54 protein-coding genes, 1 tRNA gene and 1 pseudogene (2 of these 56 only partly in view) are annotated in these 54,966 nt (G+C 60.3%); 23 read left to right on the top strand and 33 right to left on the bottom strand.

Features of this window, described 5'->3' with window-relative positions:
- A protein-coding gene (locus AB4Z13_RS07070) for a hypothetical protein (RefSeq protein ID WP_037096147.1) crosses the window boundary here: on the bottom strand, positions 1 to 9 show its 5' portion. It extends 204 nt beyond the left edge of the window; the window shows 9 of its 213 coding nt (coding positions 1-9); the start codon lies at positions 7 to 9; its stop codon lies beyond the left edge, outside the window.
- A 187-nt stretch (positions 10 to 196) separates the two neighbouring features.
- Between AB4Z13_RS07070 and AB4Z13_RS07065 the strand changes: the two genes are divergently transcribed.
- Positions 197 to 430, top strand: coding sequence for a DUF982 domain-containing protein (locus AB4Z13_RS07065; RefSeq protein ID WP_439014644.1), 234 nt, complete (start codon positions 197 to 199; stop codon positions 428 to 430).
- A 27-nt stretch (positions 431 to 457) separates the two neighbouring features.
- Here the strand turns inward: AB4Z13_RS07065 and AB4Z13_RS07060 are convergent, their stop codons facing one another.
- Positions 458 to 679 (bottom strand): hypothetical protein, encoded by a 222-nt coding sequence (locus tag AB4Z13_RS07060; protein ID WP_439014643.1) that lies wholly within the window; start codon positions 677 to 679, stop codon positions 458 to 460.
- 524 nt (positions 680 to 1,203) lie between these two features.
- Between AB4Z13_RS07060 and AB4Z13_RS07055 the strand changes: the two genes are divergently transcribed.
- A tRNA-Pro gene (locus AB4Z13_RS07055) sits at positions 1,204 to 1,280 on the top strand.
- A gap of 62 nt (positions 1,281 to 1,342) precedes the next feature.
- On the opposite strand, the gene AB4Z13_RS07050 is transcribed toward AB4Z13_RS07055, so the two are convergent.
- Positions 1,343 to 1,585 (bottom strand): hypothetical protein, encoded by a 243-nt coding sequence (locus tag AB4Z13_RS07050; protein ID WP_439014576.1) that lies wholly within the window; start codon positions 1,583 to 1,585, stop codon positions 1,343 to 1,345.
- 46 nt (positions 1,586 to 1,631) lie between these two features.
- Between AB4Z13_RS07050 and AB4Z13_RS07045 the strand changes: the two genes are divergently transcribed.
- On the top strand, positions 1,632 to 1,943 hold the full coding sequence (locus AB4Z13_RS07045) for a hypothetical protein (protein ID WP_439014575.1): 312 nt from the start codon (positions 1,632 to 1,634) through the stop codon (positions 1,941 to 1,943).
- Between the two features lie 206 nt (positions 1,944 to 2,149).
- Positions 2,150 to 2,782, top strand: coding sequence for an outer membrane protein (locus AB4Z13_RS07040; protein WP_442205944.1), 633 nt, complete (start codon positions 2,150 to 2,152; stop codon positions 2,780 to 2,782).
- A 137-nt stretch (positions 2,783 to 2,919) separates the two neighbouring features.
- On the opposite strand, the gene AB4Z13_RS07035 is transcribed toward AB4Z13_RS07040, so the two are convergent.
- The 6 genes from AB4Z13_RS07035 to bcsN all read right to left on the bottom strand — a co-directional run bounded on the left by AB4Z13_RS07035 (position 2,920) and on the right by bcsN (position 12,985).
- Positions 2,920 to 3,588 carry an HAD family hydrolase gene (locus tag AB4Z13_RS07035; RefSeq protein ID WP_405049716.1) on the bottom strand — a complete coding sequence of 223 codons (669 nt, stop codon included), beginning with the start codon at positions 3,586 to 3,588 and terminating at the stop codon, positions 2,920 to 2,922.
- Between the two features lie 174 nt (positions 3,589 to 3,762).
- Positions 3,763 to 6,198, bottom strand: a complete 2,436-nt coding sequence (locus AB4Z13_RS07030) for a cellulose synthase (protein WP_439014573.1) — start codon at positions 6,196 to 6,198, stop codon at positions 3,763 to 3,765.
- Entirely contained in the window at positions 6,195 to 7,241 is a 1,047-nt protein-coding gene (locus AB4Z13_RS07025; RefSeq protein ID WP_439014572.1) for a glycosyl hydrolase family 8, read from the bottom strand. Before AB4Z13_RS07025 ends, AB4Z13_RS07030 begins: the two co-directional genes overlap by 4 nt.
- Positions 7,238 to 9,751: a cellulose biosynthesis cyclic di-GMP-binding regulatory protein BcsB gene (locus AB4Z13_RS07020; RefSeq protein ID WP_439014571.1), complete on the bottom strand. Its 2,514-nt coding sequence runs from the start codon at positions 9,749 to 9,751 to the stop codon at positions 7,238 to 7,240. The genes AB4Z13_RS07025 and AB4Z13_RS07020 overlap by 4 nt, the downstream gene beginning before the upstream one ends.
- Entirely contained in the window at positions 9,748 to 11,946 is a 2,199-nt protein-coding gene (bcsA, locus tag AB4Z13_RS07015) for a UDP-forming cellulose synthase catalytic subunit (RefSeq protein ID WP_439014570.1), read from the bottom strand. The genes AB4Z13_RS07020 and bcsA overlap by 4 nt, the downstream gene beginning before the upstream one ends.
- A 55-nt stretch (positions 11,947 to 12,001) precedes the next feature.
- Positions 12,002 to 12,985, bottom strand: coding sequence for a cellulose biosynthesis protein BcsN (gene bcsN / locus AB4Z13_RS07010; protein WP_439014569.1), 984 nt, complete (start codon positions 12,983 to 12,985; stop codon positions 12,002 to 12,004).
- Positions 12,986 to 13,320: 335 nt separating this feature from the next.
- Here bcsN and AB4Z13_RS07005 point away from each other — a divergent pair, with 335 nt between their 5' ends.
- Positions 13,321 to 13,641, top strand: a complete 321-nt coding sequence (locus AB4Z13_RS07005) for a DUF1236 domain-containing protein (protein WP_439014568.1) — start codon at positions 13,321 to 13,323, stop codon at positions 13,639 to 13,641.
- A gap of 34 nt (positions 13,642 to 13,675) precedes the next feature.
- Here AB4Z13_RS07005 and AB4Z13_RS07000 read toward each other — a convergent pair whose 3' ends face one another.
- Positions 13,676 to 15,313: a response regulator gene (locus AB4Z13_RS07000; protein ID WP_439014567.1), complete on the bottom strand. Its 1,638-nt coding sequence runs from the start codon at positions 15,311 to 15,313 to the stop codon at positions 13,676 to 13,678.
- A 190-nt stretch (positions 15,314 to 15,503) separates the two neighbouring features.
- Between AB4Z13_RS07000 and AB4Z13_RS06995 the strand changes: the two genes are divergently transcribed.
- Positions 15,504 to 15,845, top strand: a complete 342-nt coding sequence (locus AB4Z13_RS06995; protein ID WP_310382910.1) for a response regulator — start codon at positions 15,504 to 15,506, stop codon at positions 15,843 to 15,845.
- A gap of 98 nt (positions 15,846 to 15,943) precedes the next feature.
- On the opposite strand, the gene AB4Z13_RS06990 is transcribed toward AB4Z13_RS06995, so the two are convergent.
- From AB4Z13_RS06990 to AB4Z13_RS06965, 6 genes and pseudogenes are all read right to left on the bottom strand, one after another.
- On the bottom strand, positions 15,944 to 16,486 hold the full coding sequence (locus AB4Z13_RS06990) for a MerR family transcriptional regulator (protein ID WP_113324265.1): 543 nt from the start codon (positions 16,484 to 16,486) through the stop codon (positions 15,944 to 15,946).
- A 150-nt stretch (positions 16,487 to 16,636) separates the two neighbouring features.
- A complete protein-coding gene (locus tag AB4Z13_RS06985; protein WP_007819963.1) occupies positions 16,637 to 16,975 on the bottom strand; it encodes an integration host factor subunit alpha in 339 nt (112 codons plus the stop codon).
- Positions 16,976 to 17,081: 106 nt separating this feature from the next.
- Positions 17,082 to 18,053, bottom strand: coding sequence for a beta-ketoacyl-ACP synthase III (locus tag AB4Z13_RS06980; protein WP_439014566.1), 972 nt, complete (start codon positions 18,051 to 18,053; stop codon positions 17,082 to 17,084).
- A gap of 19 nt (positions 18,054 to 18,072) precedes the next feature.
- Entirely contained in the window at positions 18,073 to 19,119 is a 1,047-nt protein-coding gene (plsX, locus tag AB4Z13_RS06975; protein ID WP_007819967.1) for a phosphate acyltransferase PlsX, read from the bottom strand.
- Between the two features lie 101 nt (positions 19,120 to 19,220).
- On the bottom strand, positions 19,221 to 19,775 hold the full coding sequence (locus tag AB4Z13_RS06970; RefSeq protein WP_439014565.1) for a YceD family protein: 555 nt from the start codon (positions 19,773 to 19,775) through the stop codon (positions 19,221 to 19,223).
- Between the two features lie 11 nt (positions 19,776 to 19,786).
- A pseudogene (locus AB4Z13_RS06965) lies at positions 19,787 to 20,378 on the bottom strand (ubiquinol-cytochrome C chaperone family protein).
- Between the two features lie 188 nt (positions 20,379 to 20,566).
- Between AB4Z13_RS06965 and AB4Z13_RS06960 the strand changes: the two are divergent.
- Positions 20,567 to 21,100, top strand: coding sequence for an outer membrane protein assembly factor BamE (locus tag AB4Z13_RS06960; RefSeq protein WP_310382907.1), 534 nt, complete (start codon positions 20,567 to 20,569; stop codon positions 21,098 to 21,100).
- A 72-nt stretch (positions 21,101 to 21,172) separates the two neighbouring features.
- On the opposite strand, the gene AB4Z13_RS06955 is transcribed toward AB4Z13_RS06960, so the two are convergent.
- The 3 genes from AB4Z13_RS06955 to ribH all read right to left on the bottom strand — a co-directional run bounded on the left by AB4Z13_RS06955 (position 21,173) and on the right by ribH (position 24,448).
- Positions 21,173 to 23,311, bottom strand: a complete 2,139-nt coding sequence (locus AB4Z13_RS06955) for a sodium-translocating pyrophosphatase (protein WP_310382906.1) — start codon at positions 23,309 to 23,311, stop codon at positions 21,173 to 21,175.
- Between the two features lie 195 nt (positions 23,312 to 23,506).
- On the bottom strand, positions 23,507 to 23,989 hold the full coding sequence (gene nusB, locus AB4Z13_RS06950; RefSeq protein WP_439014564.1) for a transcription antitermination factor NusB: 483 nt from the start codon (positions 23,987 to 23,989) through the stop codon (positions 23,507 to 23,509).
- A 3-nt stretch (positions 23,990 to 23,992) separates the two neighbouring features.
- Entirely contained in the window at positions 23,993 to 24,448 is a 456-nt protein-coding gene (gene ribH, locus AB4Z13_RS06945; RefSeq protein WP_007819979.1) for a 6,7-dimethyl-8-ribityllumazine synthase, read from the bottom strand.
- A gap of 343 nt (positions 24,449 to 24,791) precedes the next feature.
- On the opposite strand from ribH, the gene AB4Z13_RS06940 reads away from it, so the two are divergent.
- The 3 genes from AB4Z13_RS06940 (at position 24,792) to AB4Z13_RS06930 (ending at position 26,328) form a co-directional block, all read left to right on the top strand.
- Positions 24,792 to 25,151: a hypothetical protein gene (locus AB4Z13_RS06940; RefSeq protein ID WP_113324270.1), complete on the top strand. Its 360-nt coding sequence runs from the start codon at positions 24,792 to 24,794 to the stop codon at positions 25,149 to 25,151.
- 123 nt (positions 25,152 to 25,274) lie between these two features.
- Positions 25,275 to 25,769 carry a cupin domain-containing protein gene (locus tag AB4Z13_RS06935; protein WP_113324271.1) on the top strand — a complete coding sequence of 165 codons (495 nt, stop codon included), beginning with the start codon at positions 25,275 to 25,277 and terminating at the stop codon, positions 25,767 to 25,769.
- A 43-nt stretch (positions 25,770 to 25,812) separates the two neighbouring features.
- Positions 25,813 to 26,328, top strand: coding sequence for a GNAT family N-acetyltransferase (locus tag AB4Z13_RS06930; protein ID WP_439014563.1), 516 nt, complete (start codon positions 25,813 to 25,815; stop codon positions 26,326 to 26,328).
- On the opposite strand, the gene AB4Z13_RS06925 is transcribed toward AB4Z13_RS06930, so the two are convergent.
- The 5 genes from AB4Z13_RS06925 to AB4Z13_RS06905 form a co-directional block, all read right to left on the bottom strand.
- Complete coding sequence (locus AB4Z13_RS06925) at positions 26,309 to 26,929, bottom strand: riboflavin synthase (RefSeq protein ID WP_113324272.1); 621 nt, start codon at positions 26,927 to 26,929, stop codon at positions 26,309 to 26,311. The two genes, AB4Z13_RS06930 and AB4Z13_RS06925, sit on opposite strands and share 20 nt — an antisense overlap.
- Positions 26,929 to 28,248, bottom strand: coding sequence for a bifunctional diaminohydroxyphosphoribosylaminopyrimidine deaminase/5-amino-6-(5-phosphoribosylamino)uracil reductase RibD (ribD, locus tag AB4Z13_RS06920; protein ID WP_439014562.1), 1,320 nt, complete (start codon positions 28,246 to 28,248; stop codon positions 26,929 to 26,931). Before ribD ends, AB4Z13_RS06925 begins: the two co-directional genes overlap by 1 nt.
- 2 nt (positions 28,249 to 28,250) lie before the next feature.
- A complete protein-coding gene (gene nrdR / locus AB4Z13_RS06915) occupies positions 28,251 to 28,727 on the bottom strand; it encodes a transcriptional regulator NrdR (protein ID WP_113324274.1) in 477 nt (158 codons plus the stop codon).
- 111 nt (positions 28,728 to 28,838) lie between these two features.
- Positions 28,839 to 30,137, bottom strand: a complete 1,299-nt coding sequence (gene glyA / locus AB4Z13_RS06910) for a serine hydroxymethyltransferase (protein WP_439014561.1) — start codon at positions 30,135 to 30,137, stop codon at positions 28,839 to 28,841.
- A gap of 182 nt (positions 30,138 to 30,319) precedes the next feature.
- The gene (locus AB4Z13_RS06905; RefSeq protein ID WP_310382902.1) at positions 30,320 to 31,621 is read right to left on the bottom strand and encodes a L,D-transpeptidase family protein; all 1,302 of its coding nucleotides are present in this window, start codon (positions 31,619 to 31,621) and stop codon (positions 30,320 to 30,322) included.
- 521 nt (positions 31,622 to 32,142) lie between these two features.
- On the opposite strand from AB4Z13_RS06905, the gene AB4Z13_RS06900 reads away from it, so the two are divergent.
- Positions 32,143 to 32,493, top strand: coding sequence for a VOC family protein (locus tag AB4Z13_RS06900; protein ID WP_310382901.1), 351 nt, complete (start codon positions 32,143 to 32,145; stop codon positions 32,491 to 32,493).
- A 154-nt stretch (positions 32,494 to 32,647) separates the two neighbouring features.
- Here AB4Z13_RS06900 and ldtR read toward each other — a convergent pair whose 3' ends face one another.
- A complete protein-coding gene (gene ldtR / locus AB4Z13_RS06895; protein ID WP_112544669.1) occupies positions 32,648 to 33,160 on the bottom strand; it encodes a transcriptional regulator LdtR in 513 nt (170 codons plus the stop codon).
- 129 nt (positions 33,161 to 33,289) lie between these two features.
- Positions 33,290 to 33,727 carry a DUF6163 family protein gene (locus AB4Z13_RS06890; RefSeq protein ID WP_113324281.1) on the bottom strand — a complete coding sequence of 146 codons (438 nt, stop codon included), beginning with the start codon at positions 33,725 to 33,727 and terminating at the stop codon, positions 33,290 to 33,292.
- A gap of 134 nt (positions 33,728 to 33,861) precedes the next feature.
- On the opposite strand from AB4Z13_RS06890, the gene hemB reads away from it, so the two are divergent.
- The 6 genes from hemB (at position 33,862) to AB4Z13_RS06860 (ending at position 37,914) form a co-directional block, all read left to right on the top strand.
- Positions 33,862 to 34,875: a porphobilinogen synthase gene (hemB, locus tag AB4Z13_RS06885; RefSeq protein ID WP_439014559.1), complete on the top strand. Its 1,014-nt coding sequence runs from the start codon at positions 33,862 to 33,864 to the stop codon at positions 34,873 to 34,875.
- A 73-nt stretch (positions 34,876 to 34,948) separates the two neighbouring features.
- Entirely contained in the window at positions 34,949 to 35,407 is a 459-nt protein-coding gene (locus AB4Z13_RS06880) for an RDD family protein (protein ID WP_113324282.1), read from the top strand.
- 184 nt (positions 35,408 to 35,591) lie between these two features.
- Entirely contained in the window at positions 35,592 to 36,368 is a 777-nt protein-coding gene (locus AB4Z13_RS06875; protein ID WP_113324283.1) for an arginyltransferase, read from the top strand.
- The gene (locus AB4Z13_RS06870; protein ID WP_439014558.1) at positions 36,368 to 37,246 is read left to right on the top strand and encodes a DMT family transporter; all 879 of its coding nucleotides are present in this window, start codon (positions 36,368 to 36,370) and stop codon (positions 37,244 to 37,246) included. Before AB4Z13_RS06875 ends, AB4Z13_RS06870 begins: the two co-directional genes overlap by 1 nt.
- Positions 37,247 to 37,303: 57 nt before the next feature.
- Positions 37,304 to 37,525 (top strand): AbrB/MazE/SpoVT family DNA-binding domain-containing protein, encoded by a 222-nt coding sequence (locus tag AB4Z13_RS06865; RefSeq protein WP_183822254.1) that lies wholly within the window; start codon positions 37,304 to 37,306, stop codon positions 37,523 to 37,525.
- The gene (locus AB4Z13_RS06860) at positions 37,522 to 37,914 is read left to right on the top strand and encodes a type II toxin-antitoxin system death-on-curing family toxin (protein ID WP_439014557.1); all 393 of its coding nucleotides are present in this window, start codon (positions 37,522 to 37,524) and stop codon (positions 37,912 to 37,914) included. Before AB4Z13_RS06865 ends, AB4Z13_RS06860 begins: the two co-directional genes overlap by 4 nt.
- On the opposite strand, the gene AB4Z13_RS06855 is transcribed toward AB4Z13_RS06860, so the two are convergent.
- Together AB4Z13_RS06855 and parC are read right to left on the bottom strand one after the other, a co-directional pair.
- On the bottom strand, positions 37,904 to 38,401 hold the full coding sequence (locus AB4Z13_RS06855) for an SRPBCC family protein (protein ID WP_310382896.1): 498 nt from the start codon (positions 38,399 to 38,401) through the stop codon (positions 37,904 to 37,906). The genes AB4Z13_RS06860 and AB4Z13_RS06855 overlap by 11 nt on opposite strands.
- A 194-nt stretch (positions 38,402 to 38,595) precedes the next feature.
- Positions 38,596 to 40,851, bottom strand: a complete 2,256-nt coding sequence (gene parC / locus AB4Z13_RS06850; protein ID WP_439014556.1) for a DNA topoisomerase IV subunit A — start codon at positions 40,849 to 40,851, stop codon at positions 38,596 to 38,598.
- Between the two features lie 229 nt (positions 40,852 to 41,080).
- Between parC and AB4Z13_RS06845 the strand changes: the two genes are divergently transcribed.
- On the top strand, positions 41,081 to 42,271 hold the full coding sequence (locus tag AB4Z13_RS06845) for a hypothetical protein (RefSeq protein ID WP_113324289.1): 1,191 nt from the start codon (positions 41,081 to 41,083) through the stop codon (positions 42,269 to 42,271).
- Between the two features lie 71 nt (positions 42,272 to 42,342).
- On the opposite strand, the gene aspS is transcribed toward AB4Z13_RS06845, so the two are convergent.
- A complete protein-coding gene (aspS, locus tag AB4Z13_RS06840) occupies positions 42,343 to 44,133 on the bottom strand; it encodes an aspartate--tRNA ligase (RefSeq protein WP_037096518.1) in 1,791 nt (596 codons plus the stop codon).
- Positions 44,134 to 44,384: 251 nt separating this feature from the next.
- Between aspS and AB4Z13_RS06835 the strand changes: the two genes are divergently transcribed.
- From AB4Z13_RS06835 to AB4Z13_RS06815, 5 genes are all read left to right on the top strand, one after another.
- Positions 44,385 to 45,776 (top strand): multicopper oxidase family protein, encoded by a 1,392-nt coding sequence (locus AB4Z13_RS06835; protein ID WP_439014555.1) that lies wholly within the window; start codon positions 44,385 to 44,387, stop codon positions 45,774 to 45,776.
- A 68-nt stretch (positions 45,777 to 45,844) separates the two neighbouring features.
- Entirely contained in the window at positions 45,845 to 45,970 is a 126-nt protein-coding gene (locus AB4Z13_RS06830; RefSeq protein WP_439014554.1) for a hypothetical protein, read from the top strand.
- Positions 45,971 to 46,067: 97 nt separating this feature from the next.
- The gene (rnd, locus tag AB4Z13_RS06825) at positions 46,068 to 47,219 is read left to right on the top strand and encodes a ribonuclease D (RefSeq protein ID WP_439014553.1); all 1,152 of its coding nucleotides are present in this window, start codon (positions 46,068 to 46,070) and stop codon (positions 47,217 to 47,219) included.
- A 72-nt stretch (positions 47,220 to 47,291) separates the two neighbouring features.
- Positions 47,292 to 48,353, top strand: a complete 1,062-nt coding sequence (locus AB4Z13_RS06820; RefSeq protein ID WP_113324294.1) for an adenylate/guanylate cyclase domain-containing protein — start codon at positions 47,292 to 47,294, stop codon at positions 48,351 to 48,353.
- A gap of 108 nt (positions 48,354 to 48,461) precedes the next feature.
- Positions 48,462 to 49,817, top strand: coding sequence for an esterase-like activity of phytase family protein (locus tag AB4Z13_RS06815; RefSeq protein WP_439014552.1), 1,356 nt, complete (start codon positions 48,462 to 48,464; stop codon positions 49,815 to 49,817).
- 89 nt (positions 49,818 to 49,906) lie between these two features.
- On the opposite strand, the gene ppx is transcribed toward AB4Z13_RS06815, so the two are convergent.
- From ppx to AB4Z13_RS06795, 4 genes are all read right to left on the bottom strand, one after another.
- A complete protein-coding gene (ppx, locus tag AB4Z13_RS06810) occupies positions 49,907 to 51,427 on the bottom strand; it encodes an exopolyphosphatase (RefSeq protein WP_439014551.1) in 1,521 nt (506 codons plus the stop codon).
- A 10-nt stretch (positions 51,428 to 51,437) separates the two neighbouring features.
- A complete protein-coding gene (locus tag AB4Z13_RS06805; RefSeq protein WP_113324297.1) occupies positions 51,438 to 53,642 on the bottom strand; it encodes an RNA degradosome polyphosphate kinase in 2,205 nt (734 codons plus the stop codon).
- Positions 53,643 to 53,708: 66 nt separating this feature from the next.
- The gene (hdaA, locus tag AB4Z13_RS06800; RefSeq protein WP_439014550.1) at positions 53,709 to 54,422 is read right to left on the bottom strand and encodes a DnaA regulatory inactivator HdaA; all 714 of its coding nucleotides are present in this window, start codon (positions 54,420 to 54,422) and stop codon (positions 53,709 to 53,711) included.
- Positions 54,415 to 54,966: the final stretch of an AI-2E family transporter gene (locus AB4Z13_RS06795; protein WP_439014549.1), read on the bottom strand. The gene runs 573 nt beyond the window's last position; the window shows 552 of its 1,125 coding nt (coding positions 574-1,125); the start codon falls outside the window, past its right edge — the gene reads right to left on this strand; its stop codon occupies positions 54,415 to 54,417. Before AB4Z13_RS06795 ends, hdaA begins: the two co-directional genes overlap by 8 nt.

Raw genomic sequence — 54,966 nt, 5'->3', positions numbered from 1 at the left:
TTTCAACATCGCGCCGCATTTCCCTCAGAGGGCAATAACGCATCGTTCTGCGCAGCCGACGCCCTCCCTGCCAGCCATGTTCTTATTATGCGCGTGGCCCAAAACTTTAGCAACTGCGCAAATCAAAATCGTCGGGAACAATCTCTTGTCTCGCGCGTTACAGGGCCGTTTGGAATTCATATGGAATGAGAGAGCCGTGAGCGAAAAACGCTTCCCCTCGCCCGTGAGGGTCAAATCTCCAAGCAGCAGCTTCATCGTTTCAACTGCCTGGGAAGCTGTCGAATATCTCAAGCGCTGGCCGGCCAAGCGCGGCCGCGAATATCGCATAGCACTCCAGCACTGCCTCGACGCAACGGACGGGCTGAGAAGCCCGCGCGCGGCACAGGTGTCTTTCGCGATGGCTGCCAGGACAGCTGGGCTGCTGCTATGAGGATTGATAGGCCGGTCAGAATTCAGCTCAGAATTTCAGCCGGCCGCTCGCCTGATGAAACTGATACTGACTGAAGCCTTCGACAATCACCTTGGCGCCAACCTCGGCGACATGCTCTTCGGCAAGCTCCGCGAGCGCAAGGGCAACATCCCCTTCCGGCCAGCCGGCTTTCACGGCTTCGTCAGCGAGAGCCTTGAATGCAGCGGTAAGGCTCTGCCGGCAATCCTGTGTCTTATTGTCGATCGTCATAAGCCCGAAACTACACTTTTCTACGATTTCTCTTCACTACACCCTCAGCAACAAAATTGCGAATAAATTTCAATTTTCAGATAATCCAAAATTGGGACGATCGCGTAGATCAACTTCAATCATAGGTAGATTTCGTCCCGATATGAAATAAATCCCCCGCTCCACGCGGGGATATTTGACAGAAATATTAAAGAAATAGTTTACCGAAAATTTAGTATATCAAAAATTACAACCTAAACCTCATATTATTCCGGCAAAGGTCGACGCAGCTTGTCGTCGCGTTGCTTATGGGCGGGAGGATTTCCATGCTGCTCCGTCGTATGCAAGGATTTTTGCCGCTTTGCGCGGACTTTTTTCAACAGTCAGCGGCGAGTTGTGTGGCCTCTGGACGGCTCCAGCGAGGCAGGACACAAGCTCCTCAGAAAACATTCCCCAGGACAAGTTCCGTTTTATGATCACGGCGGCATTTTTCCCTTGCGTCCAAAAACCGAAAAGTCTAACAGAAGCAAGCCGTTTCGGCAGGTCGGGGCGTAGCGCAGCCCGGTAGCGCACTTGACTGGGGGTCAAGGGGTCGCTGGTTCGAGTCCAGTCGCCCCGACCATTTAATCCCTTGAAATCTCAGTCTTTCCGCATCTCGCAAGAGTGAGGGCGCGCGGCGCGGCCTCAGCGCGATTCATCCGTCCATATGCGGCGCTCGCCGCGGTAGATGTACCGGCCCGAGCCCTGGCGGGTGTTGTCGCGGTAATAATCGCGACGATTGCGGTTGCGGTCGTCACCGGCGCAACGCTCGGGAAAGCGGCGGCAATCCTGGTAGGTTTGCCGGTCGACACGCGGATTTCTCGGATCGACAGCCATTGCATTACCGGCAACCACTGCTAAAGCTAAGGCAAGAACGATCCTGATCATTTCACTCTCTTCAATTTCCCGCAGACCATTGCCTGGAGTTTACCACATGCTGCCAAGCCGCTCACTTCTCATCGGCATGATCGTGACGCTGGCCTCCTCGCATATCGCATTGGCAGAAAACGTCCGGTTCCGGAACGCCAAGGAAAACGAAATCCGTCAGATGCTGAAAGGCGCCAGCGACTTGCGGAAGGCCTCGAACGGCTATGAATACCGTCCAGGCAATAAGAACGGCTATAAAATTTCAGACGGTCAGATCTGCGTTCTTTTCCCCAACAAGCAGACTGACTGCATTTCAATCAAGACGGACGGCAACGTACTGCAGATGCTCGACAACAAGGGCAATCGCATCAAGCTCTAAGCCTTGCCGGCTTCTGCTCTGCCGATTGACCATCCAGTCGGGCCGTAACCCCCTCCCGGAACCTTTACCCAAAAACCGCGTTGGAAACCATGATTTTGCGGGTCGCTTGCCCGTAGCCGCGATGTGCCATGCGTCGATGCGGTTTCTGTCCGAGGCAGTCGGATCTCAACGAGTTTTCGGCCGGCTCTTGCCGGCAGGGGGAAATCATGAAACGTCATCTCGTATCGGCCGCAGTCGCCAGCTTCCTCGTCACCGGCCTCGTTGCCGGCTCGGCCATGGCGGCTGATGCCATCGAAGAGGTGCCGGCCGCACCGGCAGCCGAGATCGCGCCAGTCTTCACATGGACGGGCGTCTACGTCGGTGTCGGTGGCGGGCCAACCTGGGCCAATGGCGATTTCGACGTCTTTTCCGAAGACATGAATGGTGGCCTGATCACTGGCTTCGTCGGCTATAACTGGCAGCTCGACAACAATTTTGTCTTCGGTATCGAAGGTGACGTTTCCTATAACTGGGACAAGGCCGATGTCGGCCCGTTTGAAGTCGGCCTCGAAACTGCCGGCTCCGTCCGAGCCCGGCTCGGCTATGCGATCGATCGCGCTCTGATCTATGGCGCGGCAGGCTGGACGGGTGCGCAGGCCCATATCGACGGCCCCGCCGGCAACGACAGGGATACGCTATCAGGCTGGACGATCGGCGCGGGCGTCGACTACGCCTTCACCAATAACGTCTTCGGCCGGCTGGAATATCGCTACAATGATTACGGCAGCGCCGATCTTCTCGGGCTCGACGGCGACATCGACCAGCATGTCGTGATGATCGGCGTGGGCTATAAATTCTGAAGCCCTCTGCCTTCAAGACTATTCAGGCTGCCAGACTAAAGCACGTCGCGATCTTTCAGATTCGCTTGTCGCGCTTTAGGTTCTTGTTTTCGCATGTCGCTATCGCAAAACCGCTGCACACTTTTGCGCGACACGCTTTAAGCGGCTGAGAGCGCGAGCTTACCATCCGCCGCCACATGCGGTTGCCATGCGGCATAGTTGGCGATGGTGAAATGCGGTGTCTCGAAGGGCGTCGCATGGGTTTCGGTGATGACAGTGACATCGGCTCCGGCACCCTCGCCGGCGAGAATGCCTGCAACCGCATCCTCGAATACCAGGCAGCGGGTGGGATCGACGCCAAGGCGGCTCGCGCCGAGCAGATAGCATTCCGGGCTCGGCTTGCCTGACGAGACTTCCTCGCCGCTGACGATCATTTTCGGCATGGGAATGCCTGCCGCCGCCATGCGGCGGACGGCGAGTTCGATCGGCGCCGAAGTGACGATCCCCCAGCGATCCGCGGGCAGTGCATTCAGGAAGCGGATGGAGCCCGGAATCTCGACGATGCCCTCGAAATCCTCCATCTCCTCTTTCAGAAGCAACTTTGCCTCAGCAATCGGATCGACACCGGGAAGGCCGAGTTGGCGAATGGAGTCAGATGCACGAACACCATGGATGGTCTTCAGAAGAACCTCAGGCTCGAAACCATGGCGGAGCCCCCACTCGCTCCAGACGCGCTCGACGACGGCGATGGAGTTCAGCACGGTGCCGTCCATATCGAACAGGAAGGCATCGTAGGTCTTGTCGAGAACGCGATGGGAAGTGGACAAAGGAGGGTTCCTTGCGAAGCGGAAAGCCGTCAGGCCTTCCGCGACTAGCCGAGCACAGGAGCGGCGTCAACCTAAAGCATCTCGCGCAAAAGTGTGCAGCGGTTTTACGATAACGACATGCGTCAAACAAAGACCTAAAGCGTGGCGCGCGAATCTGAAAGATCGCGACGCGCTTTAGTCGTTGACCTCCGGATGGGTGATGCTCCTCACATCCGCAAGGCCGCGTGTGGCATCGCGATTGCCAGTGGCAGCCGCAGCCTCGAAAACGCGCGTGGCGTCACCATACATCTTCAGATTCATGTAGCTGTAGCCACGCAGTACCATGAGATCGACGCGCTCCTGCTGCAACTGGGCGCGCTGGTCGAGAAAAATGAGCGCTTCGCGATAGCGTCCGCCTTCGAAGGCGGCAAGCGCGCGATCGGCAAGGATCGCCACCTGCAGTTCGGAGGCGCGGTCGCGGTTCTGCGGCGCCTTGGTGGCCGCGACTGCGGCACTGTTGGAAAGGCCGGCGCGCAGATAGGCAAGGCTCTGGCCGTAGGCGGCATCCTCACGCTCCTTGCGCACAGGACTTGCAAGCGCCGCCTCGAAAGCCTTCACCGCCTCCATAGGCCTGTTGATGTCCATCAGGCACCAGCCGCGTGTCAGCGCATCGCCGGGATTGAGGCGGGTGGGATCGATGGTTGTGGAGCATCCGCGAAGCTGGCGCGGACCACGTTCGACCGCAACCGTCTGCATGACCCTGGCGGGCCTTGCCGGCGCAACGGGCTGGGCCTGCACTTGGGACTGCTGGGATTGGAATTGCGCGGGGGGCCGAGGCTCTGGCTGGAAGGCTGCACTGCGTTCGGTCGGCGCAGACTGGACTTGCGGTGCTGTGGGCTGAATTGGAGGCTGCGGCTCTATCGCAGAACCGGGGGCCGGCAATGGAGCGTTGGCTCGCGAGCCGGCAGACGTATCGTTCAACGTGGCAATGCGGGGCGAACGACCGGCCCAGAGACGCTGGATCTCGGCAACTCCGGCACGATCGTTCAACTGCTGCCGGGTAACGGCAAGGCCATAGGCTGAGGGTTCGTCATCCGGCTTCCAGCGCAGTCCCGTCTCGAACCAGCGAGCGGCCGTCTGGAACTGGTTCAACGAACGGGCATACCAGCCGAACTGTTGAGCCGTCGGCACGTATTTCTGCTCGATGATCGTGGCGGCGATGCGACCGAGCACGTCCTCGCTCAGATCGGCCGGCGGCTGCAGGGCCATCAGATTGGCGGTCGCGGCAAGATAGGTGGCGGTCGCATCCTTGGAATCGTCACGCCATTTATACATGACGTCCTCCGCTTCCTGCGGCGACTTGCGGGCAATCAGCGCCAACGCCAGGCCCTGCGAGGCAACAGCGGAATCCTGCTTCTCATGGGCGATGCGGAACCATTTTTCGGCATCCGCCTCGTTGTTGCGGCGAAGCTGATACCAGCCAAGCAGCAACGCGTCCGAGGGTAGCCCCTGCTCTTTGGCAAGCCTCTCGACGCGAGAGATATAATCGGGAGCGACTTCGAGCTTTGCATCGTCGTTGCCATCGGCAACAAAGCGGCGGGCAAGATCATCGCGCAGGCTGTCAAATTCTCTGACACCATTGGCATCTGCAGGTTTTTCGAGAGAAAGCAGCGCCTGCATCGAACCATATGGCAGAAGAGCGGCAGCCTTCTGGATCGTCGCCACGCGTTCGGCCGGCTCGGTGCAATTCTTCAGGATGTAGGTGTAGGCATCCTGCCCGCGCTGCTGCCTGTTCGTCTCAACGAATGCTTCGGCGACGCGCCAGAGCACATCGATCTCAGCACAGGTCAGCAGGCTCGGCGTTTCGGCCGCGATATCGATGACCGTCGCATATTGCTTGAGATCGGAGGCATTGATGAGCCGGGTTCGGGATTCGGCGACATCGAGACGGTCGAGCAGGTCGGCCGGCGGCTGCCAGCTTTCGGCGGCCTGGCGATCGGCGATCGCCTTGCGCAGCTCGGCATAACGACCCTCGGAATAAAGCCGCCACATGTTTTCGAGTTGCCGGTCGCCGTTCTGTGGAATGGCGAGCGGATCGGCGGGCGGCACCCAATTCGGATAGAGCGCCTGAAGGCGGGAAATTTCCGCCTGAAGGCGAAGCTTGTCGCCGCGGCTGGCGAAATAACGAAGGGCACTTACGTCAACGACCGGCTGCTGGCCTGCTGCCGTGCCTGCTGGCGGCGGATTGGCCGGCGTGGTGGCGGCACCGGCGGGAGTCGCTGATGGTGTGGTCTGCGGGACGACCGGAACCGGAGCCGGCTGCTGGGGCTGATTTGTCTGCGCCTGATTTGTCTGGGCTTGGCTTGTCTGGATCAGATCCGTCTGCGCCGGGCTCTGGGGCTGATCGCCGGAATTATCCTGTGTCGCGGCCTGGATTCGTTCCGCCACGGTCTGCACGTCGATCGGCTGATTGGAAGGAGTATCCGGCCCCTTTATGCGCCCCATCATCATGAGTTCGGGGGTCCTGCCACCAAAGCCGAAACGTTCCTGCAATGCTTCACGGTCCTTCAGCCCGGCGATGAGAGTCGCCACCAGGACTGCTGCCGTTATCGCCACAACAGAAGATTTCACAGACACTCTGGATGCTTCTCCCCGACATAGGCCAGCCCCAGAAGCTGAAGCGTTGATGGATAATAATAGGCGGGCGCAAATTGCAGCGCTTCGGCAGGTAGTTTGGTTCCGTCTAATACACAGGCCACAACGTGGTTAACAATTTCATAACCAGGGTCGGAAAGCTCGGTCTTCGGCTGCCCGGTAGTAAGATCGATGGTGGCGGGCACACCGTTTGCGGTCATGCCTTCTTTGAGACGCGTCAGCAACGCCCTGTCGGTCACGCCGCCTCGCGCCAGATAGAGCGGGATACGGATCGCATTGTAGCCGAATTCAATGTCAAAACCTTCTGCCGGCTGCGGCTGGCGCTTCAGGCTCACCCATTCGGCGGGCAGCTTGCGCGGACCGAACTGCATGGCCTTGAGCAGTGAGAGACCATCATCCGCGAGTTTCTGCCACTGATTGGACGGTGCAAGTGCTGCCATGACGGGAAGCGCTTCATAGACCCAGTAGGATGGGTTGATGACGGGGCCATCGTCGCGATCCGCGCCGGAGAAGCCTTCCGCACCGGGCATCAGCAGGGTGCGGCCGGCAAAATCGGCTACGGTTTCCGACAGCGTCGACTGCGCTATGCGGGTGGCCGCGGTGATATAGTCGGCTCGGTTCCAGGCGGAGCCCGCCAGCGCAAGGGCATAGGCGATCAATATGTCGCCGTCGGAAGCATTGTTGGTGTCGGTCACATGCGGCGTGGCTGACGGATCCCATTTCCAGACGGCAAGGCCGTCATTGCGCAGCAGCAGTTCGGTGCGGGTGAAATACCAGATCTGCTCGAAATCGGCCGGGCTTGCGGCGAGATAAGCGAGCAGCAGGCCATAGCCCTGCCCTTCGCTATGGCTGATATTGCCGTTGCCGTTATCGACGATGCGGCCGCTCGGATCGAGGAACTTCGCCTTATAGGCAGCCCATGCCTCGCTGCTGATCCGCGGCTGCTGGGCAGAGGCCGGCTCACCGGCGAGCGCCAGCATCATCGTGCCTGCGAGCAATGTGGCGATCCAGGTCTTCATTTCGACCTGCCGAGCCTTGAGAGCATTCTGGAAGTGGCCAGACCGATCAGCAGCGACAACACGACCAAAAGGAAAGAATAGGAGAGAATATTCGTCGACAGCCAGTTGGCGGCGATCAGGCGATAGTTGGCGATCGACAAGCCGTCAGTGGGCACGAAATCGAAGCGCGTGACCGGAATGCTCTCGATCTCGCCAGTGCGGCTGGAATAAGTGGTGATATGGCCTGCGATTTGCGGCCAGTTCATCTGGGTAGTGAGCGCATTCAGCCCCTCGCGCAGGTCTTTGGCCGAGGGCGACGTCACGACGGTCCAGGCACCGCCGCCATCCGGGCTCTTGCCTTGCGCGATCATCAAGGTCGCAGCATTCGACGGCGTGAATACCTGTTCGGCATTTGGGACGAACTGCAGCGAGCTGGCAGTGATGTCGAAGTTGCGGCGCAGCCATTCGCGGAACGCCTCTATGCGGCCCTGTAGTGCGCCGCCGGTGATGCGCGAGCGCCATTGCTCCAGCGCCTCGCGATTATCGATTTCCGTCGGCTGTGAATCCGTCACCGGCCGCCAGGAAGCCTGGCTGGCGGTTGCGACATTGACCTGGGCGAGCGCTGTTGCCGGCATCTGCGAAATCGAGCCGATGAAAATGGCGTTGCGGTCACCGACCACGCCCGGAGAGGCGACGGGTTCGATTGCGATCGGGTGACCGGCCATGATGGCGAGCTGACCAAGCAGGGTCGCCGCGGCCGATAGCGTGCCGGCATCGGTACGGTCGATGAACAGCGGCGTCGGATCGGGATTGCGCCCATAAGGGTAGGATGTGCCGGCCATGGCCGCGAGGTTCGGACGCTGCCCGACGCGGGCGAAATCCGGCATATGAAATTCGGACGTGTCAAACAGTGCAAAGCGCGGCGCCTGCGAGGCCGTCGCACCGGGGACGCAGGCCGCATCGTCCTCAGTCATCAGAACTGCCTCGATGGCGATCGAATTCAGGCCAGGCTTGAAGTGCCGCATGGTCACGCGGATCGGAAGCTGGCGGAAAATACCGCCGTTGGTCGTGGCGATCGGCACGGTGGAGGCGATGTTGCCGTTTACATAGACGTCGATATGGCTGCCGGGGAGCACTTTGCTGGAATAGGCGGCATCGAGCAGGATTTTCGCCTCGCCATAGGCATTGGCATAGAAATCGGCCGGCACGGCGACATTGAAGCCGGTGCGGAAGCGGCGGCCGGAGAAGTCGACGGTGCGTATGCCGAGCTGCGAAAGCGGGATGCGCGTATCGGCAAAGAGAAGCGGCGCGTCGGGCGCCGTCCAGCGCTGCGTGGTCAGCACGTCGCGGCGTATTTCGGGGGCCCGGTCGGTCGGAGACACGATGGTATCGATCGCTGTCGAAACCGCCTGCCAGGATGGACCGCTGATCAGCAGGATGGGCGAACCACTGCGCGGATCAGTGACAAAGGCGGCAAGTGGGGCGCTTTCAGCGCCCTGGGGAAGGCTGGGGAAGATCGGCCGCAGCTCGGCCGTGGTACCAACGAGCACGCCCATCTTGCCGGGACCAGCTGCAGGAAGCGTGCCGGTACTGAAGGCAAAGACCTGGTTCGGCATGCCGCTCAGGAGCGACAGGCCCTGCGCCAGACGCAGGAGCGGCTTGGTGGTACCGGGCTGTTCCATTGCCGGAACGACCAGATCGAATTGCGTCTTGCCGGTGCCATCGACGCCGATAGCGCGGATTGCATCCGTGCCGGAAAGCTGGCCGGCATCGCTGCCGGCAAAGCTCAGATAGGTGCCGGCCGGATCAATGTTCGACCAGAGTTCATAGGTGGAGTCGATGCTGCAATCCGTGCGGTGACGCTGATTGGCTTCGAAGGTGATGAGGTTGGCGCCGGGTTGCAGCAGGCCCTGAGGAACCTCGAAGCTGACCGCCGATGGGCTGTCGGGTGAACCGACCTGCTGCTGGCCGATGGCACGATTGTTGATGAACACGGTCAGCTGCGACACTTCGGGAGCGACGACGATGGCGTTCTGATAGGTGAACGTGAACAGCGCTTTCGCCGCCGCCTGCTCCGTTGTCAGATAGATCGACCATGACCTGCGGTCGTATTCACCACTGAGGGCGAGTTCGGAGAAGGGCACGATATAGCGCCTGAAATCACCGGATTGCGGAGCAGACGCGACAGCACGGACGGCAGGCGGCGTGGCCGGCTGCGGCTGGGCCTGCGCCGGGGCGGAAGGCGTTGCCGACGCCGGTGCGGGTGCCGCGGGGATGGCGCTGATCGGCGGCGCGGCCGGCGCGGGCGCCTGCGTCTGCGCCGGTGCGGGAGGCGGCACCGGCTGCGGGGCAACCGTCTGCGGCACGACGGGAACAGGAGCCGGCGCGGGCTGGGTGGGCAGTCTCAGGCGCGGAGCGACTGGCGGCGCACCTGCCGGACGCTCGCCAGACATGTCGAAAGGGCTGATCTGCGCATAAGCGAGAACCGACGTGCCGACCAGAAAAAGGGAAGCGGCGAAGAGCTTTCTCATCCGGCGTTCACCTTTGCCGCCTGCTGCTGTCGATGCGCTTCGCGCTCCGGCCGCATGCTGCGGAAGAAATACACCAGGCCACGGCTCGTCTGGTAGAGCGAGAGGCCGAGGAACCAGACGGTGCCCCTGATGAGGCCGGGATTACGGCGGCGAGAAGCCTGGAACTGCGTCCACTGATCGGAATTGGCGAAGATCAGGTCGGCGATCAGGCGGTGATCCAGCGCGCTCTTCGGCTGATACTGGCAGCCGACATTGGTGATATCGCCCGAGGGTTCGATGTTGCGGACGATGAGCGGCAAGGTTTCGAGATCGGCGCCGCTATAGGGACGGAAGCGGATTTCGCCGAGGGCGCCGACCTGCACTGCATCGAAATGCTTGCTGAAGATGTGCAGGCGCGCGCCGTGGACGGAGACATCCTCGATGGAGGCCGTGTACCACTGGTCGCCGACGCCGAATTCGCAGCGCCGGTTGACGCGCACGCGACGGGAGGACGCCCTCTCCCCGCGCTCGGAGACGACGCCGAGCGCGCAGCCGGCAAGGATGAGGTTGATGATGTTCCAGCCGCCAACGACGAGGGTGACATCCGCCTTATAGGGTTCGGCGTAGATCTTGTAGATGGTGATCGCCACAGCGATGATCTGCACCGCGAAGATGACGAAGAAGGGCCTGCTGATTTCCGACAGGCGGCTGACGGCAATGGATTCGTCCTTCGCTGTGACCTTGAAGGTCGGCTTGCGCGGATTGAGCATGACCGAGACGACAGCCGGCAACAGGTGCACCGTCTGCACATATTCATAGAGTTCGGAAATCCATGGCCAGCGGAACGATCCGTAGAGATAGTTCTGCATCATCAGGTTCACGATCATGTAGGCGAGCGTATAGGCTAGGAACTCGCCGCCGGAAGCCGTGAAGATTTCCAGATCGAAGAAGAGATAGAAGAGCGGCGCGAAGAGGAAGATCGTGCGCGGGAACGGGAACAGCCAGAACAGCGACGAGGACATATAGCAGAAGCGCTGCGGCAGGGTGAGGCCGCGCTTGAGCAGCGGAAAGCGAAAGCGCAGGATCTGCATCATGCCCTGCGCCCAGCGGCTGCGCTGGCCGATGAAGCTTGCGAAGGTGGCCGGCTGCAGCCCGGCGATCAGCGGCTTGTCGAGATAGATGCTGTTCCAGCCCGCACCGTGAAGGGCAAGCGCGGTCTCGCAATCCTCGGTGATGCTGACACCGCTGAAACCGTTGGTGGATTGCAGCGCGCGGCGGCTCAGCACCGCTGCCGAACCGCAGAAGAAGGCGGCGTTCCACTTGTCGAGGCCGCGCTGGATGATGCCGTAGAACATTTCGTTCTCGCTCGGCATCTTTTCGAAGGTGCGCAGGTTGCGCTCCAGCGGGTCAGGATTGATGAAGAAGTGCGGCGTCTGGACGAGGAAGAGCTTCGGGTCATCGTCGAAATAACCGACGGTCTCCAGAAGGAAATCGCGCGCCGGCGCATGGTCGGCGTCGAAAACGGCAATCAGCTCGCCGCTCGAATGCTGCATGCCGTTATTGAGGTTGCCGGCCTTGGCGTGCTCGTTGCGGTCGCGCGTCAGGTAATTGACATCGAGATCGATGCAGAGCTGCTTGAGCTCGGCGTGGCGGGCTGCGGCGGCCTGCGCTTCGATCAGCTTGCCGGAATTGCGCTTCTGCAACGTGCCGCCATCGTCCAGCAGCCACACATGCAGCTTGTCGGCCGGATAATCCATCGCCTTGGCGGCGGCGAGCGTATTGGCAAGCAGGCCGGCATCTTCGTTGTAGGACGGCACGAAGACATCGACATGGGGAAAGCGCTCGAGCTTGCCGGCGCGCGAGGGGCGCGGCGGCAGCGGGGTCGCGACAATGAAGAGCGACAGCGCCAGCATCATCACGCTATACATTTCAGCAAGATAGAGCAGCAGCCCGGGAATGAAGTTTGCGAGCTGGTTGACCGGCGGCAGCGTATTGGTCGTGCGCCAATAGACATAGCGCAGGACGATGGCCGTACCGAAGGCGAGCGCCACGAGACGCCATGTGCCCTCACCCTTCAGCACCTTGATGAGCGCCATGACCGTGACGACGGTGATGCTGGCGATGAGTTGGGTCTGCAGATTGACGGGCAGCGTGATCAGGGCGATCACACAAAGCGACACCAAGGCCCATATGACAACACTGCCAGCTTTACGCATGAACGTTCCTTCGAAATGGCTCAACCGCTGCGCGTCGGCGCATTGGGCATATTTGCTATTTCCGGCAGGCGGCTGTCATGGCCGCATCGCCTATGCAATCAGGCGAAGGCACGGTCACACCGATCGGCCTTGCCGTTTGTTGGATCGGCGCCGGCGCCTCTACCGGCGGCTCTATCGCATTCGTCTGCGTGTCGTCATTCGGCAACGGCACGCGAGGGCCGACAGGCGGCTGCAGGACCGGCGCGACGGGTGTCGGCTGCACCTGCACGCGGCGTACGGATACGGTCCGCGACTGGCGGACCGCGGCCGGAGCGGGCTCGTAACCGATCGGCATCGTGGTCGGACGATAGCCGCCTTCATCGGGATAGATTGGCGCGCCGGTCTGGCCGAGCGCCGGATTGGCCGGTGGCGGAGCGCCATAGGGATTCCAGATATCGCCGTCGAAAGTGCCGGTGACGGTGTAGCCGTAGACTATACCGAGAAGCTGGCGCTCGGTAGCGCGGGCATCGCAAAGGCGCAGGCGGATCTGGATCATGCCGAAGTTGCGCGCCTGCGTGTGCGCGGACCGGCTGGAGCGGATCTGCTGCCAGGCATAAATGCAGGTATCGCCAGCGCGGCTGCTGCCCGAGGCATAACCGAAGGGACCGTAGCTGTTCTGCAGGAAGGTCGCTGATGTCGCCATTGGAACGCCGGGAACCGAGCGCGCCAGCTCGCGGGCGATATCCCCTTCCCGGATCATCCTGTAGGAGGCGCTGCCGGCCCCGGAATTGGTGCCTGACCCGCCAAGGAATTGAGCTTTCAGGAAATTCTGGCCCTGAACAGATGAGGACGTGAAGAGCGATATCGTCTGCTCCACACCGTTTCCGCGCTTTTGTTCTACGACGCTGACGATCGACGGACCACCGGGGGGCGGCAGCACAAGCGCCTTTTCCGGCTCTACTGTCTCAGGCCCGGCAGGCTGACGCACTCCACCCGTCGACGTGCAGCCGGCTATCATGGCAGCAACGGCCACCACCGATATCGTCTTAGGAAAATGCATGTCCTGGCCGTTGCTATCGTATTTTTAATCTCTGTCTGAAGGGACAAAGCGCGACGAATTTCCGAATCAACAACCCCTATGTCGTTCATTAGGAATAAACGATGCTTATGGTTAACAAATGGTCAACATCTCGACCACAGTTGTACCGGGTAAAGTTGGCAGACGCTCCACCTTTGCGGGCACAGCCACACGAGAGGAAATGAACGCCGTCTGGCAAAGGATGGTCCGGAGGCTCTCAACCTTGCCGGGTTCTGCACTTCTCGCTGCTTCGCCGGCGGAACCATGAAACATGGCTGGCGTTTTCCCAATGGCTGGGTACGAAAAGGAGAATATCCATGCGCAAGACCATGCTGGCCGCGGCCGCCCTCATGCTGACCGTAAGCTCCACCGCCTTCGCGCAGAGCAGCGTCATCATAACCGATCCGGCGCCCACCGGTTCGACCGTCGTGCTCCCGGGGGAAGTACGCACCTATGTGATGGAACAGAGCGTCCCCTCCGTCGTCTATGACGGCGACATCGCCGTCGGCACGACGCTTCCCAACACAGTGGAAATCCATACCGTTCCCAACGTGGACGGCTATGGTTATACCGTCATCAACGAGCGCCGCGTGATCGTCGAGCCGCAGACACACCGCGTCATTCAGGTTCTGGAATAGGCTTGCGGCACGGCAATGAGGCTCTTCCCGGGCCTCACGCCTGTTCCGCAGGAGGCTTGCTGTTCAGCACTTCGCGGACCTTGTGGGCGAGCTGTTCCAGGCTGAAGGGCTTGGCAAGCAGTGAGACGCCGTGGTCCAGCACACCATTGTGAACAATGGCATTGCGGGTGTAGCCGGTCGTGTAGAGTATCCGGATTTCCGGCCACTTCTCCATGACGGCATCGGCAAGCTGGCGGCCGTTCATCTGCGGCATGACGATATCGGTGAAGATGAGATCAACGCGTTCGTTCTGCAGAACGTCCAGCGCCTCGGGACCGCCTGCGGCTTGCAGCACGCTATAGCCGAGTTCCCGCAGGCTTTCGGCTGTCATTTCCCGCACACTCTCGTCATCCTCCACCACGAGAATGGTATCCTCGATGCTCCCCTGCGGGATCGGTGTCATCGACGGCACCGAAAAACGTACGTCGCCCGAACCGACATGGCGCGGGAGATAGATCTTTACCGTCGTGCCACGATCGATCTCGGAATAGATCTTGATGTGTCCCCTGCTCTGCTTGACGTAGCCATAGACCTGGCTGAGGCCGAGGCCCGTGCCCTTGCCGGGACCTTTCGTGGTATAGAAAGGATCGAAGGCGCGTTCCAGAACCTCGGGCGACATGCCGATGCCGGTATCGGTGATACTGATCATCACGTATTGGCCGGCCTCCACCTCCTGGTGCATGCGCGCATAACGGTCGTCCAGTTCCGTATTGGCCGTCTCGATGGTCAGATGCCCGCCATCGGGCATGGCATCGCGCGCATTGACCGAGAGGTTGAGGATGGCATTTTCAAGCTGGCTCAAATCGGCGAAGGTCGGCCAGAGGCCACCGGCCAGAACAGCTTCGATCCTGATCTGCTCACCCAGCATCCGGCGCAGCAGGTCCGACATGCCGCCGACCAGCTTGTTTGCATCTATGATTTCCGGCGCCAGCGGCTGCTGACGTGAAAAGGCGAGCAGGCGCGCGGTCAGCACCGCCGCGCGCTGCGCCCCGTCCCTTGCACTCTGGATCGAGTTCAGGAGGCGTGGATCCTCCTTACCGTTCAGCCGCCTCTGGGCAAGATCGAGGCTACCGACGATGATCGCCAGCATGTTGTTGAAGTCGTGAGCGACGCCGCCGGTCAGCTGGCCGATGGTTTCCATCTTCTGCAACTGGCGTACCTGCGCCTGGGCGGCGGCATGTTCCGCCATCTCTCGTTTCAGTTCGCCGGTGCGTTGCGCAACCGTCTCTTCCAGTTTCCTGTTAAAATCGTTGAGTTCTCTACGCAGGCGCGCCTGCCGGCCGTGCGAGACGACGATCGCCTGCATCAGTCCGACGATGATGAATGCATTGACGACGAAGGTCGACAGGCCGATCCACTGGCCGAAGGTAACGGGCCAAAAGATATCGTGCGGCTCGACGAAGAACTGCTGGACGACGAAACCTGACAGAATGGCGGCGACCGCCCCTGGCCCGGCACCGCCGATGAAGCTTGCGATCAAGACGGCGGGCAAGAAGCTCAGAAAGGGAAAGCCGGAGAGATAATCGCCGGCAGCAACGCGCAGCAGGAAGGTGAATGCAACGGCGGCGACAGCGAGCGGATAGGTCAAACCCGGCCTATGACGCAGCCAGTCCGTGGCGCTCAACAAATCCATTTCCCAGCCTCATCCCTTCCGTTGCGAAAACGGCTCTCCAGCTTTTGCATATCGAATCCGGCCGGGCAATATGTCGTTTCTCGCACTACGGCGATCCAGCCTTGACGAGCAGCCGGCTCGGGACAGATAAGCCCTGATACCCAGCAAAGGGCCTGGCATGGTCTACGCAAGGGTAGAGGGTGAAAAAACCATGAAAGACATATTCATCGTCGAAGACGATGCGCTGATCGCCATGCTCCTTGAGGAGATGCTCGAGGATCTCGGCTACCGCGTCAGTGCGAACGTTCCGGATCTGGAGCAGGCGCTCGATGCAGCCCAGAACAAGGAATTCGACGCGGCTATCCTCGATGTATCATTGGCCGGAAAGAGTTCGCTGCCGGTCGCAAAGCTGCTCGAGGCGCTCGGCAAGCCCTATGTCTTTGCAACGGGATATGGCAGCGCGCCCGAAGGCAGCAATTCAAGCCAGCCTATCCTGCGAAAACCGTTCCAGCTCGCCGATCTCGAAAAAGCGCTCAAGGGCATGCAGGCCTAAAGCGAATCGCGATCTTTCAGGTTCGCTGCCGCGCTTTAGGTTCTTGTCTCACACAAATCGCTATCGCAAAATCGCCGCGCACTTTTGCGCGATGTGTTTTAGCGCACCTGATCGAGCAAGCGCTTGCATTCCAGGAGATCGTAAAGCGCTTCCTGGAGAAGCGCACGATCCTCCTTGCCGACACTCGACTTGCCGACCGAAATTTCCGGCTGATCATCCTCGCCGCTGACGAAATTGAAGAAGCGGCGCGTGATCGGCGGCTTGGCGCGGCCGACGATCTGGTCCTCTTCCGCCATGGCGACGCGCGGTTCGCCTGCGACGGTATCGTTCAAGTTGCCCGAGAGCGCTTCGACGCTTGCAAGATCGCCGTGACCGACCGCGACGACAAACTTGTTGCCGTTGGTCTTCAGGAGCTTCTGCACGCCCTTGATCGTATAACCGTGATCATAGAGCAGATGGCGGATGCCTTTCAAAAGATCGACATCCTCCGGCCGGTAATAACGCCGGCCACCGCCACGCTTCATCGGCTTTATCTGCGGAAAGCGGGTTTCCCAAAAGCGCAGCACATGCTGCGGCAGGTCGAGATCATCAGCAACTTCGCTGATGGTGCGAAAGGCATCCGGGCTCTTGTCCAACGTCATACTGCTACGCGACCTCGCGGATCGATCCAAACGGCGACTCATCATATTTCAACGGTTTGGAGCCGCGAATTCAAGTCACGTCTTCGCGTTGCGCACAGCCAGAGGAGCTACGCGGCAAAAAACTTTTCCGTTCAGCGGAGAAAAAGATGATCAGGCAGCCGGATTTTGCGGCTTGGTTTTGCCCTTGCGGGCAACATGGGATTTGAGAATGCGCGTCTTGAGCACATTCGAGGCCTTGAAGGTCATGACGCGGCGGGGAGAAATCGGAACTTCCTCGCCGGTCTTCGGGTTGCGGCCGATACGCTCGTTCTTGTCGCGCACCTGGAAGGTTGCAAAGGAGGAAAGTTTGACGGTTTCGCCGCGCACGATGGCGTTGCAGATTTCGTCGATCACCGTTTCAACCAGCTCAGCAGATTCCGTCCGGGAGAGACCGACCTTCCGAAAAACGGATTCCGCCAGGTCTGCTCGCGTCACTGTCTTTCCGGTCATGGTTTCCCCGCCCAATAGAAAATATTTTGTGAAAGTGGACGAAGATTATTTGTCTTGTGCCTCACGGTCAAGCTCTTGTTCGCCGCCAGTTTTTTAGGATTTGCGCCTACCAGCGCAGCAAAACCGCACCCCAGGTGAAGCCGCCGCCCATGGCTTCCAGCATCACGAGGTCGCCCTTCTTGATGCGTCCGTCGCCGGCAGCCGTCGCAAGTGCCAGCGGAATGGAGGCAGCAGACGTATTACCGTGCAGATCGACGGTAATGACAACCTTTTCCGGGGCAATGTTCAGCTTCTTGGCCGAACCGTCGATGATGCGGCGATTGGCCTGGTGGGGGACCAGCCAGTCGAGATCATCTGAAGTCGTTCCGGTCGAATCGAAAGCGGCCTGGATGACGTCGGTAATCATGCCCACGGCATATTTGAAGACCTCGCGGCCTTCCATGCGCAGCTTGCCGACCGTACCCGTCGAGGACGGACCGCCGTCGACATAGAGTTTTTCTTTGTGCGAGCCGTCGGAGCGCAGATGTGCGGTCAGCACGCCGCGGTCTGCCGTCGTCCCCTCGCCTTCGGCTGCTTCCAGCACGATCGCGCCGGCGCCGTCGCCGAAAAGCACGCAAGTGGTGCGGTCATTCCAGTCGAGGATGCGGGAGAAGGTCTCAGCGCCGATGACGAGCACGCGCTTGGCAAGACCGCCACGGATATAGGAGTCAGCCGTCGTTACCGCATAGACGAAACCCGTGCAGACGGCCTGAACGTCGAAGGCGAAGCCATGCGCCATACCAAGACGATTCTGGATGTTGACAGATGTCGCCGGGAAGGTGTTGTCGGGCGTCGAGGTGGCACAGATGATCATATCGATATCATCAGGCGTCAGCCCGCCATTTGCGAGCGCGGCACGCGCTGCAGCCTCGCCGAGCGACGCCGTCGTTTCGTCATCGCCGGCAATGTAACGCTGCCGGATGCCGGTACGCTGGACGATCCATTCGTCCGACGTATCGACGACACCTTCCATTTCGCGGTTGGTCATCACGCGTTTCGGAAGTGCAGCTCCGAAGCCACGAACCACTGATCGGATCATATTGCTTGAACCCCGTCGCTCACGCGGCTTCCGGCCCCATCGGGGGCAGCCGCTTGGCATGATATTTTTTGAGATCGTTTTCTATTTTCTGGGTCAGGCCATTCTTGGCCATGTCATAACCGACTTCGATGGCCGCGGCTATGCCTTCGGCATTCGCTCCACCATGGCTCTTGATGACGATGCCGTTCAAGCCAAGAAACACGCCGCCGTTGACCTTGCTCGGATCAAGCTTCTCACGCAGCATGTCGAAGGCGCTCTTGGCAAAGAGATAGCCGATGCGGGCAAGCAGCGTGCGCGACATGGCGGCGCGCAGATAGGCGCCGATCTGCCGGGCCGTGCCTTCGGCCGCCTTCAGCGCGATATTGCCGGAAAAGCCTTCCACCACCACGACGTCGACCGTACCCTTGCCGAGATCGTCGCCCTCGACGAAGCCGGAATATTCGAGCGAATCAAGATTGGCCTCGCGCAGCAGGCGCCCGGCTTCCTTGACCTCTTCCTGGCCCTTGATTTCCTCGACGCCGACATTCAGCAGGCCAACGGTCGGACGCTCCACCTCGAACAGGGCTCGCGCCATGGCGCCACCCATGAGAGCGAAATCCATGAGCTGCTGCGAATCGGCGCCGATCGTGGCGCCGACATCGAGCACGATGCTTTCGCCCTTCATCGTCGGCCAGATGGCGGCGATCGCCGGGCGTTCGATATTGGCCATCGTGCGCAGACAAAACTTGGCCATCGCCATGAGCGCGCCGGTGTTGCCGGCGGAAACGGCGACATCGGCCTCGCCCGACTTCACCGCTTCGATCGTGCGCCACATGGTGGAGACATAGCGGCCGCGGCGCAGCGCCTGGCTCGGCTTCTCTTCCATGCTGACGGCAAGTTCGCAATCATGAAAGGTCGACTTTTCCCTGAGCTTGGGAAACTTCGCCAGAACCGGGTCGCACTGTTCCTTGATGCCGTAAAAGACGAAGGAAATATCCGGGTGCCTGTCCAGCGCCTTGGCAGCACCGGGGATGACAACCTGGGGACCAAAGTCGCCACCCATGAGGTCGAGAGATATTCTGATCACGCGTCCCTGATCCTTCTCTTTCGCCTCAAGGACGAAATTTCGGCCAAAATACCGGTTTTGGCGTCGCTTACAACTGAATTGTGGCAAATGCCGGAGATGCTTCAGTCCTTTTTCCAGTCCTTGAGCGCGGCGAATGCAGAGGGCTTCCGGTCATTTTCCCCCGTATCCTCGATATGGGCCGCGAACTCCACGCCTTCCTTGCGCGGATAAGGATCGATGGCAAGTGCTGCGAATTCTGCGACGACCTCACCGGCATCGATCGTATCGCCGGTAAAGATTTCCGGCAGGTCCGGGCCATCGGGATCCAGCACCATTTCACCGGTATCATTAGCCGGATGGCGGGCGAGCTTGGAATTTTCAGGCACGAAGATCTGCTCGAAGGTCTCGTCGATCTCGGATTCGACGGGCTCGAGGGTGACGATACAGGATTGGACGATCTTCGCCTGCACGCGTCCCTTGACGCGGATACCGTCGCGCTTCCATCTGTTGATCTGCAGTTCGGCACGGAGATTGTCCACCGACACGACGTTCCAGCTTTCGGCCAGCGCCTTCAGCTCATCCTTGTCGGCGCTCACGCGGACCTCGACCGGATTGGCGGAGATGTGTCCGACCTTGACCGGATAGGAAAAGGAAATCTCGCTCGGATCTTTCTTCATGATTCTACTCCTCAGGCGACCTCGGGAATCGTCGCCGAACCGGTGGCGATCGCCTCTTCGGGAATGGCCGACAAGTGGGCTTCCGCCGCCATCATCCATTGCGCGAGGCCGCTCATGTCGGCGGCCCCGGCGGTTTCGGGATAAATATTGCGCTGAAGCGCTGCGGAAAGAGCGGCGGCATCACCGGCATCCATAGCCTTCGAATAGGCTTCCAGCCGGCCATAGAACATGCCCGCGAGCTTCTTCATGCGCTTCGGCACGCTGTTGTCGCCGATGCCGAGTTCGCGAATCGAATAGTCGATATCCTGAAAGAAGGCATCGACGATTTCCTGGGCGATCTCCTGGCCGCTCGTCCCGGAGGTGCGGGTGCGGCGGAAAAACAGGATCATGGCGATCGACAGCATCTCGAAGCGGCCCATGACGGTATCGGGCACGTCAAGGCGCTCATAGAGCTCCGGCATGCGGGCAGCGGCCGTAAGAGCCGCATATTGCCGCTCGACGATGGTCTGGTTGCTGTTTCTCTTACCGAAGAGCCCGAAGATCATTTGTTTTTTCCGGAAATGCCGCATTCTTGGCGCCGAGCGGCACCGGGCCTTGTTGCATGATTTCGAAAGCTGGTTTACCGAAGCAGGCGCGAATTGCAATGCTGTTCGTGGCCGGTTTCGGGACAGGTGCGCTCCGGTGCACAACGAGGCGGATCGGGAGAGTTCGACCCCGGAATGGCCACAATGGTTTTGCAGGAGGAAGCACGCAGTATTTGGAATGGCTGCTATCGATACTCAAGGGAGTAGATGTCGTTGAAGAAACGGTATTTCAAGTCAGACATGAAATTCTTCAGCAATGCGGCCATAGCCATCATAATCGCCTCCACCACCGCCCTTTCAGGCTGCCAGACGAGCACCGTGCTGAACGGCGGCTATATCGTCGACCAGCAGTCGCTGGCGCTGGTGCCTGAGGGTTCCAGCCGCGAGCAGGTGCTGCTGTCGCTCGGTACACCGTCCACGACAGCAACCTTCGACGGCGAAGTCTTCTATTACATCTCGCAGCGCCGCCAACGCTCGATGGCCTACCAGAAGCTGCGCGTCACCGAGCAGAGCATTCTCGCCATCTATTTCGACAAGGACGGCGTCGTGACCCGCCGCGCCAACTACACCCTGCAGGACGGCAAGGTATTCGACACGATTGCCCGCGTTACGCCGACGGGCGGGCGCGAACTCACCTTCCTGCAGCAGATGCTGTCCGGCGGCAGCGCGGCCAATGCAGCCAAGAGCCTCTTCGGTGGCGGTGCCGGCGGCACACCGCAGAACCCGTCCAGCCTGCGCTAAAGCAAGCTGTTTCCCATACAGAAAACCCGCCGGAACGATCCGGCGGGTTTTTGTTCTGTTGGCTAGCGCGTCTTAATGCGCAAGAATCGCCAGCAGCAGCAACGCCACGATGTTGGTGATCTTGATCGCCGGGTTGACGGCGGGACCGGCCGTATCCTTGTAGGGATCGCCGACGGTATCACCCGTCACCGATGCCTTGTGAGCCTCCGAGCCCTTCATATGGCGCACGCCGTCCTTGTCGACGAAGCCGTCTTCGAAGCTCTTCTTGGCATTGTCCCATGCGCCGCCACCCGAGGTCATCGAGATCGCGACGAAGAGACCGTTGATGATGACGCCGAGCAGCGATGCGCCAAGTGCTGCAAAGGCCGACGCCTTGGAGCCGGAGATGATGAGCACGCCGAAATAGACGACGATAGGTGCCAGCACCGGCAGCAGCGACGGGATAATCATTTCTCGGATCGCGGCCTTGGTCAGAAGATCGACGGCCTTGCCGTAATCCGGCTTTTCCGTACCCTGCATGATGCCGGGCTTTTCCTTGAACTGCCGTCGCACTTCTTCGACGATCGCACCAGCCGCACGGCCGACGGCAGTCATTGCGATCCCGCCGAAGAGGTAGGGAATGAGACCTCCGAAGATCAATCCCGCCACCACATAGGGGTTGGAAAGATCGAAGGAAATTTCGCCGATGCCGGCAAAATAAGGAAACTTGTCGCCATTCGCCGCAAAATATTTGAGGTCATAGGAATAGGCCGCGAAGAGAACCAACGCACCGAGACCAGCAGAACCGATGGCGTAGCCCTTCGTAACAGCCTTTGTCGTATTGCCGACAGCATCAAGCGCATCAGTGGACTTGCGTACCTCTGGTGGTAGATGGGCCATTTCGGCGATGCCGCCGGCATTGTCCGTTACCGGTCCGAAAGCGTCGAGTGCTACGATCATGCCGGCGATACCAAGCATGGCTGTGACCGCAATACCGGTACCGAACAAACCGCCGAGCTGATAGGTGGCAAGAATGCCGCCGACGATGACGATTGCCGGAAGTGCCGTCGATTCCAAGGATACCGCAAGGCCCTGGATGACGTTGGTGCCGTGGCCGGTGACCGATGCCTGGGCGATCGAAACGACCGGGCGCTTGCCGGTGCCGGTATAATATTCGGTGATGACGACGATCAGCGCTGTGACGACGAGGCCAACGAGACCGCAGAAGAAAAGCTTCGTGCCGGTGACGTCGAAACCAGCGACCTGCCCGAGCGACCCCCAACCGACCGTCATCGAGGTCGCGGCACCAAGACCAATGATGGATAGAAGGCCCGTCACGATGAGGCCCTTGTAGAGGGCGCCCATGATCGAGCCATTCGAGCCGAGCTTGACGAAGAAGGTGCCGATGATCGAGGTGATGATGCAGGCGCCGCAGATTGCCAGCGGATAGATCATAGCCGACTGCAGGATGGGTGCGCCGGCAAAGAAGATTGACGCAAGAACCATAGTGGCGACGACGGACACTGCGTAGGTTTCGAAAAGGTCGGCCGCCATGCCGGCGCAATCGCCGACGTTATCGCCGACGTTATCGGCAATGGTTGCGGGGTTGCGTGGATCGTCTTCCGGAATACCGGCCTCAACCTTGCCGACGAGGTCGCCGCCGACGTCGGCACCCTTCGTAAAGATGCCGCCGCCGAGACGGGCGAAGATCGAAATCAGCGATGCGCCGAAGCCCAGCGCTACGAGGGCGTCGATGACCTCACGCGAGCCGGCCTCGTGGCCGAGCACGATCGTCAGCACATAATAATAGATGGAGACGCCGAGCAGTGCGAGCCCGGCAACCAGAAGGCCGGTGATCGCACCCGACTTGAAGGCGATGTCCAGACCGGCCGAGAGGCTGGCTGATGCGGCCTGGGCGGTGCGCACATTGGCGCGGACGGAGACATGCATGCCGATGAAGCCGGCAGCACCCGAGAGGACGGCGCCGATCAGGAACCCGATCGCTGCCGTGGCGGAAAGGAGCAGCCATGCTGCAATGAAAACGACAATGCCTACGATGGCAATGGTTCTATACTGACGCGTCAGATAGGCCTGGGCGCCCTCGCGGATATAGCCCGCGATCTCCTGCATGCGGCTGTTGCCCTGGTCGGCAGCAAGCACCGACCGGGTTGCCCAGATGGCATAGACCACCGAGAGCAGGCCACATGCGATTACCAATAAAAGAATGGTCATTCGCTCTTTCCTCCCATAAGCCGGAACTCACTCCTTCTCCGGCGACGAATGCTGCTGAATCGACTCCTCTCCATAGAAACGCTCAGCTGGCGAGCGGAGATTGCGTGGTCGATAACGTCGCGTCAAGACTGCAAAACTTCAAAAGCCTTGCAGTTCCGAAGAAAGAAAGGGAGGGATCGTTTGGCGGCTAAGTGCCTATTTCTTCTGGTCGCCGCGCACCTGCTTGGCGATGCGGTCCAGAACGGCGTTGACGAGCTTCGGCTCATCGTCGTCGAAGAAGGCATGAGCGATCTCGACATACTCGGTAACGATGACGGCGACCGGCACGTCCTTGCGGTCGACGAGTTCGAAAACGCCGGCACGCAGGATGGCGCGGACAGTGCTGTCCAGGCGCGACAGAGCCCAGTCGTCCTGTAGGGCAGAGGCAATCAGCGGGTCGAGGCGGAGCTGGTCGCGCACGACGCCTGAGACGATCGAGCGGAACCAGCCGGCATCGGCCTTCAGATAGGTTTCGCCGTCAAGTTCCTGGCCGAGGCGATGCGCCTCGTATTCCGCCACGATTTCCAGAACGCCGGTGCCGCCGATATCCATCTGATAAAGCGCCTGCACAGCCGCGAGGCGTGCAGCGCCCCGCTGGTTGGCAGCCTTGACCGGTCGTTCGGTATTTTCGTCAGTCATTCTTTATGCACCCAACTTCTTCTTCAGCTCGATCATGGTGAGAGCTGCACGGGCGGCGAAACCGCCCTTGTCCTTTTCCGAGCGGCGCGCGCGCACCCAGGCCTGTTCATCGTTCTCGACGGTCAGGATGCCGTTGCCGATGGCAAGGGACTCGCTGACGGCGAGATCCATAAGCGCGCGCGAGGACTCGTTCGACACGATGTCGAAATGATAGGTCTCGCCGCGGATGACCATGCCGAGTGCGACGAAACCGTCATACTGCGTGCCGTCATTATCCGCGCCATCGAGCGCCATGGCAATCGTCGCCGGAATTTCCAGCGCGCCGGGCACAGTGACGACGTCAAAGGTGGCGCCTGCTTCTTCCAGCGCGAAGGTCGCGCCTTCCAGAAGAGCATCGGCCATGTCGTCATAGAAGCGTGCTTCGACGATCAAAATATGGGGAGCGGTCTCTTTCGGCATGGTTCACCTTCGGTTGGAGGGGCATTTTCCACTCGGGCAGGCCGCGGTCAAAACATGCCTTCGAACGAATGGCAAGCAAATTCGGGTGGCGCTCTGAAGGAAAGACAAAATATCTGCAATGGGATAGCTCAGGCGCGCTTCGTCGGGTGCAACGACGCAAAAAACATGCTTAGCCGGCTGACGCAATAACGGCAAATCCAAGGCAGAATTCATGAACAATTTGTAATTGATTTTCAGTAGCTTAATCCATTGAAAGAACAATGCTGCAGCGCCAAATCTCAGTCGTAACGCAGACGATCCCCTGTTGACAGCCGACCGCCGCTGCAGACGAAAGGATACCATCATGAACCGCCTTGCTAAAATCACCATTGCCGCCGCTTTCTCCTCCCTCGCATTTGCCGGCGTCAGCCAGGCTGAAAGCCTTGGCATGAATAGCGCAGAGGGCATCGAACAGACGCTCCGCACCTTCCAGGGCAACAACTTCGACATCCAGCCCGTCTATAACTGGCACAACCTCGACGACGAAAGCACCGGCCCGCGCTCCGTCCTCCAGCGCTCCCAAAGCGCTGTCCACGCCATTCAGGCTTCCATTGATGCCAATAGGTCGCTGGCACACCAGCTCAACAATGATGGCGTCAATATCCGCAATGTCGTGAACGCCGAACAGGCAGCCGACGGCGGCATTACGTTCTACGTTCGCTGAGGCTGCCAGCTTGGAAGGCGGCATGGGCGGTTGATCTCCTCACCGTCCGTTCCGCCTTCTATCGAAATCGCTGTTGCATTTTCCGCCGGATTGGATTGTCTTCTCGCCAAAGCGGAGGACCCCATGGCGACGAACGCAACACCGGTCATCAACACGGCCGATCTCTCCCTCGAACACTGGACGAGGGGAAGGCTCTTCGAAAGCCGCGACACGTCTTTCGGAAAAGATCTGGGGCTTGCCAATCTCGGCATCAGCTACAGTGAAGTGCCGCCCGGCAAATCCGGCTGCCCTTTTCACAACCACCATGTCGAGGACGAGCTCTTCTATATCATCGAGGGTACCGGAGAATATCGCTTCGGCGACCAGCGCTATCCGATCAAGAAGGGCGATGTGCTGGGCGCCCCCTCGGGCGGGCCGGAAACGGCCCATCAGATCATCAATACCGGATCAACGCCGCTTATCTATTTGGGCCTGTCGACCAAGGCGAAGACCGAGATCTGCGAATATCCCGATTCCGGCAAATTCCTCGCCAAGACCAATCGCGACGGCAGCTCCTTCGACCATATCGGCCGGGGAGAAAATGCACTTGATTACTGGGATGGCGAGCCGGGCCTTTGATAAAAAGCACCGTCGTCACCCCTCGCTTGAGAGCATCCTATTCATGATCGATATTCCGACACTGGAAACCGGACGGCTCATTCTGCGCGCGCACCGGCTCGATGATTTCGACGCGCATTTCGAACTCTGGCGCGACGAAGACGTCGTGCGCTTCATCGGCGGCGTGCCTTCTACCCGCGAACAAAGCTGGTCGCGCCTGCTGCGCCTTGCCGGCATGTGGCATCACATGGGCTTCGGTTTTTTCGCGATCGAAGAGAAGGATGGAGGCCGCTTCATCGGTGAAGCGGGTTTCCTCGAAGCAAAACGCGAGATGCAGCCTTCAATCGAAGGCACGATGGAGGTGGGCTGGGCGTTGATCCCTTCAGCCCATGGCAGGGGCTATGCCACGGAGGCGCTGAAGGCGATCATCGGCTGGGGCGAGAAGCAGTTTCCGGGACGGTTGATGACCTGCATCATCAGCCCTGATAATGCGCCGTCGCTCAAGGTCGCGGCCAAGCTCGGTTTCAGGGAAACGGCGCGGACCGACTATAACGGCCCGATCATTCAGTTTTCGCGGTAGGAAACTCGGCAAGACGAGCGGCATAACGCGCCATCGTATCGACCTCGAAATTGACGAAGTCGCCGGCCTTGCGCTCGCCCCAGGTCGTGACCTCCAGCGTGTGGCGGATCAACAGCACGTCGAAATCCGTGCCATCGACAGCATTGACGGTCAGCGACGTGCCATCGAGCGCGATCGAACCCTTGGGCGCCACGAATTTCGCGAGTTGGGTGGGTGCGCGCAGGCGGAAACGCGTGGCGTCGCCCTCTTCCGTCACAGACAAGATCTCGGCCTTGCCGTCGACATGTCCGGAAACGATGTGGCCACCAAGTTCGTCACCGATCTTCAGCGAGCGCTCGAGATTGATATGGCTGCCCGCCTGCCAGGTGGAAATAGTGGTGAGGCGCAGCGCCTCTTCCCATGCTTCAACCTCAAACCAGCGGCCGTTGCTGCCATCCTGCGGCAGGCCGGTCACGGTAAGGCAGATGCCTGAATGAGAGATGGAAGCGCCCATATCGATGGTCGCCGGGTCGTAATTTGTCGCGACGCGAAGCTTGATGCCTTCCTTCAGCGCCGAAACGGATTCGATCGTGCCGACATCAGTGACAATTCCGGTGAACATCAATTCTCTCTTTCGTATTCGTCCAGGCGATCCGCGCCGAATATGTAAGTGCCCCTGTGGGCGAAACCGGATGGTATGTCGGTTGCCTGCAGCGGGGATTCAATACCGCCGTCGCCGATGACGACAGGCGCATGATAAAGCTGGATGCGATCGACGAGTCCGGCTTTGAGGAAAAGCTTCGCAGTCTTCGCGCCGCCTTCGACCAGGAGCGAGGAGATGCCGCGTGTGGCAAGCGCCGGCAGCAGGACTTCGGGGTGATAGGGATTACAGTAGAGGACCTCGACGCCGGCGGCTTCGAGTGCGGCGCGGCGGGAGTCCATCTCGGTGGGGTCGGCGGGTGCGTTACCCCCCTCTGTCCTGCCGGACATCTCCCCCACAAGGGGGGAGATTGGCTGGGGGCTGGCTCCCTGCTCTACATTTTCCGTTGCGGGTGACGAGCTACCATCTTGGGAATTCGGAGCAAGCGCCTTGCCGATCTCCCCCCTTGTGGGGGAGATGTCCGGCAGGACAGAGGGGGGTGTCCCGTCCGCCTCCGATCCCAGCGGTGAAATCTCTTCACTCGCCACCACAATCACCGGCACCTCCCGCGCCGTTTCGACAAGCTTGCTCGTCAGCGGCAGGGCCAGATTGGGGTCGAGCACGATGCGAACGGGTGATTGCGCTTCAAGGCCCGGTGTCCGCACCGTCAGCAACGGATCATCCGATATCGCCGTGCCGATTCCGACAAGAATGGCATCGGTTTCGGCCCGCAGCGCCTGCACCTGGGCACGGGCCTCCGGACCTGTGATCGCCACCTGCCCTACCCCCTCGCGGCCGATCATGCCATCGGCGGAAACCGCAAGCTTGAGAGTCACATAGGGGCGGTTTTTCGTCTGGCGGGTGAGATAGCCTGCCAGCGATTGCCTGCCCTCTTCCTCCAATACGCCCGAGGTCACCTCGATGCCGGCATCGCGCAGCATGGAAATACCGCGGCCGGAAACTCTGACATCGGGATCGGTGACGCTGATGACGACGCGACCGACGCCATAAGCGATCAGGGCCTCGGCGCAGGGTGGCGTCTTGCCATGATGCGAGCAGGGTTCAAGCGTGACATAGGCCGTCGCACCACGGGCAAGTTCACCCGCTTCGGCGAGCGCCTGCGGCTCGGCATGCGGGCGGCCGCCGAGTGCGGTCACGGCACGGCCGACGATCGCGCCATCTCGAACGATGACGCAGCCGACGGATGGGTTCGTGGAAGTCTGGCCCGTATGCCAGCGCGACAGGCGGATCGCGGCTGCCATGAAGCGTTCGTCCTCAGGCCGCGCGATCCCCTCGCTCATGGTCAGACGTCCAGCGGATCGCGGCCGATCTTGGCGTTGATCTCAGCGATCAGTTTTTCGAAATCCTCAGCATGCGAGAAATCGCGATAGACCGAAGCGTAGCGCACGAAGCCGACGTCATCGAGGCTCTTCATGGCTTCCAGAACCTGCAGGCCGATCTGCTCGGAGGAGATTTCCGTTTCGCCCGAGCTTTCCAGCCGGCGCACGATGCCGGAGACAGCGCGCTCGATACGGTCACGATCGACGGGGCGCTTGCGCAGCGCCACATCGAAGGAACGGACAAGCTTGTCGCGATCGAAGGGTACCCTGCGGCCGGTCTTCTTGATGACCATAAGCTCGCGCAACTGCACGCGCTCGAAGGTCGTGAAGCGTCCGCCGCAATCTGGACAGATACGACGCCGGCGGATGGAGGTGTTATCCTCCGCCGGGCGTGAATCCTTGACCTGCGTATCTTCCGAACCGCAATAGGGGCAGCGCATGCCTTCTCCTTCAGCATCGGCCCGAAAATCGTAACCGATTTTCGGAAAGCCTGATGCGTAGATTCAAAGAGTTAGAGCGTCCTTAGTGCGCCCGAACGGGCGCACGGCGCTCTAGCCCATGTATTCATACATGGGGAAGCGATCGGTCAGATTCACCACCTTGCCGCGGACGGCAGCTTCGACGGCGGCATTGCCTTCGTCGGAATTGGCAACCTTCAGGCCATCGAGAACCTCGACGATGAGGTTACCGATCTCGCGGAATTCCGCTTCCTTGAAGCCGCGCGTCGTGCCGGCCGGCGCGCCGAGGCGTACACCAGAGGTGACGAAGGGCTTTTCAGGGTCGAACGGGATGCCGTTCTTGTTGCAGGTGATGTAGGCGCGGCCGAGTGCGGCTTCTGCGCGCTTGCCGGTGGCATTCTTCTTGCGAAGGTCGACCAGCATCAGGTGGTTGTCGGTGCCGCCCGAGACGACGTCGAGTCCACCGGCGACAAGCGTTTCGGCTAGCGCCTTGGCGTTCTTGACGACCTGGGCGGCATATTCCTTGAATTCCGGCTGCAGCGCCTCGCCGAAGGCAACGGCCTTGGCGGCGATGATGTGCATCAGCGGGCCGCCCTGGAGACCAGGGAAGACAGCCGAGTTGAACTTCTTGGCCAGATCCTCGTCATTCGTCAGGATGACGCCGCCGCGCGGGCCTCGGAGCGACTTGTGGGTCGTGGTGGTCGCAACATGGCAGTGCGGGAACGGCGACGGATGCACGCCACCGGCAACGAGACCGGCAATGTGGGCCATGTCGACCATCAGGTAAGCGCCGACACTGTCGGCGATCTCGCGGAAGCGCTTCCAGTCCCAGATGCGGGAATAGGCCGTGCCGCCGGCGATGATCAGCTTCGGCTTGTGTTCTTTAGCCTTGCGCTCGACATCATCCATGTCGAGCAGGTTGTCGCCTTCGCGCACGCCGTAGGACACGACGTTGAACCACTTGCCGGACATGTTGACAGGCGAACCATGCGTCAGGTGACCACCTGAATTCAGGTCGAGACCCATGAAGGTATCGCCCGGCTGCAGCAGCGCCAGGAATACGGCCTGGTTCATCTGCGAACCGGAGTTCGGCTGAACGTTGACGAAGTTGACGCCGAAGAGCTTCTTGGCGCGCTCGATGGCCAGTTCCTCGGCGATATCGACGAACTGGCAGCCACCGTAATAGCGCTTGCCCGGATAACCCTCGGCGTATTTGTTGGTCATGATGGAGCCCTGGGCTTCCAGAACGGCTCGGGAAACGATGTTCTCGGATGCGATCAGTTCGATCTCATGCCGTTGACGACCGAGTTCCTTTTCGATCGCGCCGAAGATTTCCGGATCGACGTCCGCAAGCGAGCGATTGAAGAAGGATTCGGTGGAAGCATTGGTCATGGGCTGGCTCCTTCACTGGAATGCGGCAAGGTATTAGCCTTCCGCCGATGCGAGGGCAATACGAAGAACGACATTTGCTGGGCTAAGCGCGCGGGCCGAACATTTTGCGTCGAATGCTGCCTCGCCGGAATGAAAAAAGCCGCGCACATGGCGCGGCTTTCCGTGAATTCCACAAGCCGGACTTACTGCACCGGCTGTTCCATGCCCGAGGTGGTGTCGAGCGCCAGTTCGGCATTGCCGTCCATCTCGTAAATGTCGTCGCGGAACTGAACGACGCCGTCGGGCATGCCCCAGGCCGAGATATAGACGAAATAGACAGGAACTTCGGTGGCGAGCTTGATCGGCGTATTGGTGCCGCTTGCGATCACCTGCTCCATCTGCTGACGGTTCCAGCCGGGCGTTTCACGCAGCAGCCAGTTCGATAGGTCGCGCACGTTCTGGACGCGCACGCAGCCCGAGGATTCAAAGCGCATGAGCTTGTTGAACAGGCCCTGCTGCGGCGTGTCGTGCATATACTCGCCGTTCTTGTTGTAGAAGTTGATCTTGGTGGACGCCATGGCGTTGATCTTGCCCGGGTCCTGGCGGAACATCAGGTTCGGTGCCTCGCCGTTCCAGTCGACTGTTTCAGGGGCGACTTCGTTGCCCTTGCCGTCGATCAGGCGGATGGCGTTCTTTTCGAGATAGGTCGGATCCTTGCGCATCAGCGGCACGATGTCCTTCTCGACGATCGAGCGGGGTGCCGTCCAGTACGGGTTGAGGATGACTTCGTAAACCTTCGAGTTGACGAGATGCGTCGGGCGGCTCAAGCGGCCGACAACTGCGGTATGACGAGTTGCAACGCTGCCGTCTTCAACGGCTTCCACATAGGCGGCCGGAATGTTGACCATCAGGTGGCGGCGGCCCAGATCTTCCGGGAAGGTCTGCAGGCGGATGAGGTTGGTGTTCAACTGCTGCAGGCGCACATCGGCCGGGATGTTCATCGCCTTCAGCGTGAATTCGCCGAGCACACCATCGGCGGGCAAGCCGTGACGGGCCTGGAAGCGCTTGACGGCGCCGTCGACATAGGAATCGAAAGCGTTGGACAGGCCGGCTTCACGCGGCAGATCGCCGGTGATCGCGAGACGCTGGCGCAGCGCCTGGACGGTGGGGGAGCTAACACCGAGTTGCAGGCGCTGATCTCCCGGATTGACTTCGGGCCAGCCGCCGGCGGAAGCGATCTGCTGATACTGCATGATCGCCTGCTGGGTGCTCGGCACCGACTGCGGGCTGAGGATCGGAGTGTTGGAAAGGACGGCAGTCGCCGTGCGCGAGGCAGCCTTGGCGTCGAACTGGTCGTCCCAGTTGCCGCGTTTCGGGGCATTCAGGAGACCATCGAGCGCCGATTGCGCGAATGCGGGTCCGGCAAGCGCGCCGGCACCAACCGTTGCCGCCGACGCCAGGAAGGCGCGGCGCGAGAGAGCTTCAATTCCGTTCTTCTTAGACATTCGTCCCAACCACTCAATGCCACGGTGGAGGAACCCGCGGCTCTTTGCGATATTCTGCGCTTTAACGCAGATCCCTATCCGTTCGTTCTTCCGGCGCACCTGGAAATTCCGCCAGTCCCATCACAAGATTGCGAGGAGCAACTCAGATGTCCCGATGGCTCATCGAAGCGCCGGCTACCGAATATTCCGCTGTCACATCAATATGGCCAATTCGTGTTGCCGGACCGGAAGACAGACTGCCGGTTGCCGGAGACCGCATGCAACGAACCATATGACGGGTAAACCGTGAGGGTTAATAACGACTAAAAAACGGCTTGAATACCGGGCTTTGCGCTTGGCTGCCCTGCGTTGCAAAGATGCCACGCAGGCGCGAACGGTGAAAGCGAAGGCGTGGAACCGCGACCTTGAGATTTTGACGCCGTATTTAAGTAATCCTTATTCTGCTGCCGGGCGGCTCAAACGAAGGGAGAGGTTTTAATGATCGGCTACACGATGGTGGAACCGCGGATTTGGGTCGAGCGTTGAGATTCTACGACCCCATATTCGACGAGATGGGACTGGATCAATGCTGGCGAGACAGCCAGTCGGCGTCGTGGGGTGTCGTGGCTGATGAAAGCATTCCTCGTTTCTTCACGGGGTATCCGTTTGATGGGGCTCGCTCGACGGTCGGCAATGGGACAATGACAGCGTTTCTTGTCGACAGCGCGGTCAAGATAGATCTGCTCTACGACATTGCCCTACGAAATGGTGGATTCGACGAAGGCCTTCCGGGGTTCCGGCCCCAGTATGGCGATGGGTTTTACGGCGCTTATGTTCGTGATCCAGACGGCAACAAACTGGCGTTTGTCTGCTACAGGGCAGAACGAACCTGACGTCCAGGCCGATGGCCACAAATTCCAGCGTTTTCTGAAAACGGGGATAGAATAGTAGCGGAAACGGGCGCCACCGCGTGCAATCTCGCACACCGTAGCGCCCCGTGGTGCCAGTAAGGAGGTCCCAGAAGCCTGCAGGGAACAGGCTTTCAGGTTACAGGCGATACAGGATCTGATCGTTCCAGAACCGGTCCAGCCGCTGCAGAAGCTTGTTCATCTGCGTAAACTCATCCGTGCCGATGCCGCCGACCTTGTCGATCGAGGCGATGTGGCGTTCGTAGAGCCGGGCCACCGTTTCGGCGATGTCCTGGCCGGTTTCGGTCAAGCTGATGCGGACCGAGCGGCGGTCGATGCGCGAGCGCTGGTGGTTGATGAAGCCGAGGTCGACCAGTTTCTTGACGTTGTAGGAAACGTTCGAGCCGAGATAGTAGCCGCGCGAACGCAGCTCGCCGGCGGTCAGCTCGGAGTTGCCGATATTGAAGAGCAGGAGCGCCTGGATGGCGTTGACATCGCTGCGGCCCTGACGGTCGAACTCGTCCTTGATGACGTCCAGCAGACGACGGTGAAGACGTTCAACAAGATGAAGGGATTCCATGTAAAGATCACGGATGCCCTGTTCGTGTGCATGGAAAGTCGATGCCGCCTGCGGCTTGATTTTCGTGTTCATTTGACTGCCTCACTGTTTTGTTTGGCGGTGTCGTTTTCTTCCCGCCTTGAGTGAGACCCTATCGAATACATATAAAATTCGACTTAAACCGCAGGCTTAACAGAGGCTTACCGGAAACCCCTTGATGTATCAGGGTAAATCAACGCTTACCTGGCGTCGTTGCCGGCGCCGCTCCAGCCACAGGGAAAGCCTGAAAATCCAGTAGATTACGGCCACGATCACGTGGAACAGGATGATCAGCCGATTGGGTCCGAAGATCTGCGGAAGCAGGCCGTACATGAGGATCTGGCCGCCGGCGGCCAGCACCCAGATGACCGGCCCCCAGGAAACGGTGAGCCAGAGGCCGAGCGAGGCGACAGGGAAAAGAACGGCAAGGGAGGTGCTTGCGACCTTCCACGGCAGGCTCAACAGATCGAAGCGGCCGGCGCCGACGAGCGAGTAGCCTACGAGCATCGCCCAATATTGCAGGCCGAACCAGAAGCAGGAAACGGCAACGAGCCGCAGGAAGAAGATAAAGAGGATATCCGTCAGCGTCCGCTTCGGTATCGTCGGAGAATCGGTTTCCATGGCGGGAGATCACACTCGAGTTGCAGCTTCAGTTGTTCGGCTTTCATCCGCCGCGGCCAATCGTCCGGTTTGGATTTTCCGGGGCGCATGATAATGAGCGCTCCGATAAATGGAATGGCCCAGGGACAGATATCATGCAGGACAAGACGCATCTCGTCGATGAAATCACCGGTCACCGCCGTATGCGGCGCAACCGCAAGGCGGACTGGACGCGCCGGCTGGTGCAGGAAAACCGCCTGACGGTTGACGATCTGATCTGGCCGATCTTCGTCGTCCCGGGAACAGGCATTGTCGATCCGATCGCGGCGATGCCGGGCGTGAACCGCATGAGCGTCGACAAGGCGGTCGAAGCGGCGAAGGAAGCTGCCGATCTCGGCATCCCGGCGCTTGCCACTTTCCCCGACATCGAGATGGAATTGCGCGACGAAACGGGCTCCAACAGCCTGGTTGCCAATAACCTCATCAATCAGACGACAGCGGCCATCAAAAAGGCGGTACCCAATATCGGCATTATTACCGATGTGGCGCTCGACCCCTTCACCAGCCACGGGCATGACGGCATCCTGCGCGATGGCGAGATCGTCAATGACGAAACGGTCGATCAGGTCGTTCGGGCGGCGATCCTGCAGGCCGATGCCGGCGCCGATATCATCGCCCCCTCCGAGATGATGGACGGGCGCATCGGCGCGATCCGCCGCGGGCTCGATGCCGCCGGGCACCAGAGCGTCGGCATCATGTCCTATGCGACGAAATTCTCTTCCGGCTTCTACGGTCCCTATCGCGAAGCGATCAACACCAAGGGCCTGCTGAAGGGCGACAAGAATAGCTATTACATCAATCCGGCGAACGGCACCGAAGCGATCCGCGATGCCGCCCTCGATGTCGAGGAAGGCGCAGACATGCTGATGGTCAAGCCGGGGCTTGCCTATCTCGATATCTGCTGGCGCGTTAAGGAGGCTTTCGGCCTGCCGACTTTCGCCTATCAGGTCTCGGGCGAATATTCGCAGATCAAGGCTGCGGCGATGAACGGCTGGATCGATGGCGAGCGGATCATGATGGAGACGCTACTGGCCTTCAAGCGCGCCGGCTGCGACGGCGTCCTCACCTATTTTGCGCCAGAAGTGGCGAAAATCCTCGCAAAAAGGTGATTTTCTGGTGAATTATTGTATTTCCCCCTGACGATACCATATCAGCGGCATCGTCTTTCGAAGGGAGATATGGATGAGCTACAACCCCAATCCGCTTTATGCCGCACCGGAGGACTGGCGCGCCTATAGTGGTGTGCTCAGCCGTCGCGTCTTCGCATTCATTCTCGACTACATCATTATCGCCCTGCTCTGCATTCCGGCAGCGATCGTGGTGTTCTTCCTCGGGATCGTCACGTTCGGGCTCGGCTTTATTCTTTTCCCGGCCCTGTACGTCATCGTCGCGGGCATCTACTTCGGCCTGGGTGTCGGCGGTCCGTTACAGGCCTCGCTCGGCATGCGCGCGATGGGTATCGCGATCGTGCGCGTCGACGGACGTCAGATGGACTTCTTCATGGCGATCGCGCATCTGGCGCTGTTCTGGATCCTGAACTCGGTATTGACGCCGCTGATTCTGCTGGTTGGCCTGTTCACAGAGCGCTCGCGCCTGCTGCACGATTTCCTCGTCGGCACGGCTACGGTCCGCACCAGCTGATTCCTTCCCGGCGGGGGACGAAATAAAGTCTCCGGCCGCCCTTTGCCGGCCACAAAAGGGCGCCATATCCAAGAAATCGAATATTCGATTGCGCGGCACTGAATGCCGCGCTGTTGACGTTTTTTATTCTTGCGTCATGCTGTCTGGAAATGACAGGCGCCCCGAAAGGAAATCTCCGCAAGAGATGAATACGCAGACCACGCCATCCCCTCAGTTTTATCTGACGGCTCCGGCTACCTGTCCGTATCTGCCGCATGAGATGGAGCGTAAGGTCTTCACCCATCTCGTCGGCCCCCGAGCGGCGGAGATGAACGATATACTGACCCAGGGTGGCTTCCGCCGTTCGCAGAACATCGCCTACCGCCCCGCCTGCGAGGCCTGTCGCGCCTGTGTGTCCGTGCGCATCCTGGCGCAGGAGTTCGAACCCACCAAATCGATGAAGCGGGTGCTGGCGAGCAATTCCGATATCATCGCCACGGAATTTCCGGCCCAGCCGTCGAGCGAGCAATATTCCCTCTTCCGCCGTTACCTCGACTATCGCCACCAGCAGGGCGGCATGTCCGATATGACCGTGCTCGATTATGCGATCATGGTGGAAGACACGCATGTGAACACCAAGATCATCGAATACCGCCGGCGCGAGGAAGGCTCCGGGCTGGAAACGCGGCCGAAGGGCGAGTTGCTCGCCGCCGCACTGACCGACACGATGAGCGACGGGCTCTCCATGGTCTATTCCTACTTCAATCCCGATCTCGACCGGCGCTCGCTCGGCACCTTCATGATCCTCGATCATGTGCGCCGCACGAGAGCGCTCGGCCTGCCGCATGTCTATCTCGGCTACTGGGTTCAAGGATCGCGGAAGATGGACTACAAGACACGCTTCCAGCCGCAGGAACATCTGACGCCGCGCGGCTGGGAACGCTTCGATCCCTCTTCCCTCCAGGACGATCCGCAGGACTGATGCCCCTTTCCCACCTTTCCGATCATGGGAAGGGCCTGCTGCTGACGGCAGTCGGCGGGCTGGCGCTTTCCATGGACATTCCGCTCGTTCGCCTCGCCGATGGCGAGATCTGGTCGATCCTCACCGCGCGGAGCGTGGCGACGGTTCTTGCCACGTTCGTCATCCTGATTGCGATGCGCCTTTTCTCCGGCAGATGGCCGCTGCTCGTTCCGGGTCGTCCCGGTCTACTGGCCGGGTTCCTATACGGCCTCTCTTCCGTGACTTTCGTATTGGCAGTCTTCAACACGGCCACCGCCAATGTTGTCTTCATCGTCGCCTTCAACCCGATGTTCGGGGCGTTGCTGTCCTGGCTGTTTCTCAAGGAGAAGCCGCAACCGGTAACTTTGATCACCATGCTGTTCATGATTTTCGGCGTCGGGCTGATCGTGCGCGAGGGACTTTCGAGCGGCCATGTCTTCGGCGACGCGATGGCACTTTTGAGCGCGCTGGTGCTTGCCGCCGCCATCACTGTCGGGCGGGCCTCGCGCCGGGAGATGGGTTTCGTTCCGCTGCTTGCCGCACTCTTGCCAGCTGCACTCGGCCTGGCGCAGATCCTACCTTCGGGACTCTCAATCACGCATCCCGGCTGGATCGTCTTCAACGGCGCCATCATGATGCCGGTCGCCTTCTGGTGCCTGGCGACGGGACCGCGTTTCCTCTCGGCGCCCGAAGTCGGCATGTTCTACCTGCTGGAAACGGTACTCGCGCCGATCTGGGTCTGGCTAATCTTCGCTGAGACACCCGCCACGATGACGCTCGTCGGTGGTGCGATACTCGTTGCGGCGATTGCTGCCCATTCCGTCTGGATGGCGAAAGGCAAGAGCGTTCAGGCCGCTTGATCGGCGAGTGATTATGACCTATTTTCTGTTATAACCTTGTTGCCACAGGAAGCATTTATGAACGTCACCATCCGCAAAATCGGCAATTCGGAAGGGGTCATCATTCCGAAGGAAGTGCTTCAACGTCTTGGGCTCAGCAGTGGCGATAGCCTTGAGCTGCGCGAAACCGACGGCACAATCCATCTGGTTCCGGAATCCGCAGATCTCGCAGAACAGATGCGGGCTGCACGCATCGGCATGGAAAAATATAGGGTTGCCCTTCGCGAACTCGCGAAATGAGCCGTTTGAAGTGGCTCAGCCGTGAGGCGATTGAAAAAATGCATGAAGAGCAGATCGCCGAACATGGCGGTCTGCCAAGGCTTCGCTCTGTCGATGCATTGGAAATGGGCTTGGCACGACCGATTAACAAAGCGGCTTATGGCGAGCCGGATATTTTCGTGTTGGCAGCAGCCTATCTGCATGGGATCGTTCGAAACCATCCCTTTGCGGACGGCAACAAGCGCACCGGCTACCTCGCAGCTTTCACATTTCTCTATATCAACGGCTACCTTATCGACGCTGACAACGCGCAAATCATCACATTCGTGCTGGATGTCGCGGCAGGCGAAATCGACGAGGACGGCGCGACGCGCTTCCTACGCGATCACACGATCCCGCTTAAGCCATAGCGCCGGCGGACTGGCCTGCTTCGGGATTCGATCGTTTCGAACCAGCGGAAAGCTCCAGTTCCCGATCCAGCCCTTCGACGATATGCGTCCAGCCCTGGCGGGTCTTTTCCTCGTATTCCGCCCATTCCGCGCACATTTCATGCGTGACGGTGAGGCGGCTGCCGCTGCCGAGCGGTTCGATATCAATTTCGACGCGATCGCAATTGTGGTCGTGCTCCTCGACCGAAAAGCAGAAGACGATGTGTCTGGGGCGCTTCAACTCCAGGAATACGCCGTGATGAAAGGCGTCACCGGTCGGGCGGCGGTCGACGATGATGAAGCGGCCGCCGACGCGCGGATCGATATCGGCGCGGATGACGTGGCCGTCGTCGGTCGCGAATAAAAAGCGGCGGGCGATTTCGGGATTGAGCCAGGCATCATAAATCGTGGCGGGCGGCGCCCTGTAGCTGTGGGCGATATGCAGTTTGATGGTATTGGCGGCGGGCATCGGCGTTCCTCCGTTGGTGGGCCTCCGTTGTTGGGGCCTCCATTGTTCGCGCGCGCTCCCAAGCGCACGGCTTATGGCCATCCCGCCCGCCCGCGGAACGACACTGCCCTTTTTGTTGGCCCTTCTTTTGGGTGACAGGACAGAGATAGAGGAATTGCTCCGCCCGCCAAGGGCGGAGCCTCAAAATTCCGGGATCAGCCGGCGAATTTACCGCTGCGCGGGAAGCCCTTCGGCACGGTGCGGCCGGCGGTGGCGCGGTCGGCCAGCCATTCGGCAAGCTCGTCCTTGTTCTTCGTGAAGGTGCGGCCGGCGCTGTCTTCCCAGCTCAGGCCATCGGTAATGGCAAAGCAGCGAACGTCGGAAATGCCGCCATCCTTGTAGCGCTGCAGGCGTACGCCCTTGCCACGCGTCATTTCCGGCACTTGGCTCAGCGGGAAGACCAGCATCTTGCGGTTCTCGCCGACGACGGCGACATGATCGCCGGTCACGGGTACGAGAAGCTTTGTCTCGTGCGGCATGGAGACGTTCATGATCTGCTTGCCCTTGCGGGTATTGGCGACCATTTCCGTTTCCGGAACCACGAAAGCATTTCCTTCCGTGGAGACGATCAGCATCTTGCGCGCCGCATCGTGGACGAAAGCGGTCAGCACGTCCTGATCATTTTCCATGTCGATCATGATGCGCAGCGGTTCGCCGTGGCCGCGGCCGCCGGGCAGCTTGTCGCCGCCAAGCGTGAAGACCTTGCCACCGGTCGTGACGATCAGGATCTTGTCCGTCGTCTGCGCAGGGAAGGCCACCTTCAGGCCGTCGCCTTCCTTGAAGGTCAGCGCCGAAGTATCGGAGATGTGGCCCTTCAGAGCGCGGATCCAGCCCTTATCCGAGACGACGACGGTGATCGGTTCCTTCTCGATCATCGCGTGCTGGATGGCTTCCTCGTCGGCGTCAGGAGCTTCGGCAAATTGCGTGCGGCGACGGCCGACCTCGGTGGCCTTGGCGAATTTCTTCTTCACCTCGCCGATTTCCCAGGCAACCGTCTGCCACTGCTTGTCGTCGGACGCGAGCAGCGCTTCGATCTCGCCCTTTTCTTTGGTGAGCTCGTCGTGTTCCTTGCGGATCTCGAATTCTTCGAGCTTGCGCAGAGCGCGCAGCCGCATGTTGAGGATCGCCTCGACCTGATTGTCCGTCAGGTCCCAGCGCGCCATCATGACGGGCTTCGGCTCATCCTCCTCGCGGATGATGCGGATCACCTCATCGATGTTGAGATAGGCAATCAGCAAGCCGCCGAGGATTTCGAGGCGCCTGTCGATGGCGGCAAGACGGAAGCGCGAGCGGCGCTGAAGAACGTCGCGACGGTGCGCCAGCCACTCCTTCAGCACTTCGTTCAGCGCCATGACGCGCGGGATCACGCCCATCGACAGGACGTTCATGTTCAGCGGGAAGCGGCTTTCCAGTTCCGTCAGCTTGAACATGGATTCCATGAGGATGGTCGGATCGACCGTGCGGCTCTTCGGCACTAGGACGACGCGGATATCCTCGGCCGATTCGTCCCTGATGTCTTCCAGCAGCGGCAGCTTGCGGGCGATCAGGAGCTCGGCGATCTTTTCGATCAGCCGCGATTTCTGCACCTGGAAGGGAATTTCGGTGATGATGATCTGGTAGCCGCCGCGGCCGAGATCCTCCGTTTCCCACTTTGCACGCACGCGAAAACCGCCGCGGCCGGTGCGGTAGCTCTCGATGATGCTCTCTTTATTATCGATGATGATGCCGCCCGTCGGAAAATCCGGGCCGGGAATGAATTCGACGAGCTTCTCGATGGTGGCATCGGGATGTTTGATCAGATGCAGCGCGGCGTCGCAGACCTCGTGTACATTGTGCGAGGGAATGGACGTCGCCATGCCGACTGCGATGCCCGAAGAACCGTTCGCCAGGAGGTTCGGGAAGGCGCCGGGAAGAACGATCGGCTCGGAATTGGATTCGTCGTAGGTGTCGCGGAAATCGACGGCATCCTGATCGATGCCTTCGAGCAGCAGCTCGGAGACCGCGGTCATCTTCGATTCGGTGTATCGCATGGCGGCAGGACTGTCGCCGTCGATATTGCCGAAGTTGCCCTGCCCGTTCACCAGCGTGTAACGCTGCGAAAAGTCCTGCGCCAGACGCGCCAGCGCGTCATAGATCGACTGGTCGCCGTGCGGGTGATAGTTACCCATCACTTCGCCGACGATCTTTGCACATTTCCTGAAAGCCGCAGTCGGCCGCAGGCCCATGTCGTGCATCGCATAGACGATGCGGCGATGAACCGGCTTCAGGCCGTCACGCACATCCGGCAGTGCGCGGTGCATGATGGTCGACAGCGCATAGCGAAGGTAGCGCTCTTCGAGCGCCGCCTTCAGGTCGACCGGTTGAATATTGTCGCCGTCTCCGCCAGAAGGCGGTAAAATCTCTTGTCCCATAGAACCCTGACTAACTCAGAAGTACCTGTGGGGCAAGGAATCCAGGCATTCCGGCTGTGGATGACGTCTTCCAGCTGACATGAAAGACGGGAAAAGTATCGCCCGAATTTGGACTTTGTTTGCCGAGCCCTTCAACAGAAATTTAGGGGTCTGCAAAATATAAAGCCGGACCGTTCCGCAGTCGTTTCATTGCAATATTCAACGGCACACACCACCAGGGGACTTTCTCATGACCTTTTACCGCACAACGCAGCTGATGCTGTCGAGCGCAGCCCTTCTTTCGTTCGCCGGTTCTGCGTTCGCGCTGGACGGCCAGGACCTCCTGAAGAAGATCAATGCCGCCTACAGCCAGCAGGGCGGGATGATCGTTGCCTCGGATGGCATCGATATCGACGGCACGACCGTCACCCTCAAGAACCTCAGCATCAAGCCGGCTGGCGGCGAACCGGTCTCCATCGGCGAGGTCACCCTCTCCGGCGTGGAAGAGCAGGATGATGGCAGCTACTATATCGAAGGGGCCGCTTTCCCCGACATCAACTCGTCCAAGGACGGCGTGACCGTGAGCGCCCAGGAGCTGACGCTCGGCGGCATCTCCGTTCCCGCCCAACCCGGCGACACTATTGACTCCATGTTCTTCGCCGAGAGCGCCCATACCGGTGCGATCAAGGTCGTCAAGGATGGTACGGAGGTGTTCTCGGTGCTCCAAAGCGACATGAACGCAACGTTGCGCGAAGATGAATCCGGCTTCGATTTTGACGGCGCGTTCAAGAGCATGAAGGCCGATCTCAGCCAGGCCGGAGACACTCCGGACAGCAAGGAAGCGATCGAGAAGCTGGCGCTTCAGCACCTCCAGGGTGACATCACCATGAAGGGCGCCTGGGATATCGAGCCCGGCACGATCGATCTCTCCGAGATTTCCTTCGACGTCACCAATGTCGGCAAGCTGAACTTCGGCCTCAAGATCTCCGGCTACACGATCGCCTTCATGAAGTCGATGCAGGACGCGATCAAGCAGTCGGAAGCCAATCCGAACAAGGAAGAAGCACAGCAGGCGCTCGGTCTCGCCATGCTCGGCCTTGCCCAGCAGCTGACATTCGATTCCGCCCAGATTCGCTTCGAGGATGCCTCGATTACCAAGCGCGCGCTGGATTATGCCGGTTCGAAGCAGAATGTTTCGGGCCAGCAGATGGCAGATTCGCTGAAGGCCATGACGCCGATCATGCTGGCACAGCTCAATATTCCGGAACTGCAGAATGCGATTTCGGCTGCCGTCAGCACCTTCCTCGACAATCCGAAGAGCCTGACCGTCAAGGCCACGCCGGACAAGCCGGTCGCCTTCCCGATGATTGTCGGCGCTGCCATGGGTGCACCCAACACGGTGCCGCAGATGCTCGGCGTGAAGGTTTCGGCGAACGATTGAGCCTGTTCTGGATCCAACAAAAAAGCCCGGCGATGATCTCGCCGGGCTTTTTTTGTTGAAGAGCTTGCGCCTCAATCCTTCTTCTGCGGCGGAATCGGGCGGATCGCCAGTTCGCGCAGCTGGGTGGGTGTTGCCGGGGTCGGCGCGCCCATCAAGAGGTCCTGAGCCTGCTGGTTCATCGGGAAGAGCGAAATCTCGCGCAGATTCTTGGCGCCGACGAGCAGCATGACGATGCGGTCGATACCGAAGGCAGCGCCACCGTGCGGAGGCGCGCCATACTGGAAGGCACGATAGAGGCCGCCGAAACGATCCTCGACGTCCTGCTGGCTCAAGCCCACCTTTTCGAAGGCGGCTACCATGGTTTCCGGCGACTGGTTACGGATCGAGCCCGAGGCGATTTCGAAGCCGTTGCAGACGGCATCGTATTGGAACGCCTTGATCGTCAACGGATCCTGGTTGGTCAGCGCATCGAGGCCGCCCTGCGGCATCGAGAACGGGTTGTGCGCGAAGTCGACCTTCTTTTCTTCTTCGTTCCATTCGAAGAACGGGAAGTCGACGATCCAGCAGAGTTCGAAACGGTCGCGATCGACAAGGTTCAGTTCCTCACCCGCCTTGGTACGGGCTTCACCGGCGAACTTGTAGAACTTGGCGGGATCGCCGGCAACGAAGAAGCAGGCGTCGCCGTCACCAAGGCCGAGCTGCGTGCGGATCGCGTCGGTGCGCTCCTCGCCAATGTTCTTGGCAAGCGGACCTGCACCCTCGAGCTTTTCGCCTTCCTTGCGCCAGAAGATGTAGCCGAGGCCTGGCTGGCCGGTTGACTGCGCCCAAGCGTTCATGCGGTCGCAGAAGGCTCTGGAGCCGCCGGTCTTGGCCGGGATCGCCCAGACCTGAACCTTCGGATTGGAGGCGATCATGTTGGCGAAGACCTTGAAGCCGGAGCCGGCGAAATGGTCGGTCACGGCTTCCATGACGATCGGGTTGCGCAGGTCCGGCTTGTCGGAGCCATACTTGCGGATTGCTTCGTCATAGGGGATGCGCGGCCATTCCTTGGTGACCGGCTTGCCTTCGGCAAACTCTTCGAAAATGCCGCTCATCAGTGGACCCATCGTGTTCCAGACGTCTTCCTGGGTCACGAAGCTCATTTCGAGGTCGAGCTGGTAGAATTCGCCCGGCAGGCGGTCGGCGCGCGGATCTTCATCCCGGAAGCAGGGCGCGATCTGGAAGTAGCGGTCGAAGCCGGCAACCATCAGCAGCTGCTTGTACTGCTGCGGAGCCTGCGGCAGGGCGTAGAAGGTGCCGGGATGAATGCGGCTCGGCACGAGGAAGTCACGCGCGCCTTCCGGCGAGGAAGCCGTCAGGATCGGCGTCGTATATTCGGTGAAGCCGACATTGCCCATTTCGCGGCGCATGGCGGAGATCACCTGCGTGCGCTTGACAATGTTCTTGTGCAGCGTTTCGCGGCGCAGGTCGAGGAAGCGGTACTTCAGGCGAACGTCTTCCGGATAGTCCGGCTCGCCGAAGACCGGCAGCGGCAGTTCCTTGGCGGCAGAGAGAACTTCGATCTCCTGCGCATAGAGTTCGATCTCGCCGGTCGGCATGTTCTTGTTGACGGTGTCTTCCGTGCGGGCTTTGACGAGACCGTCGACACGGATGACCCATTCGCCGCGAACGGTCTCTGCCTGCTTGAAGGCGGGCGAATCCGGATCGGCAACGATCTGCGTCGTGCCGTAATGGTCGCGAAGGTCGATGAACAGCACGCCGCCGTGATCTCGGACACGATGGACCCAGCCGGAAATACGGACGGTCGAGCCGACGTCCGACTTGCGAAGAGCGGCGCATGTGTGGCTGCGGTAGCGGTGCATGATCTCAAATCCTGGCATTTGGCTTAAGACGGCGGCATGGCCGAAGACCTGCAACGCCGACAAGAAAATCGGGCGGAAAAGCGCATGGACGCTCTGATTTGTCAAGGCTTGGCGCAGCCTACGGGCCGTTTGCCCCCTCGTTTCCGAAGGAGTTGGGGCGCGCTCGCTGCGGCAGTTTGGCCGAAGGCGGCATATTGCTGAAGACGACGGTCAACTTTAAAAGGAGGCATCATTCAAGATGGAACCTACCGATGCCCCTCCTCACACGCCGCAACCTGCTCAAGGCTTCCGCCGTCGCCGGCGCCTATGGCGCGGGCATGGCGATCGCAGGGCGGTTCGGGTTGGCGGAGGCCGCACCAGAGCCGCGCGTGCTGACGGCGCGCAAGACCGAGGCGCAAATCGTCGATGCCGCGCCGACCCGGGACATCATGACATGGGGCGATGACGGCCTGCCGCCGGTGCTGCGCATGCCGCGGGGAAAGCCCTATGCGGCGCGGCTCACCAACAGCCTCGATGAACCGACGACGATCCACTGGCATGGGCTGCGCATCGACAACAAGATGGACGGCGTGCCCTTCATGACGCAGCCCTATGTCTATACGGGCGACAATTTCGACTATCTCTTCACGCCGCCGGACGCCGGCACCTTCTGGTATCATCCGCATTGCAACACGCTGACCCAGATGGGCCACGGCATGACGGGCGTGGTTGTCATAGAAGATCCGTCCGATCCCGCCTTCGACGCTGAGGTCGTGCTCAACCTGCGCGACTGGCGGCTTGGCGGCGACGGTCAGTTCATTGCTCCCTTCCGCCCGCGCGATGCCGCCAAGGCCGGCACATATGGCACGGTGCGCACCGCGAACTGGCAGCAGGAGCCGAAATATGATGCACCGGCCGGCGGGCTGATCCGCCTGCGCATCGCTGTCACCGATGTGACCCGCATCTTCCAGATGAAGATGGAAGGCGCCGATGCGACTGTGATCGCCATCGACGGCAATCCGGTGCCTAAACGCTTCCCGCTGGATCTCGTGCAGATCGGACCGGGACAGAGGCTCGACCTCGCGGTTCGAATGCCTGATAGCGAGGGCGCAGTCGCGACGCTGGAAGACATTCGTGGCACGACGCCGAAGGTGATCGCGAGCTTGCGCGCCACCGGGCAGTCACTGAAGCGCAATATCGGCGATCTCGGCGCGCTCGCAGAAAACCCGGTGCCGAAGGCTGATCTCTCTTCGGCAGAAACAATCCCGCTCGTGCTTTCCGCCACAGCGGAGAATGCGGCTGTCGACAGCATCTGCGGCACGCTCGGCTACAGCTTCTGGGCTATCAACAAGGTGCCGTGGCCGGGCGATACGCCCGATCCGACCGCACCGCTCGCTGAACTGAAACTCGGCAAGAGCTACGTCTTCAATCTGGAGAACGTCACGCCGCATGCGCACCCGATCCATCTGCACGGCATGAGCTTCACCGTCATCTCGTCATCAACACGCGAGGTGATGCCGCTCGTTTCCGACACCTATCTCATCCAGCCGGACGAGAAGGTGCAGCTCGCCTTTGTCGCCGACAATCCCGGCGACTGGATGCTGCATTGCCATATCATCGAGCACCAGAAGACGGGCATGACGAGCTATCTTCGCGTGGTTTGATTTCGCGTGGTTTGATATTGCTTGGCTTTCGATTGTCGTGCGGTGATACAGCGTAACGGACTGCCCTTATGAGCGGCATTGGAATCTTCGCCTTTATTATCCTGCCGGCGATGGTCGCCATCGATGGATGGGTTGCCGTGCTTGCAAACGAATGCAGCACTCGCAGAAAGCACCGGCTGCACCCCGGCGAATAAGGCTTCACGAAGGCGAAGGCCCCGCTCACCGTATTGACATATCTCTTCGAAAGGGGAAGGAAGGTTTAACTGACCTCTTCCTTGCGAATGAATTGATATGATCGAAACCACCGCCGATCTGGCGGCCGCCTGCAAAGAGCTGGCCAAGTCCGATTTCATTACTATCGATACTGAATTCCTGCGTGAGACAACCTTCTGGCCGGAACTGTGCCTGATCCAGATGGCGAGCCCGACGGTGGAAGTGCTGGTCGATCCGCTGGCAAAAAACATCGATCTAGCGCCCTTCTTCGAACTGATGGCCAATCCCGATGTACTGAAGGTGTTTCATGCCGCGCGGCAGGATATCGAAATCATCTTCAATCGCGGCAACCTGATCCCTCACCCGATCTTCGATACGCAGGTCGCCGCGATGGTCTGCGGTTTCGGCGACAGCGTTTCCTACGACCAGCTCATCAGCCGCACCAAGAACGTCCATATCGACAAGTCTTCGCGCTTCACGGACTGGAGCCGCCGGCCGCTTTCCGACAAGCAGCTCGAATATGCGCTGGCCGACGTTACCCATCTGCGCGACGCCTATCTCTACCTCAAGGCGGAACTGGAGCGCGAAGGCCGTGCCTCCTGGCTGCGCGAGGAAATGGACATCCTGGAATCGCGTGAGACTTACGATATCCATCCTGAGGATGCCTGGCAGCGGCTGAAGCTGCGCCTGCGCAAGCCGCAGGAGCTGGCGATCCTGAAATATGTCGCCGCCTGGCGGGAACGCGAAGCACGGTCGCGCAATGTGCCGCGCTCGCGCGTGCTAAAGGACGACGCGATCTATGAGATCGCCCAGCAGCAGCCGAAGGACGCAGAGGCTCTCGGCCGCCTGCGCACGATTCCGAAGGGCTGGGAGCGCTCGGCCACGGGTGCTGCGGTGCTCGAGGCGGTCAACACTGCGCTGGCGCTGCCACGTTCCGAAATGCCGCATGTGCCGCGCCAGGCACAGCCGCCGGAAGGTGCGGCAGCGGCCGTCGAGCTTCTCAAGGTGCTGCTCAAGCTGATTTCCGAAAAGCACGGCGTGGCGCCGAAGGTAATCGCCAATAGCGACGACCTGGACAGAATTGCAGCTGAGGGCGAAACGGCCGAGGTCGCGGCCATGCATGGCTGGCGGCGCGATCTTTTCGGCGAACCGGCGCTGCAGCTCATCCGCGGCGAAATTGCCCTGCGCTTTGCAGGCCGCAAGGTCGAGACCGTCGCTCTGCAGGAGTGAATCTGAAAACTCTTGACCACCGCCCCGCGCCGGAAACAATAGCCGAATGAAGTGCTTCGGCGAAAGGTCGGCATGAGAGAGATATCCCCGGCACAGAATTGGATCCTGATTGCGCTCGTCCTGGCGCTCAGCGGCGTGGTCTATGATCTGTACTTCTTTACCGGCCAGACGCCCGTCATCGGAGCGATCTTCGCGCTTTTCATCGGCATGCCCATCCTGGCCTTCGAGCGCAAGGTGTTTCTACGCCGCCTCTACCGGCGTATTCAGAGGTTGCCGACCCTTCTCTTCATCATCTCCGAGCTCGTGATCTACGAAATCCTGATGAGCATCGGCTTTGCGGCGGCCGGTTTCCTCCTCGCCGTGCTTGGGGCGCTGAAGCCGCCGAAGATGATCGACGTGCTGATTATGCCGTTCGATGTTTTCCTCTACGCACTTGCCGTCTGCGCCACGCTGATCTTCCTGCTCAGGGTGCGCGAATTGCTGGGGCGCGAAGTCTTCATCAGCATGCTGATCAGCCGCTATCGCAGACCGGTAAAGGAAGAACGCGTCTTCCTGTTCATCGATCTCGCAGAGTCCACCGCCTTTGCGGAAAAGCATGGTGACCTACGCGCACAGCAGCTTCTGAGTTCGCTGTTTGCCGCCTTTGCGGAACCGGTGCGGCGTCACAAGGGCCTGATCAACGACTATGTCGGCGATGCGGCGATCATCACCTGGCCCTTAGCGCGCGGCGTCAAAGATGCGCGCTGCGTGCGCTGCCTTTTCGATATCCTCGCCGATATCGAAGCCAATGCCGCAAGCTGGAAGAAGAGTTATGGCCAGGTACCGAAACTGAGGGCCGCCCTTCATGGCGGCAGCGTCATTACGGCCGAAGTCGGAGTCGATCATCACAAGATCAGCTTCTTCGGCGATACGGTGAACACCACCTCGCGGCTGGAGTCGCTTTGCCGGACACTGAACCGGCCGGTGCTGATATCCGCCGAGCTTGCCCAGCGTATGACGCTGCCTGAGGAAATTATCGGCGAAAACCTCGGCAATCACGCCGTGCGCGGCCGCGGCCAGGGGCTCGATGTCGTCGCACTTTCCTCGCGCGCGGTGACCGTCCTCAATCAGCCAGCGACCCTCAGGCGCGGTTAGACGGGGCTTTATCCGGCCGTCACCAAAGCTTCACCCAATCGTCAATGTGCCGACATGAATGCCCTGCTAAGCGGATGGCGCTTTTGCACTCCTTTCTATGGGGACATCATGAAGAACGTTCTTTTCGCTTCCGTATCACTTTTCATGCTCGTCGCAGGCTCCGCCTCCGCCGACCAGCAGCTTTTCCCGGCGAAGCTTACCGGCCAGGCCATCCTGCCTGCCAACACGCTGACCCCGGCTCCGGCCGATGCGCCGGCTTTTCTCAAGACCTCCGGCAAATTCACCACCCCGGACCGCAAGCGCACCGAAAAGCTCGGCACGGTTGACGGCAAGGACGGCGCCCGCGTGACCGACGTCAAGCTGCCGCTCGACGGCCAGCCGATCCAGGGCTTCTCCGGCATCAAGACCATGCCCGACGGCACCTTCTGGACGCTCTCCGACAACGGTTTCGGCTCGAAGTTCACCTCGTCCGACTCCATGCTGTTCCTGCATCAGCTGAAGTTCGACTGGAACGCCAACAAGGTTGACGTCGTCAAGAACGTCTTCCTGTCCGACCCGAACAAGGTCGCTCCGTTCCCGATCGTCACGGAAGCCTCCGACACCCGTTATCTGACTGGCGCCGACTTCGACATCGAATCCGTACAGCCGGTTGCCGACGGCTTCTGGCTCGGCGACGAATTCGGCCCCTACCTCCTGAAGATCGACACCGAAGGCCGCCTGACCGACGTCATCCCGACGACGCTCGACGGCAAGCCGGTCCTGTCCCCGGACAACCCGCTGATCCAGCTGCCGGCCAACCCGGCTGCCAAGATGCCGGCCTTCAACCTGAAGCGCTCCGGCGGCTTCGAGGGCCTGGCCATGTCGAAGGACGGCTCCAAGCTCTACGGCCTGCTCGAAGGCGCCATCTACAATGACGGCCAGATGGAAACGGTTGACGGCCACACCGCCATCCGCGTCATCGAATTCGACGTCGCTTCCAAGAAGTGGACCGGCCGCAGCTGGCTCTATCCGTTCGAAGATAAGGGTGCTTCGATCGGCGACTTCAACATGCTCGACGAGTCCACCGCTCTCGTCATCGAGCGCGACAACGGCGCCGGCACGAAGGACAAGGCTTGCGCCGATCCCAAGCAGCCGAAGCCCGATTGCTTCGAAGCGCCGGCCGAGCTGAAGCGCGTCTACAAGATCGAGTTCAACGATGCCAACGCCGGCAAGGCCGTTCGCAAGATCGGCTATATCGACCTCCTGAACATCCAGGATCCCGACAACAAGAAGAAGGCCGGCGATATCCCTGGCGTCTACAACATGCCCTTCGTGACGATCGAAAACGTCGACCGCGTCGACGCTACGCACATCATCATCGGCAACGACAACAACCTACCGTTCTCGGCCGGCCGTGCCGTCAACAAGGCTGACAACAACGAGTTCAGCATTCTCGAGGTTGGCGAGTTCCTGAACGCGAAGTAATTCGGGTTTGGTGTGAGATTGAGGGGGCGGTGCGAGAGCGCCGCCCTTTTTGTTTGCCAACTGTGTCGGCTGTCTTCGCTGGAGAAGGTCTATTCGAACCGGAACGCCAGCCGCTTGTTAGTCAGCCGCGACAATTGCTGCAGGCGGCCATCCAGCCGCTCGCCGGCGAAGTCGTGATATTCGTGCGGCACCACGAATTCGAGATCGAGATCAGGTGACGAAGCCTTGCGGAAGGTCAGGTTGCGCACGATGCCCGGCATGGAAGCCGAGAACAGGTAGACGACGCGCAGTATGCCGCCCAGGAGTTTGGCGCGATCGACGAATTGCGGACCGGCGATCGAAGAGAGCGGCGCGGTAGAGCCGTCGTCGTGCAGGCCTTCGAAGCGGTAGTAGTTGGTCAGCGCGATAAAGGCGCGGCCGGGATGGCTGATGCCGACGAAGGAGGAGTGGGCAATGACGTTCAGCGCCTGGGCGCCGCGATAGTCGGGATGGGCGCGCCAGCTAATATCGGCCAGCAGGCAGGCTGCCTGACGGTAGCGGCTTTCCTCATCGGTTTCCTGAACGCCGAAGAACGGCATCATGCGGCCGGTCCAATCTGCCAGTTCGCGGGCATGTTCCGGCGAACGGGCACGCAGGATGGCAAGCTCACCGGCCGCGGCAAGCAACGGATCGGCGCGGCGTTCGGATTCGGACAGCAGCGAAAAGAGATAGCCTTCGCGCACACCCTGCGCAGAGAAGGAAATCACTGAAGGCTTCATGGCGTTCAGCACTTCCTTCATGGCGATGGCGCCGAAGGGCAGCAGCGAACGGCGGTGCTTGGAAACCGCCTGCAGAGCCGGCTCCTTGGAATCCTTGGCCGTGACGACCTGATCCAGGAACTGCGTCATACCTTCGAGAGAGACTTCATAGCCCTGCATCATATGCAGTGGATAACGGGTGATCTCCATGTGCAGCTTGGCAATGTTTCGCCAGGTGCCGCCGACGGCATAGAAGGTGCGCCCCTCCCCTCTGGAGAGAAGCTTGGCGGTCTTGACCTGCTTGCGGGCAAAAGCGCGCGCTTTGGCGAGCGACCCGCCGGCATATTCGGACAGGCGCAGACCGCCTAGCGGCAGGGTAATACCGCCACTGACATCCTTGCCCCTGATATCGATCAGCTCCAGAGAACCGCCGCCAAGATCGCCGGCAATGCCATCAGGATTGTAAAAGCCGCTGATGATACCGAGCGATGCGAAGCGCGCCTCTTCCTCACCTGAGAGTATGCGGACATGGCGCTGCAGGATCGTCTCGGCCTGATGGATGAAATCGGGACCGTTGCTTGCCTCACGCGCGGCGGCCGTCGCCAGCACATACATGGTGGCAGCGCGCGCCTGATCGGAGAGAGCCTTGAAACGATGAAGAGCCTGAAGCGCGCGTGCGACACTTTCTTCATCCATCTTGCCGGTCAGGGCTATGCCCTTGCCGAGGCCGCAGAGAACCTTTTCGTTGAAGAGGATGGTGGGCGAACGAGACAGGCCTTCGTAGACGACCAGACGGATGGAATTCGATCCGATATCGACAACGGAGACCGGGGCGATACCCGGAAGTCGCCCCTGGGCTTCAGATTCAACCATTAGGTCCAGTTTACTTGTTGTTTCGGCCTTCGAGCAGACCGGCGATCAGCTTCGGCGCACTCGATTTCAGAGCTTCACCGCGGCCGGACAGGCTGGGATTGGTCATGAAATATTGCTGCGCATTAAACGGTTCTTCGCCCTTACGCACTTCCATGCGCCGTGACGTACCGTCGGGCAATATCTCGTAGCTTTGTTGATTGTCAATCACGTTGCCGAGCATAATCTGTGACAAAACCTGCTCGTGGACGGTCGGATTCGTCAGCGGAACCAGGGTTTCGACGCGTCGATCGAGGTTTCTCGGCATCATGTCCGCCGAGCCGATATAGACGAGAGCCTTGTCGGACGGCAGGCCGTAACCATTGCCGAAGCAGAAGATGCGGCTGTGCTCGAGGAAGCGGCCGACGATCGATTTGACGCGGATCCTGTCGGAGAGGCCCGGCACCAGCGGACGCAGGCAGCAGATGCCGCGCACGACGAGATCGATCTCGACGCCGGCGCGGCTCGCCGTATAGAGCGCGTCGATGATGTCGGGGTCGACAAGCGAGTTCATCTTCATCCAGATCGCCGCCGGGCGGCCGCTGCGGGCATGCTCGATCTCTTCGTTGATGTGGCGAAGGATGCGCGAGCGCAGCGTGTAAGGCGAAACGGCAAGCTGCATCCCCTCTTCCGGCTCACCGTAACCGGTGATGAAGTTGAAGATGTTCGCCATGTCGTGGGCGATCACGGGATTGCAGGTGAAGAAGGAAAGGTCGGTGTAGATCTTCGCCGTGATCGGATGATAGTTGCCGGTGCCGAGGTGGCAGTAGGTGCGCAGCTTGCCTTCTTCACGGCGCACGACCAGCGACATCTTGGCGTGAGTCTTGAGCTCGATGAAGCCGAAGACGACCTGCACGCCGGCACGTTCCAGGTCTCGCGCCCAACGGATATTTGCCTCTTCGTCGAAGCGAGCCTTGAGCTCGACCAGCGCCGTCACCGACTTGCCGGCTTCGGCGGCGTCGACCAGAGCGCGCACGATAGGGCTGTCGTTGGAGGTGCGGTAGAGCGTCTGCTTTATCGCCAGAACATCAGGATCGTGCGCAGCCTGGAGAAGGAACTGGACCACCACATCGAAGGACTCGTAGGGATGGTGGACCACCATGTCCTTTTCTCTGATGGCGGCGAAGCAATCACCGGCGTGTTCACGGACACGTTCTGGAAATCGCGCATTGTAGGGCGGAAAACGCAGGTCGTCGCGCGGCGCCTTGGTGATTTCGGAGAGTGTGTTGAGCGCCAGCAGGCCGGGCAGAACGGCAACGCGGTTATCCGGAATGCTGAGCGCCTGCACCACGAACTGGCGCAGCGAAGCCGGCATTTCGGAATCCGTCTCGATGCGGATGACCTTGCCGCGGCGGCGGCGCTTCAGCGCGGTTTCGAAGAAGCGGACGAGATCTTCGGCTTCTTCCTCGACTTCGATATCGCTGTCTCTGATGACGCGGAACGTACCCGAACCCTGCACCTCATAACCCGGATAGAGCCGGTGGATGAAGATGTTGGCAACATCTTCCAGCGTGATGTAGCGGATCGTGTTGCGGTCATCAGGCAGGCGGACGAACCGATCGAGCGCCGGGGGCAGGCGCAGCAGCGCCGTCATTGGATCGCGGCCGCTGCGGCTGACGAGCTGCAGGCCGATCGAGAAGCCGAGGTTCGGAATGAACGGGAACGGATGGGCAGGATCGATGGACAGCGGCGTCAGGACCGGGAAGATCGATTGCTCGAACTCGTTTGCCAGCCACTGACGGTCGGCATCGCTGAGCGCACCTGGACGCACGATCAGGATGTCTTCCTTGGCGAGATACTGCTGCAGGACGGCGAGCGAGGCCTGCTGCTCCATCTGCAGATGATCGATCTCGCTCAGGATCGAATCGAGCTGTTCGGCGGGAGTGCGGCCATCAGGGCTCTTGACGACGATGCTCTGGCGCACCTGGCCTTCGAGGCCGGCGACGCGCACCATGAAGAATTCGTCGAGGTTGGCGGCCGAGATCGACAGGAAGCGCACGCGCTCCAAGAGCGGATGCTCGGTGTTCAGCGTCTCCTCAAGGACACGGCGGTTGAATTGCAGCCAGGAGAATTCGCGGTTGATAAAGCGCTCGGGGCTGGAGAGAAGCTGCTCCAGCGGCGGTTGGTCCGCGCTGTTGTCCGGAGTGGGTTCCTGATGTTCCTGGTATGCGCTGTCCATGGTCCACTCACCCTGCTTTCAATCGCTTTCGGCGAATATATCAGTTTCACGACGGAACTGTGACAGTCAATCGCCCGAGCCGGAATTTCCCAATTCATTCAATACTTCAGCAGCGAGCGAACGGGTAATCCCCGTGCCTCTGGAAAGCGCCAACCGATCGAGCCTTTCGACAATCGTCTGGGCGGCGTTGAGCGACCGCTCCATACGATTGACGATATAAAGGACGAGTTTGTCATCTATATAAAGCTGCCGGTCGGCGAAGAGCTTGACGATGACCTGCGACAGCAATTCCTCGTCCGGCTCACCTATCTCGACGACCGTCGCGGCCTTCAGGCGCGAGCGCAGATCGGGCAGCGTGACTGGCCAGGACATGGGCCAGAGACGGCTCGTCATCAAGAGGCTGGTGCCGTTTTCCCGCACGCTGTTGATGACATGGAAGAGCGAGGCGTCATCGAAGCCTGTCCGGTCGACGTCCTCGAACAACACGGGGCCGTTGGCGGCCGCGACTGCCGCATCGGAACCGGCCACGGGATGGATGATTTCCGCCCCGCTCAGTTCCTTCCAGATGCCGGCGAGATGCGATTTTCCGGAGCCGACGGGACCGGCAAGGATGACGACCGGCGACGGCCAGTTCGGCCAGGCATCGACGATCGAAACCGCAGCAGCGAGACGTTCCGACATCAGGAGGTCGTCGCGGCCGGTTGCAGCGTCGTGCGAAAAGGCCAAGGGAAGCTGTTCTCCGGCCTTGCGCTTCGGATCAGCGTTCTTCACGTCATTCATCGGAAACAGATTTCGTCTTCCCGGCCCGGTCGCTCGGCAACCTGCCATAGTAGAGATCGCTTTGAAGGTAGCGCGAAAGCGCAAAGCGGACAAGCACGCCGACAGCAGCAGCGGCCGGCACCGCGATCAACAGGCCGACGAAACCAAAGAGCGCGCCGAAGGCAAAGAGCGCGAACATCAGCCAGACGGGATGCAGGCCGACGCTGGAGCCAACGAGCTTCGGCTGGAGGATGTTACCTTCGAGAAACTGGCCGCTGAAGAAGACAGCGAGAACAGCGACGATCCAGACATAATCCGGCCAGAACTGGACGATCGCTACGCCGATTGCGAGCACAAGCCCGACCATCGAGCCGACATAGGGGATGAAGCTGATCATGCCGGCGAAAAGCCCGATGAGCAGGCCGAAATTCAGGCCTACGATCGAGAGGCCAACAGCATAATAAATGCCGAGGATGAGGCAGAGCGAACCCTGCCCTCTGATAAAGCCGGCAATCGCCTGATCCATCTCCCTGGCGATCTGGCGCACGTCGTTCACGTAATCGCG

This window comes from Rhizobium sp. YAF28, from assembly GCF_052113285.1.
Classification (GTDB): Bacteria; Pseudomonadota; Alphaproteobacteria; order Rhizobiales; family Rhizobiaceae; genus Rhizobium.
Note: the sequence above shows the minus strand (reverse complement) of the source record. Positions and strands in the feature narration are given on the sequence as shown.

What these genes read in the sequence shown, in the direction of transcription:
- AB4Z13_RS06830 (WP_439014554.1), top strand. Translation starts at nt 45,845, where the DNA reads ATGAGCGGCATTGGAATCTTCGCCTTTATTATCCTGCCGGCGATGGTC.
- AB4Z13_RS06970 (WP_439014565.1), bottom strand. Translation starts at nt 19,775, where the DNA reads ATGAAGAAAGATCCGAGCGAGATTTCCTTTTCCTATCCGGTCAAGGTC.
- nrdR (WP_113324274.1), bottom strand. Translation starts at nt 28,727, where the DNA reads ATGCGCTGCCCCTATTGCGGTTCGGAAGATACGCAGGTCAAGGATTCA.
- AB4Z13_RS06925 (WP_113324272.1), bottom strand. Translation starts at nt 26,929, where the DNA reads ATGTTCACCGGAATTGTCACTGATGTCGGCACGATCGAATCCGTTTCG.
- AB4Z13_RS06940 (WP_113324270.1), top strand. Translation starts at nt 24,792, where the DNA reads ATGAACCGCCTTGCTAAAATCACCATTGCCGCCGCTTTCTCCTCCCTC.
- bcsN (WP_439014569.1), bottom strand. Translation starts at nt 12,985, where the DNA reads ATGCATTTTCCTAAGACGATATCGGTGGTGGCCGTTGCTGCCATGATA.
- AB4Z13_RS06930 (WP_439014563.1), top strand. Translation starts at nt 25,813, where the DNA reads ATGATCGATATTCCGACACTGGAAACCGGACGGCTCATTCTGCGCGCG.
- AB4Z13_RS06890 (WP_113324281.1), bottom strand. Translation starts at nt 33,727, where the DNA reads ATGGAAACCGATTCTCCGACGATACCGAAGCGGACGCTGACGGATATC.
- AB4Z13_RS06835 (WP_439014555.1), top strand. Translation starts at nt 44,385, where the DNA reads ATGCCCCTCCTCACACGCCGCAACCTGCTCAAGGCTTCCGCCGTCGCC.
- AB4Z13_RS06880 (WP_113324282.1), top strand. Translation starts at nt 34,949, where the DNA reads ATGAGCTACAACCCCAATCCGCTTTATGCCGCACCGGAGGACTGGCGC.
- AB4Z13_RS06860 (WP_439014557.1), top strand. Translation starts at nt 37,522, where the DNA reads ATGAGCCGTTTGAAGTGGCTCAGCCGTGAGGCGATTGAAAAAATGCAT.
- AB4Z13_RS06845 (WP_113324289.1), top strand. Translation starts at nt 41,081, where the DNA reads ATGACCTTTTACCGCACAACGCAGCTGATGCTGTCGAGCGCAGCCCTT.
- AB4Z13_RS06985 (WP_007819963.1), bottom strand. Translation starts at nt 16,975, where the DNA reads ATGACCGGAAAGACAGTGACGCGAGCAGACCTGGCGGAATCCGTTTTT.
- AB4Z13_RS06815 (WP_439014552.1), top strand. Translation starts at nt 48,462, where the DNA reads ATGAAGAACGTTCTTTTCGCTTCCGTATCACTTTTCATGCTCGTCGCA.
- AB4Z13_RS06905 (WP_310382902.1), bottom strand. Translation starts at nt 31,621, where the DNA reads ATGTCTAAGAAGAACGGAATTGAAGCTCTCTCGCGCCGCGCCTTCCTG.
- ldtR (WP_112544669.1), bottom strand. Translation starts at nt 33,160, where the DNA reads ATGAACACGAAAATCAAGCCGCAGGCGGCATCGACTTTCCATGCACAC.
- rnd (WP_439014553.1), top strand. Translation starts at nt 46,068, where the DNA reads ATGATCGAAACCACCGCCGATCTGGCGGCCGCCTGCAAAGAGCTGGCC.
- AB4Z13_RS07045 (WP_439014575.1), top strand. Translation starts at nt 1,632, where the DNA reads ATGCTGCCAAGCCGCTCACTTCTCATCGGCATGATCGTGACGCTGGCC.
- AB4Z13_RS07000 (WP_439014567.1), bottom strand. Translation starts at nt 15,313, where the DNA reads ATGGATTTGTTGAGCGCCACGGACTGGCTGCGTCATAGGCCGGGTTTG.
- AB4Z13_RS06820 (WP_113324294.1), top strand. Translation starts at nt 47,292, where the DNA reads ATGAGAGAGATATCCCCGGCACAGAATTGGATCCTGATTGCGCTCGTC.
- AB4Z13_RS06935 (WP_113324271.1), top strand. Translation starts at nt 25,275, where the DNA reads ATGGCGACGAACGCAACACCGGTCATCAACACGGCCGATCTCTCCCTC.
- AB4Z13_RS07005 (WP_439014568.1), top strand. Translation starts at nt 13,321, where the DNA reads ATGCGCAAGACCATGCTGGCCGCGGCCGCCCTCATGCTGACCGTAAGC.
- AB4Z13_RS06995 (WP_310382910.1), top strand. Translation starts at nt 15,504, where the DNA reads ATGAAAGACATATTCATCGTCGAAGACGATGCGCTGATCGCCATGCTC.
- AB4Z13_RS06990 (WP_113324265.1), bottom strand. Translation starts at nt 16,486, where the DNA reads ATGACGTTGGACAAGAGCCCGGATGCCTTTCGCACCATCAGCGAAGTT.
- bcsA (WP_439014570.1), bottom strand. Translation starts at nt 11,946, where the DNA reads ATGCGTAAAGCTGGCAGTGTTGTCATATGGGCCTTGGTGTCGCTTTGT.
- glyA (WP_439014561.1), bottom strand. Translation starts at nt 30,137, where the DNA reads ATGACCAATGCTTCCACCGAATCCTTCTTCAATCGCTCGCTTGCGGAC.
- aspS (WP_037096518.1), bottom strand. Translation starts at nt 44,133, where the DNA reads ATGCACCGCTACCGCAGCCACACATGCGCCGCTCTTCGCAAGTCGGAC.
- AB4Z13_RS06865 (WP_183822254.1), top strand. Translation starts at nt 37,304, where the DNA reads ATGAACGTCACCATCCGCAAAATCGGCAATTCGGAAGGGGTCATCATT.
- AB4Z13_RS07060 (WP_439014643.1), bottom strand. Translation starts at nt 679, where the DNA reads ATGACGATCGACAATAAGACACAGGATTGCCGGCAGAGCCTTACCGCT.
- AB4Z13_RS07025 (WP_439014572.1), bottom strand. Translation starts at nt 7,241, where the DNA reads ATGAAGACCTGGATCGCCACATTGCTCGCAGGCACGATGATGCTGGCG.
- hdaA (WP_439014550.1), bottom strand. Translation starts at nt 54,422, where the DNA reads ATGAATGACGTGAAGAACGCTGATCCGAAGCGCAAGGCCGGAGAACAG.
- AB4Z13_RS06955 (WP_310382906.1), bottom strand. Translation starts at nt 23,311, where the DNA reads ATGACCATTCTTTTATTGGTAATCGCATGTGGCCTGCTCTCGGTGGTC.
- AB4Z13_RS07020 (WP_439014571.1), bottom strand. Translation starts at nt 9,751, where the DNA reads ATGAGAAAGCTCTTCGCCGCTTCCCTTTTTCTGGTCGGCACGTCGGTT.
- AB4Z13_RS06875 (WP_113324283.1), top strand. Translation starts at nt 35,592, where the DNA reads ATGAATACGCAGACCACGCCATCCCCTCAGTTTTATCTGACGGCTCCG.
- AB4Z13_RS07050 (WP_439014576.1), bottom strand. Translation starts at nt 1,585, where the DNA reads ATGATCAGGATCGTTCTTGCCTTAGCTTTAGCAGTGGTTGCCGGTAAT.
- ribH (WP_007819979.1), bottom strand. Translation starts at nt 24,448, where the DNA reads ATGCCGAAAGAGACCGCTCCCCATATTTTGATCGTCGAAGCACGCTTC.
- nusB (WP_439014564.1), bottom strand. Translation starts at nt 23,989, where the DNA reads ATGACTGACGAAAATACCGAACGACCGGTCAAGGCTGCCAACCAGCGG.
- AB4Z13_RS06870 (WP_439014558.1), top strand. Translation starts at nt 36,368, where the DNA reads ATGCCCCTTTCCCACCTTTCCGATCATGGGAAGGGCCTGCTGCTGACG.
- AB4Z13_RS07040 (WP_442205944.1), top strand. Translation starts at nt 2,150, where the DNA reads ATGAAACGTCATCTCGTATCGGCCGCAGTCGCCAGCTTCCTCGTCACC.
- AB4Z13_RS06980 (WP_439014566.1), bottom strand. Translation starts at nt 18,053, where the DNA reads ATGATCCGATCAGTGGTTCGTGGCTTCGGAGCTGCACTTCCGAAACGC.
- ribD (WP_439014562.1), bottom strand. Translation starts at nt 28,248, where the DNA reads ATGAGCGAGGGGATCGCGCGGCCTGAGGACGAACGCTTCATGGCAGCC.
- hemB (WP_439014559.1), top strand. Translation starts at nt 33,862, where the DNA reads ATGCAGGACAAGACGCATCTCGTCGATGAAATCACCGGTCACCGCCGT.
- parC (WP_439014556.1), bottom strand. Translation starts at nt 40,851, where the DNA reads ATGGGACAAGAGATTTTACCGCCTTCTGGCGGAGACGGCGACAATATT.
- AB4Z13_RS06855 (WP_310382896.1), bottom strand. Translation starts at nt 38,401, where the DNA reads ATGCCCGCCGCCAATACCATCAAACTGCATATCGCCCACAGCTACAGG.
- ppx (WP_439014551.1), bottom strand. Translation starts at nt 51,427, where the DNA reads ATGGTTGAATCTGAAGCCCAGGGGCGACTTCCGGGTATCGCCCCGGTC.
- AB4Z13_RS06805 (WP_113324297.1), bottom strand. Translation starts at nt 53,642, where the DNA reads ATGGACAGCGCATACCAGGAACATCAGGAACCCACTCCGGACAACAGC.
- AB4Z13_RS06960 (WP_310382907.1), top strand. Translation starts at nt 20,567, where the DNA reads ATGTCGTTGAAGAAACGGTATTTCAAGTCAGACATGAAATTCTTCAGC.